This window comes from Streptomyces sp. NPDC055099 (assembly GCF_053607685.1).
Window position 1 is genome coordinate 393,518 of the sequence record NZ_JBSGUA010000005.1, and the last position, 57,671, is coordinate 451,188.

Genomic DNA, 57,671 nt, shown 5'->3' on the forward strand with positions numbered 1-57,671 from the left:
CGCTTCTTCGAACTCGCGAAGAAGGGAGACCTGAAGACGGGGCTGGGGTACGGGCAGGTCGGGCAGATCACGGCCAATTCCTTCATGAAGCGGGAGTTCGGGACGAAGCTGATCGAGGGCTTCTTCCGGGACCGGGTTGAGCTCACAGAGGTGATCGACACCTCGGGGGCGTATATCCCTGGCCATGGGACGCCGACGGTCATTCTCGTCGGGCGGCCTCGCGCTTGGAATGAAGGCCGAGGGAGCTCGATTCGCACGGTGCGTTCCGTTCAGGGTGAGCAGTGTACTCCTGAGATTGCAGAAGACGGGTTCGTGTGGCGGGCGATCGTTGATCAGATCGACGTCCCAGGCTCGAAGAGCCAGTGGGTATCCGTGGGCGATCTCGATCGTGCGCGGTACTTTGCCACGCAGCCTTGGATCCTCAGTGACGGCGGCCTCGAACTCGTGCAGCTCCTTAGCGACTCGAAGACCCCCCAACTTGTGTCGCTGCGCAAGGTGATCGGTCGTTATACGCACACTGGTAATGACGCCGCATACTTTGCTTCCCCGAACACTTGGCAGCGCTACGGAGTGAACCCACCACACATCACTCCCCTCGTGGAGGGTACGAGTGTTCGCGAGTGGGATATCACACCCGGGGCCGAGTCGGTGTTCCCTTATGGCGAGGACTTGGCGCCCCAACTCACGCAGGATGTGCTCCCGCGTCTGTGGCCGTACCGGAAAATGCTGCGTGAACGGCGCGAACCTGCAGGCACGCACGACGAAATTGGATTGACATGGTACGAGTGGAGTCGCTGGCACCCCGAGCGCTACCGGGTCCCGCTTGGTATCGCGTTCGCCTTCGTAGCAACGCATAACCACTTCGTGCTGGATCGGGGCGGGAAGGTGTTCAACCGTTCCGCGCCAGTGATCAAGCTGCGGGAGGGGGCCACGGAGGAGGAGCACCTTGGGCTTCTCGGCCTGCTCAACAGCTCGACGGCGGGGTTCTGGCTCCGTATGGTCTGCCACGATAAGGGAAACCGAGGCGGCGAACGTGGCACCGGACGGTATGCCTGGGAAAGCTATTTCGAGTACTCAGGTACTGCGATGCAGGACTTCCCCCTGACGCCCACGTATCCAACCGCCCTAGCCGCTGCCCTCGACTCCGCCGCCCAACGGCTTACCGCAGCCTCCCCTACCGCGGCAGCAGCCAATGCGACACCCACCGCTGCCTCTCTCCGCGACGCCCGCGCCACCTACGAATCCACCCGCGCCCAAATGATCGCCCTCCAAGAGGAGTTGGACTGGCAGGTCTACTCCCTCTACGGTCTCACCGACACCGACCTCCGCCCCGCCGACCAAGTAGACGTCCCGCCCCTAGCCCTCGGCGAGCGCGCCTTCGAGATCGTGCTGGCCCGTGCCATCGAGCGCGGTGAGGCGTCCTCGGAGTGGTTCACGCGGCACAACTCCACGCCCATCACCGAAATCCCCGACCACTGGCCGGCCGCGTACAAGGACATCGTCAATCAGCGCATCGCCACGATGGAGTCGAACTCCGCCATCGGCATGGTCGAGCGCCCCGAGTACAAGCGGCGGTGGCAGACAGATGGCTGGGACGCCATGCAGAAGCGGGCGCTCCGTGCGTGGCTGCTCGACCGGATCGAGGCCAAGCGTGAGCTGTGGTTCGACGGCAGCGATCAGCCCACGCTCATCACCCTGCCCCGCCTGACCGACCGACTCCAGGAGGACGACGACTTCGCCGCCGTCCTCAATCTCTACGCACCCCGCGCCGACTTCGCGAAGACCGTCGCCGAGTTGGTCGGCGACCAGCACGTCCCGGCCGCCGCCGCCCTGCGCTACAAGCCCTCGGGGCTCAAGAAGCGCGCCGACTGGGAGCGAACCTGGGACATGCAGCGTAAGGAGGACGCCGCCTCCTCCGAAGAGGAGAAGCGGAAGATCCGGGCCGCGACCGCCGTGCCGCCCAAGTACACCTCCGCCGACTTCCTGCGCACCAGCTTCTGGGGTCAGCGGGGCAAGCTCGACGTCCCCAAGGAGCGCTTCATCTCCTACGGTGCGCAGAACGTGCAGACCCCCGCGCTCCTCGGCTGGGCGGGCTGGGACCACCTCCAGCAGGCCAAGGCGATCGTGGGCTACCTCAACGAGAATGAGCTGACGCAGGGCGAACTCGCCCCGTACCTCGCCGCCCTGCTCGAACTCCAGCCCTGGCTGGACCAGTGGCACGGCGAACACCTCCCCGACTTCGGCCAGTCGGCGGCGCAGGCGTACCACGACTTCCGTCTCGCCCTCCAGGGCGAGCTGGGGCTGACCGACGACGACATTCGGGCCTGGCGGCCCGTGGCAGCGGCGCGCGGTGGCCGCGCCAAGAAGACGAAGTAAGCAGGGACAGGGACACAGACATGGCAGCGAACCCCGCCAACGGCAACCTCGGCACCCCCCTTCTCCGCGAGCTGATCGACATCAAGCCGGAGGTGTCCAGCTCCGACTACGTCCTCCAGCTCGCCGACGCCACCACCCCCGAGGGCGCAGACAAGGCACTGGCCGACTACGTCGTCACCGACGACCTCGTGCAGCACTTCAACGAGGCCCTCGGCATCATCAAGGCGGCGATGGACAGCCACTCCTCGAAGGCCGCCTATCTGCACGCCTCGTTCGGTGCCGGTAAGTCGCACTTCATGGCCGTACTGCACGCCCTGCTCAACCACGCCCCGGCAGCCCGCAGCAAGACCGACTTCGACCCGGTGTTCGCGAAGAACGGGTGGCTGCAGGACGGCGACCGGCGGTTCCTGATGGTGCCGGTGCACATGCTCGACGCCAAGTCGATGGAGCAGCGGATCCTCGGCGGATACGTCAAGCGGATCAAGGAGTTGGAGCCCGACGCGCCGACCCCGCGGGTCTACCGCACCGATGCCATGTTCCGCGACCTGCAATCGATGCGGGAGCGGCTCGGCGACGAGGATGTGATCAAGTTCCTGGCTGGTGCCGCACCCGCCGAAACCACGGGCGAGTGGGGTGAGTTCGGGGCCGCCTTCGCCTGGACCACTGAGCTGCTCGACGCGGCGATGGCCGCCGAGGAGCTGGAGGTCGGGCAGGAATTCAACCCCGCCGACCCGTCCACCCCCGGCGAGCTGCGGGCCCGGCTCGCCCAGGACACGGCCAAGGTGCTGCCCGGCTACGAGGAGCGCGCCGTAGAGCAGGACGGCGGTTTCATCAGCCTCGACCGTGGGCTTTCGGTGATCGCCCAGCACGCGAAGAGTCTGAACTACGACGGGATCGTGCTCTTCCTCGACGAGCTGATCCTGTGGTTCGCCTCCCGTATCTCGTCGTCCGAGTTCGTGTCCCGAGAGACCGCGAAGATCACGAATCTGGTGGAGGGCGGTGACGAACGCCGGGCCGTCCCCGTCGTGTCGTTCATCGCCCGCCAGCGCGATCTGCGCGACCTGGTCGGATCAGCCGAGGACGGGGGCCGTTATCAGCGTGCCATCGTCGACAATCTGGAGCTCGCCTCGGGCCGGTTCGACCGAATCAGTCTGGAAGACCGCAACCTTCCGCAAATCGCCCACACGCGCCTCCTCAAGCCGCTGACGACCGAGGCGGACGCGGTGATCGCGGAGGCGTTCAAGAAGGCGAAGTCCACCAACGCCAAGTTCTGGGACGAACTCCTGGGCGGCGACGGGAACAACGTAGGCGCCACGGAGACCGCGTTCCGCTTCACGTACCCCTTCTCGCCCGCCTTCATGGACACCCTCGTCCACCTGTCCTCGGCCCTGCAGCGCTCGCGCACCGGCCTCAAACTGATGGGTGAACTCCTCGCCGCGCGGCGCAATCTGCTGCGCGTCGGCGAGCTGGTGCCGCTCGGCGACGTCTGGGCGCTGATCTCCGGCGGCGGCGACAAACCGTTCACCGACGAGCTGCGTGCCGTGTTCGATGAGGCAGACCGGCTGTACCGCAACAAGATGCGCCCCTACCTCCTGGACCACCACAGAGTCTCCGTGGAGCAGGTCGCGGCGTACCAGCAGGACCCAGCCGCCGTCGAGGACGATGATCTCGGTCGCCGGATCAAGCAGTTCACCGATGACAACCGGCTGATGTCGACCCTTGTCCTGTCCGCTCTCGCGCCCGCAGCGCCCGCGTTCCAGAACATGACGGTCAAGCGGCTCCTGGCCCTCAACGCCGGTACCATCAAGGCGCTCCTTCCCGGCGGTGAGATCCCCGCCCTGATCAACAAGTTGAAGGAGTGGGCGGGACGAATCCCCGAGATCAAGCTCGCGGGCGACGGCGTGGCGATGACCGTACGCCTGGAACTGAGTGGTGTGGACATCGACTCCGTCGTCCGCAACGGCCGCGAAGCCTTCGACAAACCCCGCTACCGCCACGACACCGCTGTCGAGCTGCTGCGCTCTGAGTTCGGGCTGACCGCGGCGAAGGGGCAGGCCGGCTTCGACGCATACGACACCCTCGACTTCACCTGGCGGGGCAGCAAGCGTCGTACCGAGGTCGTCTTCGCCAATATCGCCGACCGGGACGAGACTCCCGACTCCACGCTCACCCCCGCTGACACGGAGACTTGGCGCCTCGTCGTCGATCTCCCGTGGGACGAGGGCGCGTACGGGCCGCGCGAAGACGTGAACCGGATGACCGGCTTCTGGGAGCGGCACCCCGAGGTCCAGCACTCCCTCGCCTGGGTGCCCACCCATATGACGACGACGATGTACGCGGATTTCAACCGGTACGTGATCATCAAGCGGATCCTGAACAGCGGCAGCGACTTCGACACCCGGTTCGCCGCCCACCTCGGCCCCGACGACCGGGTGCGGGCACGAGGGCTGCTCAGCACGCAGGCCGACACCCTGCGCGACCGGGTCGTCGCCGCGTTCAGGCAGGCGTATGGCCTGGCGAAGAAGCAGGAGGGGGATGTCCTCGACGACTTCTCGGACCACATCGCCACCAAGCCGGGCGCGGCGACGCCCGCGCTCGCACTGGGTGCCGCCCCGCGCGATGCGATCCGCGACATCGCGGGCAAGATGCTTGCCTGGCAGTACCCGGCCCACCCCCACCTCGGCGCACAGGCTGTCACGCCCGCCCAGGCGCGTACCGTCCTCGGGTACGTCAGCGTGGCCGCCGGGGCCCGCGAGGGCAAGGCGGAGGTCGTGCCGCGCGGAGACCGGGAACTGATGGAGACCGTTGCGCAGCCGCTCAAGCTCGGCACGATGGGCGAGAGCTACTTCACGCTCGGCGGGTACTGGCGCGAGCACTTCAACCGGCTCGCGAAGAACGACCCGGAAGCGGACATCGGCTACGGCTCGCTGACCGCGTGGATGGACGAACCGCAGCGGATGGGGCTCTCGACCCACATCCAGCAGCTCGTCGCGGCCGGGTACGGCGAGATGGAGGACCGGGTGTGGGTCATCGGCGGGGCCCCCGTCGCCGACCTCAAACTGGGCGAGATCAAGGACGGCTGGGCGCTGCGCCGCCAGCCCCTGCCATCCGAGCCGGACTGGGAGACGGCTCGCGCGCGCTACGAGAAGATCTTCGGCGAGAAGGCCCCCGTGCAGCTGCGCGGGCGGATCGTCAACTCCATTGCCGATCTGGTGCGTACGCACGTCGACAAGCTCATGCCCGCCAATCGCGAGCTGGTGACCGAGTTGGAGCGGCGAGCGGACTTCCTCGGCCTCGACGACACCGCCGTCACGGGCCGTCTGCATACCGCACGCCGCGGGTTGGCCCTGCTCGAGGCACTGGTCGCCGAGAAGGGACGCGGGGCCAAGCGGGTCGTCGAGGCCCTTGCCGCGTTCGGCCTCGGCGAACTGACGCCAGAACGGCTCGGCTCATCCGTCACGACGGCGGACGCAGTGGCGTCCGCCCTGAAGAACGCCTCCTGGGACGTGCTGGAACTCGGCACCGGCATGGACGCCCTCTCCACCCTCCAGGAGGACGCGCGCGAGGACCAGTTCAGCAGGAAGCTGCAGGACTCCCTGCCGCGTGCCCAGCGGGCGATCACCCAGGCCCTGGCCGTCCAGCGGCAACAGCAGCAGAAGTCCGAACCACCGGCCGCCACTCCGGCCTCGCCCACCCCGGACCAGGTGCCGCTGACCACCGACACCTCGCACCCCAAGGTCGAGACCACTGCCCGTACGGGCTTCGTTCAGGGCAGCGCCGCCGAGGTCGAGCAGGCCCTCCACCAGGTGGCGGCCGCGCATCCCGGCAAGGCCATCGAGATCACGTGGAAGGTGGTCGACTGATGCCTCAGGTCGGCCGGGGCATCGCACGCCTCACGCCCACCGCCGTCGCGAACTACCTTGCGGGTCAGCGCGCTCTGCTCAAAGCGACACAGCAGCCGGACGGCGACAGGCGCCACGTGGTGCTTCTGCGCTCGGCACCCGTGTGGGAGGAGCAGGCGGTCCTGCCCTGGAACGGAGGCCGGCGCGCACGCGTGGCCGCCGCGCCGTCTGTGCTCGCCGTCTACAAGGACGTGCTCAGCCACCTCGATGCGCCCGACCCTGGTTCAGCAGAGGACCCGTCCCTGCTCGTCCTGCTCACCGACCGGGAGGACGCCGAACTCGACCCCGGCATCCTGGTCCGCGCGTACCGGCATGCCATCCAGCACGTCGACAACTGGGACCTCATCCGCGAGACCTTCACAGCCTCCGGTATCGATCCACGGCTCAGCGACGAGACCTGGGGCGTGGCCGAAGCCCTCCTCGAAGCCGCCCCCGTGGGCGGCTGGCCCGGCCTCAACCGGCAGGTCCTGTCCCGTACACACGCCCTCACCGCCCTGGCGCGGCGGCGGCTGTTGCTCGACGCGGACACCCAGCTCGACATCGACACTCTGCTGCTGTGGAGCCGCACCTCCTCCGAGGGGCCGCGCGCCTACCGCGCGCTGCGCGACGGGGAGCGGGCAGGGCTGCGACGCTTCCTCGCCGAGGTGGACCAGGCCGGTCCGACCGCCGACGCCCTTCTGTCGATCACCGAGCACGACGAACCGTCCGTCGCCGTGCCGTTCGGGCTTGTCGCCGCCGCGCTGTGGCAGCACGCCCCGGCCGGCCCCGAGGTCTTCCGGGCGCGCGGCCGAGCAGAGAACATCCTCGGCCGCGAGTTCCCCGACGAGGCCATGCGGCGCTACGGAGAATCTGCTGAGAACCTCGTCGCGCGCAACGCACAGCTCCTCGCCGAGATCACCCCGGACGCCGAACGGCTCGCCGGACATCTGGGCGCGACCGAGGCCGTACGTCACAGCCCCTACCTGCCCGCCGGACTGGGAGCGCGCCTTTCCGCCGTGGGCTCGGCGATCGCCGACCGCGACCCCGATGCTTGCTGCACGGCGCTGCGCGCGGTGCAGGCGCACCACCTCGCCGAGACGGCGCGCGCCCGGATCGGCCGCGCCCGGATGGCCGTGCGCCTGGTGCGGTGGCTGGCCACCGAACCCGTCTGGACACCGGACACCGTCGCAGGTGCCCTGGCCCACTACAACGCTGAACTCTCCTGGGCCGACCGTGCGTTGGAGCATCTCGAGGCGGGCGGCGACACCGAGCCCGCTCTGTCCGGTGCCTACAATGCGCTCGCCGCTGACGTGCGCAAGGCGCGGCGCCGCATGGACCGGGCTTTTGCCGAGCAGGTCGCCGAGTGGACCGCGGCGGGTACCGCTCCTGGCTCGATGCTGACGGTCGAGACCTTCCTCGAGCGAGTCGCGAAGCCCGTGGTGAAGTCACAGCGGCGGCTGATGCTGCTCGTCGTGGACGGCATGAGCGCCGCGCTCGCGGCACAGCTCGGCGAGGAACTCGCGGCCAACTGGACCGAGTACGACCCCACCGGCGACAAAGCGGTGCCACCCACCCGCCAAGCGATGGCCGCTGCTCTGCCCACCGTCACCGCTGTCAGCCGTACCACTCTCCTCACCGGCAAGCTGCAACGCGGCGACCAGAAGACCGAGAAGCGTGAATTCCCCTCCCTGCGGCTGTGGTCGGGGCAGAAGGCGGCCGTGTTCCACAAGGACGACCTCCGCCCTGTCGGCACCGGTGGACGCTTCGGGCCCGGCCTGGAGGCGACGCTGGCCGACGACGCTTCACACCTCGCGGTCGTCCTCAACACCGTCGACGAAGGACTGAGGAACGATGAACGTCTCGACGAGTGGAACTGGACGATCGACGACATCGACGCCTTGGCCCCGCTCCTGGACGAGGCCCGCCGGCGAGGCATGGCCGTGTTGCTCATCAGTGACCACGGGCACGTACGGGAGCACCGGGGTGTGAAGGTCCCCACGCCCGATGCCGGCAACGCCCGCTACCGGGGCGTCCCGGACGGCGGCGCCGAACCACTGGTCAGCGACGCGGAGATGGTGCTCGCCGGCCCGCGCGTGGTCGAAGGCCCCATCGTGGCCCTGTGGTCGGCCGACACCCGCTATACGAACCGTGCCGCCGGATACCACGGGGGAGTGCACCCGGCCGAGTTCACGATTCCTGTGCTCGCATACCTGCCGGACGGTGCGACGGAGCACATCCCGCCAGGGTGGCGGCAACTCACGGACACGTACGAGCCGCACTGGTGGAAACTGGACACGACGCGCCTGCACGCGACCTCGGCACCTCCCTCCGCGGAGACCGGGACGACACAGCCGGCGAAGTCCAGGCGTACCCCGAAGAAGTCCGCTTCACAGGACACGGGTCTGTTCGAGATCGCGGTGTCCCCCCAACTCTCCGAGACCGAGGGAACATTGCTTACCGTGCAAGCTCAGTCGCCGGTGGAGCAACTTCTGGACGGCCTCTTCGACTCCCCGGCCTTCAGCGACCAACTCGCTCTCCTCCCACGCAAACAGGACCCTGAAAAACTCCGCCAGGCCCTTGCAGCGCTCTGTGAGAACAACACCCTCCCCCTGACGGCCGTCGCCGCCGCCGCGGGCATGCCCCCGGCCCGGGCCCGCGGTTACGCCGCCGTCCTCACCCAGCTCCTGAACATGGACGGAGTCCAGGTCCTTGAACTCCTCCCCGACAACAAGACGCTGAAGCTCAACCCAGCATGGCTGAGGGCCCAGTTCGGTCTCGGGGAGTAGGTCGTTGTGGGTCTCACTTGCACGGAACCGGCTGGACAAGGCTCCTTGGCAACCGAGTTGAGTGACCGCCCGGATACTGGCTTCGTGCCCTGACGACGCGTGCTGCTCAGCCCCGGGGTGCACTGATACTCCGGTGTGAAGCTCACCTCCGGGCCGGCGTGAACTCGCGTGCGAGGCGTCCACATCTACTCGCCGCTGTGAGCCGTGGATGAATCCGACGAGCCTCGGCCGAATGCCGACCCTGTTGTGTAGCGTTGGCGGTCCTGAGCGCAGTTGTACTTTGTCGAGATTTCCGTGCTGGGATGCGCTCGCATAACCGCAGGTCAGGCTGGTTGTGGTGGAGTTCCGCTTCAACGTGTAGCCGTTGCGCTGGTGAGATGGGGTCACGCCTTTTGGGGCGTGGCCCTTTTTCGTGTCCTGTGGCGCACGCGGGCCGCTGTGGCTATGCCGCTCCGAGGTGCTGGGTGAGCTGCTGCAGGGTGGTCCAGGAGGTCGGGTCGGTGCCGTCGCCCAGGGTGTAGTGGAGTGCGGGGCGGGCCGGGGAGCCGAGGTGGCTGGGGCGGAGGGGCTGAGGCGGGTGCTGGGCGTGGGTGAGGCCGACCTCGGCCACGTCGGATGATCCCAGGGTGAAGGAGAGGGGGATCGGCGGGGCTTCGAAGCGGGGCGGGACGGTGAGGTCTCTGCGGGCCGAGCGGAGCGTGGCGAGCATGGAGGTCAGGCCGTGCTCGGTCGCCAGGGTCTCGGCCAGGGGTGCGATGGCGTCCAGGGGCGGGGCTTCGTCGGTCGCGTAGCCCAGGGCGAGCGTGGTGTGTTCCTCGATGCCCGCCGTGGTGTGGGTGACGCGGGTGGTGGCGATGGCCGGGCGGTCGGGGGTGCCCACGATCGTCAGCCACGTCGGGACGTTCCTCTGGGCTCGGGCGCGGGCCAGTTCGGTGAGTTGACGGGGGGACCAGGGCAGGGCGATGGGCTCGGCCGTGGACCATCCCGTCGGCGGGGCGCCGGTGAGGGTCTGCCAGGCCGCCTCCAGGGCGCCGCCGAGGAGGAGGTCCTCGTCGGCGGGGTGGGCGGTGTGGAGGGAGAGGAGCAGTTGGCGTTCGCCGGTGGCGTCTGAAGCGGGAGGTGAGACCGGTGCGGGCTTGAATGCCTCCGCGAGCCGGATGTTCCCGTCCGGTGACTTCACCGGCGTGAAATGGCCTTCCTGCCAGTGCAGTTCGGCTCCGGACAGGCCGTCGTAGTAGCCACAATCGGGGTCCTGCACGACCCAGCGGTTGGGGTGGCCGTTCAGCGCGTTGCGGGTGGGGAGGGTGAGGGAGGCGTGGGGAGGGGTGACGATCTGCAGGGCGCGGTCGGATGCGGACGCGGTGCGCAGGGCGTCGGCGAGCCAGCTGGTCATCGCGACGACCGGGCGTTCCTGGATGACGACCGCGGCCTTGTCCGTGAGGACGTCGACCGCCGGTGGTGCCGTCACGGACGCCGGAGTGGCGGTGGCGGTCTCCGGGGTGAGCGGGACGACTTCGGTGTGCGCGGCCTCCGGTGGCCAGACCGTGCCGCCTAGCACGGCGGCCAGGCGCCCGGCGAACGAGCCGGCGAGGCGTTCGCCCTCCTCGACGGCGGTGGAGGCACGCGCTTCGGTCCACCAGAACGGCCCGTCAGGAGCAGACACCGCGTCACCTAGGAGGCGTTGCGCCTCGCCGGGCACCTGGATGAGCAGGGGCGCCTCGACGGAGACGAGGGGGCGGCCGCCCGGTGCGCAGAGCTGGACGACGGCACCGTCGGCCAGGGAATCGACACCCAGGCCGGGGCCGCCCGCGAAGAGCCCGGCGAGCAGGGTGTTGATGTCGGGCATCTTGGGCGTGAGGGCGATGACGTCCTTGGTCACGTGTGTTCGTTCTCCGCGGTGTCGTCGGCCTGAGGGGCGAGGGCGGTCTGGATGAGCTGGTGGCGGCGGCCCCGGCGGACCAGGGTGCCGCGGCCCGGGGGCTGGGCGGAGGCGTACAGGCCGGGGAAGAGCTGGCCCTCGGTGCGGTCGCCGGTCATGAGCAGGGCGGTGGCGCCGGTTTCGCGCAGGGTGGTGAGGAAGGGGTCGTACAGGGCGCGGGAGGCGCCGGCGACGCGGCGGGTGACGATGAAGTGCAGGCCGATGTCCTGGGCGGAGGAGATGTAGGGCAAGAAGGGTGCCAGGGGTTGTTGGCCCGCGGTGGTGAGGATGTCGTAGTCGTCGATGAGGATGACGATGCGAGGGCCGGTGAAGGCGGGCCCGTCGGTGATGGTGTCCGGGTCGGCGGTTTCGGGGAGGCGCTTTTCCAGTTCGCCCGCGATGCCGGTGGCGAGGGCCTGGGCGAGTTTGGCGTTGTGGGCGTAGCCGCCGCGGTAAGGCTCGGGGACGACGCCGCGCAGGCCGCGGCGCGGGTCGAAGACGCCGAAGACCAGATCCTTGTCGCTGTGGCGGTCGACGAGCTGCTGGGTGATGAGCTTGAGCAGGTTGGTCTTGCCGCATTCGTTGTCGCCGAGGATCAGCAGGTGCTGGTCCTGCCCGGTCAGGTCCAGGAGCGCGGGGGCGAGGTTGTCCTGGTCGACACCGAGGGGGATGCGCGAGGGTTCGGCGGTGAGCGTGGGCAGCTTGGCGGCGGGCAGGGCAGTGGGCAATACCCTCACGGGGGCAGCGAGTTCGCCGTGCCAGCTGGCGCGCAGGGTGCGGGTGGCGCGTTCCAGGGCGGGGCCCAGGTCGCCGGTGGAGGGTTGGCCGTCGATGCGGGGCAGGGCGGTCTGGGCGAAGAGCTTGTCGGCGGTCAGGACCCGGCCGGGGGTGTCGGCGGTCAGTGTCTCGGACAGCTTGCGGTCGACGCTGGAGTCGGAGGGGTCGTTGAGGCGCAGTTCGACGCGGGTGCCGAACATGGACTGGGTGGCGATGCGTACGTCGTTCCAGCGCAGCATGCCCGCCACGATGTGGATGCCGTAACCGCTGCCTCGTTTGAGGAGGTCGGCGACGGTGTCGTCGAGTTCGGAGAACTCGTCGCGGAGGGCGCCGAAGCCGTCGATGAGCAGCACGATGTCGGTGGAGCCCAGCTCGGCCAGCCTGCCCTGGGCGCGCAGGTGGCGCAGCTGGTCGACGGAGTCGATGCCGTACTCGCGGAAGAGTTCTTCGCGCAGGGCGAGTTGGGCGCGGACCTCGGCGACGGTGCGGGCCGCGCGCTCGTGGTCGGCGCGCCCCGCGATGCCACCCACGTGCGGCAGCCCGGCCAGCGCGGAGAGCCCGCCGCCGACCAGGTCCAGGCCGTACACGGCGACGTCCGCGGGGGTGTGGGTCAGGGCCAGGGAGAGCGCGAGGGTGCGCAGCAGCGTGGTCTTGCCCGACTGCGGGCCGCCGATGACGGCGGTGTGTCCGCCGGCGACGGTCAGATCCAGGACCCAGGGCGTCTGCCACTGCTTGGCCGGGTCGTCGAGGACGCCCAGAGGTACCTGCATGGCGCCCGCGCCGGTGGCGAGGTGCAGACCGCGCTCCGAGGCCTGCACGGGCCCGGTGGCGACATCGAGCGAGATCGCGTCGGGCAGCGGCGGCAGCCAGATGCGGCGCACGGGCGGGGCGGCGGTGCACAGCTGGTCGACCATGGCGCTCAGCACGGTCGGCCCGGTCTCCCGCTCGCGCATCGCGGGTTCCTCGGGGGCGTTCGGGGTGTCGTCCCGGCCAGTGTTGTAGGTGGGATACGTCCAGGCGAGAGGCTCGTCAACGGCCTGGTCCCGGCGGGTGGGGCCGCGGTGCGCGCCGGAGACGTAGCCCGCCTTGAAGCGTTCGTACGTCGATGTGTCCACCTTGAGGTAGCCGAAGCCCGGCAGCGGCGGCAGCTGGAAGGCGTCCACGGTGTCCAGGACGGTGCGTGACTCGTCGGCGGAGAAGGTACGCAGGCCAAGGCGGTAGGAGAGGTAGGTCTCCAGGCCCTTGAGCTTGCCGGATTCGATGCGCTGGCTGGAGAGCAGCAGGTGCACTCCGATGGAGCGGCCGATGCGGCCGATCGACAGGAACAGGTCGATGAAGTCCGGTTTGGCGGTGAGGAGTTCACCGAACTCGTCGATGACGACGAACAGGTGCGGCAGGGCCTCCAGGCCGAGCTCGGGGTGTTTGGCGCGCAGGGCGGCATAGTGGCCGATGTCGGCGACGTTCCCGGCGTCCTTGAGGACCTGCTGGCGGCGCTTGACCTCGCCGGCGAGGCTGGTGTGGACGCGTTCGACGAGCCCTGCCTGGTTCTCCAGGTTGGTGATGACACCGGCGACGTGCGGGAGGTCGGTGAACGGGGCGAAGGTGGCGCCGCCCTTGTAGTCGACCAGGACCAGTGCCAGGTCTTCGGGGGAGTGGGTGGCGACCAGGGCCAGGACCAGGGTACGCAGGAGTTCGCTCTTGCCGGAGCCGGTGGCGCCGACGCACAGTCCGTGCGGGCCCATGCCCAGCTCGGAGGACTCCTTGAGGTCCAACAGGACCGGCTCGTGACGGTCGTTGAGGCCGATGGGTACGCGCAGGAAGTCGCGTTCGCCGCGGGGTGACCAGAGCTTCTTCAGATCAAGCGCTGCGGGGTCGTCGACGCCGAGGAGGGTGGGGAAGTCGACGGGGCCGGAGATGGGGGTGCCCTCGGCGGCGGACTCGGCGGAGAGCCGCAGCGGGGCGAGCATGCGGGCCAGACCCTCGGCCCCCGCGATGCCCACCGCGTCCGCGGTGCCGTGGCCGGGAAGCGCGTCCGGGGCACGCAGGTCTTCGACACTCACCTGGTCGCCGTCGACCGTGATCCGCACACTCACCTGGTCCGGTTCGTGCACCTGCTGCTCCAGCAGGTGGAGCACGGTCACACCCATCCCGGTGAGATCAACGGCCGTATCGGGGCGGGGGAGTTCAGTGGCCGTGCTCCCATGGCAGTCGCTGACGACCAGGAGCCGGTCGTTCATCCGCAGGGCGTTGCGGTCGGACAGGCCGCGGCGTACTTCGGCCGCGTAGGCGGAGCGGCGTCGCAGGTCGGGGGCGCACTGCCGGGCGAGCTGCGTGAGGTCCGGCGCGATGCGTCGGGCGGCGACCGGCCCGTCGTCCTGCTGGGTGTCGAGGACGTGGGGCAGCCATTTGGCCCACTCCCACTCCTCCAGGCGTTCGCCCGGCACACCAAGGGCGATGGCGACGTCGTCGGGTGCGTGCGTCACCGCGGTCTGGATCAGCAGGGCGCGGGCCACGCGCAGTACGCCGTCCCGGTCACCGATGATGCTGACGTTGCCCGCCCGGTCCAGCGGTGCCGTCAGCGGGAAGTCGGTGGCGGTGGTGAAGCGGTGCTGCAGCGCGCGTGCTTCGTTCAGCATGAACGGGTCGGGCGGGGTCAGTACGCCGCTGCCCTGGTTCTGGCCGATCGCAAGTCCCTGCACGGGTACGTCGCCGGTACCGAGCCGCACCCGCAGGAAGTCCGCGTCCAGGCGGCGCCGCTCCCACAGCCGGGCCGGGTCACGCACCAGGTCGTACAGCGCGGCCGGCGGTGGATTGAGGATGCGTGCCTGCCGTCGCAGCTCCCGCTCGGTGGCGCCGAGTTCCTCGCGCTGTTCCTCGACGTACTCCAGATAGCGCTCGCGCTGCGTACGCCGAGTGCGCTGGGCCTTGCCGCGCTGGGACAGGAACAGGGCTACCGCACCCAGCAGGGCGAAGACGAGAACGATCGCGCCGATGGCGGCGAACTGGCTGTTGCGGATGACCGTCATCATGACGACCGAGCCCATGACGCCGGCCATCGGGAGCAGTGCGGTGGCCGCGTTGCCCATCTTGCCCTCGGGCAGGTTCGGGGGCGGCTCGATGGTGCGTTCCGGGGCGGCGGCCGCGGGCCGCGTGGAGCGGGCCGGGCGGTGTATGAGCTGTTGGGTCATCGAACCCGCACCGCCCGCTGCATCGCCTCGGCGGCCAGTCGGACGGCGGCGTCGCGGGAGCTCTGGCTGAGCATGCCGGTGTGGATGGGGCCTCCTTGGGCCAGATGACGGTCGTAGGGGAGCGGCACTACGGCAGCTCCGGTCTCGCGCAGGTGCGCGGCGGCCGTCTTCAAGTCGAGGGTCGCGTCGGGGGAGTTGGCGGAGAGGGCGACCACGGTGGTGGCCAGGGCCGAGTGCGGCAGCTGGGCCAGCCAGTCCAGGACCATGCGGGTGCCGTTGACCCCTTCGGCGGTCATCGGGGCGACGACGACGCGGGCATGGGCGGTGTCCATCGCGGTACGCGCCACCTCGCCGGGCAGCGTCTCGCAGTCGACCACCGACACCGCGAAGTAGCGGCGCAGCGCGAGGGTGACGGTGCGGTAGGTGGGTACGTCGAGCGGGGCGCCGACACGTCCCTGGCCGGCCGGCAGCAGCCATCCGCCGTCGGCAACCGGCACCAGGTAGCCGGTGACGTCGGTGAGCTGCATCGCCGGGCTCAGAATCTGGGCCAGGTCCGCGCACGCCCAGCGCACCGCTTCCGCGCCGAGCCGCACGGGAAGGGTGCCGAGCGCGGCGTCGGCTTCGAGGGCGAGGACGGGGTCGTGCCGGTAGTGATTGAACGTCCGGGCGAGCAGTGCGGAAACCGTGGACTTGCCGACGCCACCGCGGATGGAGGTCACCGCGATGACGCGACCGGTGGTGACAGGTTGCTGCACTTCGCGGGCGAGCCGCGTCTGTTCCACTACTTCCTGCCCGGCCGACGCGGTCAGCTTGCGCAGCGAGCGTCCGGTGCGGCGCACTGCGGAGTCTCCGTGCTGGGGGGCGCCCAGGGCGCGGGCGAGGCGTGGATCGACGGTGGGTACGGACTCGGGGGTGGGCAGAGGAAGGCGAGGGTCGCGGGCGGCGGGCCGGGCGGCTGCCGACGGACGGGGTGCCGGCGTGGGGGGCGACGGCTGCTCCGGGGGTGCTGGGCGCGGCGCGGCCACGGGCTCCGCGGGAGCGGCATCCAACTCCCTCAGCACGTCACGCTGCCAATCACTTTCCTGAGCCATGCCGCACCCCTACGCGAAGGTGTCGAGCAGTCGCCCGTACACACCGAACACCCCGATGACCAGCGGCAGCAGGGCGATGACTCCGACGGACTCCAGCAGGTCACCGACGCGTCGGAGCCGCACCCGCACATGCTCGGCGGGCTGCACGGCAAGAACCACCAGCGGTACCAGGGCCAGTACGACGAGCAGGGCCAGCGGCCCTCCAGCGGCCGACCGTGCCATCCACACCACGACCAGCGTCACCACGACGACGGCAGAGGCGACGAACAACCCCACCACCTCGGCGACGAGCGGATAGGCGCGCGCCCGCAGCGCAAGGACGACGGCGGTGACGGCGGCCACCAGGACGGTCCACACCGTGGGCGCACGCAGCACCATGACTCCTGCGGCTGCGGCAGATGCGGCCAACACGAGGGTGGCCAGCGCCAGGCCACGGTGGGTCGCGGTCAACGCCGTTCCCACCTGGTACCGGCTCACTGAAGCCCCACCGGTACGCCGGTCGTCGAGCCCCGACAGCCCGGACGCCATCAGGGCCAGCCGCGGCAACACCCCCAGCACGACCACGGACACGACAGCGAGCAACGCCCCCACCCGAGCCTGCTCGACCCCGGTCTGCGCACCGTCCTGCAGCGCGAAGGCGGCTTCCCACAGAACCAGACACCCCAGGGCGGCCACGGCGCCGATCAGCGCACCCCGCCCCAACGGCGAGAACCACCCGAGAAGCAGCAGCACGAGGACGGCATCGAGGGCGAGGCCGGCCAACAGCGCCGGGCCTCCCCAGGCATACGCGTCGCCCGACGTCAACGTTCCGAGAGCCCCCAGCGCACCCGCGGCCACGATCAACGTGGTGGCGAGGCCGTGCTGCTTGCGCCACCCGAGGAGAATCCCGGCAAGGCCGAGAACCCCGGCTGAAGCCACCAGAGCCTGGCCCGTCGCCGCCAACTCGAACTCGCGGGCGGCCAGCACCCCCGCCACGACCACCCAGAACACAGTGGCAAGACCCGCCACGACCCGCCGGGCCGCGGGCCGCCATCGCCAGGCCCGCACATCCAGATCGTCGGCGGCTTCATCGGTGACGTCATGCACCACGGGGGCGGACGGGGCATCCTCGACGCGCACCAGCCGCAGTACGGCGCCGTCGGAGACACCGGCGGACTCCAGGGTGCTGTCGTGAGCCAGCGCGGAACCGTCCGCGGTGACGAGGTGCCGCAACATGGGCCGGGCCCTCGTCTGATCACCGAGCAGCCGCATGACTTCGGGAAGCAGCAGCCCGATGGGCTCCTGCGAGGGAAGCACGAGATCGACGCGGCGCTGCTCACCGATCAGGGTGACTCGGCTCAAGGCGGTACGACTCGTACCGCTCGTGCGGCTCAACGGCCCCGCAGATATCACGCGTTCGAACCTATCATCGAGAAGAAGGGGTTATGGAGGGCGAAGGGGAGGGAGCCGACGGCGTGGAAGAGGGCACGGAGGAGCTGTAAGGGCTCTTGCCGATGAGCCGGTTCGAGATGAACGACCACCCCACGCACCCGGCACACAGGACCGCCGCGATCACCACCCCGGCGAACACCTTCCCCAACCGCTCATCGACGGTCCGCCGCTGCCGCTGCGCCCCGAACAACAGGGCATCCCGCAGACGCCGCCGCCGAACCGACACCGACTCCAGCAACTGACTGTCGTAATCCTGGGCTGCCACCCGCCTGCTCCTAGCCGTACCAGTCGTAGAGCTCTGTAATTCGTGAGAGCTCTCTCACGCCTCGAACTCGCCAACCCATTCGCGTTCGAGGAGATGTTTTGGCAGGTAGTCCGACGTCACGTCGATCGGGAATCCCGCATCGTAGGCCAGGCACGCGATGGCCAGTGGGCCGAGGGCAACTGCTCCGGCGAGGTCGGTCGTCCGTTTCTCGTCAGAAGTCCAGTAGGTCTTGTGGAGTTGCAGTGCCTCGATCAGAGCCGAGTTGAAGGCCTCATGGTCCTTGCGGAGGAACTGGTAGAAGAGGTTGATCGGTTGATACAGAATGTTCTGGAGAAGATCCCGAGAGGCGATCGTCGCGGTTTCCGGATGCGAATTGTCGATTGCGGCAGCCAGTTTGTCCACCAGTCCTGGCCGCTCGAGCCAATAAGACTGCAGGGCGTCGACCCAGTCGTAGACGTACTCGTCACCATGTGCGCCAGATGCTCGGAGAACTTCCAAGGGGACTTCACACATCTGTGTCATGCGGGTCTGGTCACGGCAAATAATCGTGAACCAGAAGGCAGTGAGCCAATTGCCTGCGTTGGCGTAGAATTGCGGTCCTGTCGCGGGGACGGTATGCATCTCGTCGATGATCCGGCACTCCACAGTTCCGTCGGTTGCCGCTGCGGCGGCGAAAGCCGCTGATCCGACCTGCATGGCCGACACGGTTGCCCGCCACGTCGCCAATTCAGACGCCTTCGGATCAAGGGTGAGCCTGGCTTGAAACTGCATCAGAGCTTCGTTCAGGGCAAGTCCGAAGACGGCGGCTGCCCTGTCGAGGTTTTGAACGCTGTCTTCCAGATCCTCGGCCAGCTCTTGGACGTCGGCCTCATCTAGGGCGCCCGGCCTGTCATGCCGGTCCACTGTCGTACTCACCGCTGGCCCTTCCTAGCTGATATCGAAGTTCCACTTTTGGTATCCAGCGTACTCGCCTGTCGACGTCACCTTCCCCTTCACCAGTATATACTCAACATTCCCCTCCTTTAGTGCCTTGCTCAGTTCTCTGTAGAGACGTTTCTCGTTGAGGCGAACCTCTTTCGGGTAGCTAGCGTCAAGACTGCGTTGCCGCATTTCTCGCATGATGTCCAGGAAGTATTCCTTTGAGCCCTGGCGGGCGTCGAAGCCGCTTGGTAGCTCTCGTTTCCCGAGTTGCGTTGTTGTGGTGCTCTTGGACTCGATGACGATGAACTTTTTCTTGCCGCTCTCGTCTATCAAGCTCCACAGTTGATCGAACTGGTCGTTCCCGTTCTTGGGTCCTGCCAGGTCCTCCATCTGCGCCCCACGGTAGTGCTCAGGGATGACATGATGCCGCGCAATGGCTTCGCCGAATGCTTCACTGTCCTCGCTCATGGCCCTGTGGAACGGCGCATGCTCGCCCTTGATTTCTTTATATGCCTGGAGATTCTCCGGCGTGGGGTCAGCCTTGTAAGCAGCCTTCGCGTCCTTTACTGGATCGTGCCACGCATTGTCTGCCGTGACCGAGGCGTGCCGCCGCGCCGCCTTACCGCTGATGGTGTCGAGATCATCCCGCGTACGCACAGTCTCAGGTCCTCGTTCGACCTTGCTGCCAGGGACGTACTTCTCCGGAATCGCCGGGGCCTTGTCGCTGGCCGCGATCCAGGCCCCTGGGCGATTCGGGTCCTCGATCAGTTGAGGTGGCGCAAATCCGCTCTCGTCGGGGATGGCTACACGTAGGCGCTGTCCGTTCTTCTGGTAGTACTGCTGGCGGTAGCCGGGTTCGTGATTCGCCCGGTATACCTGCACGTCCTTGATCTGATGAGGGTCGAGGTGGTCATACCAGTCCCCGCCCGTCGGCAGGGACTCATCGGCGGCGCCGCGGCCCGGCAATCCATCCGGTCCGGACCCTCCGCTTGTTCGTGGGCCCGGTACATCTCCCGCTCCCCTGCTGCTCCCAGCGCCGATGGCCCCGCTCGGGCCGGACCCGATGCTGCCTCGGGACCCGTTCGAGCCTCCGACATCGTTGTGGCCAGCACCTCGTGGCGAATCAGCGTCGCCTCTGCCAGCAGAAGGCCCGTGGCTGGCTTGCGGCGGAAGGTGTTCCCCCGCGCGGGTGCTGCCTTCGGGAGCCCGGACCCCGGCGCCGACCAGGGCGGGCTTGCGCTGGGAAGGCTCCTTCTCCGGAACTGCACGCTCCGTGGCCGACTTCTCGACCGGAGCCGTGTCCTCGATGGGCTTGCCCTCGGCGTCGAGACGGATGAACTTGCCGTCCTCGACGCGGACCCTGGAGCCGTCGAACTCCAGGTCGCTGTGGATGCGTTGCAGTTCCGGCGTGGCGTCGGTGCCGGTTCGGACGCGGGCGGTGAGGTCGGCGATGCTGGGCAGCTTGCTGAACGCCTTGCCGCCCACCGTGAGCCCGGCCGAGAGCGGGTCGGCGTAGGTGCCGATCTTCGCCGCGACGCCGGCGGCCTTGGACGCCGCTCCGGCCCTGCCGCCCTTGGCGATGGCACTCAGGGGGCCAACCCCGATGGTGAGGAAGTTGAAGGTCGCGGTCCCCGCGGCCTGGACGGGGTGCTCCTCCCACTGGTCCCACGCGACCATGGCTTTGCCGAACTCGCGGGCAGCCGTCTTCTGCCGCTTCTCGTCGGCGCTTTCCTCGTCCGGGCCGATCGTGTGGTCCATGACCCAGTCGTAAGGCGTCATCGTGTACTGGCCGATGCCGCCGAACACGTCGGCCAGACCGCTCCAGGCGTCCTTGGCCGAACCCCCGATGCCGACCAGGTGGCCCAGGCCTTCGAGGGCGGCTCCGCCGCCGCCGACGATGAAGCCGTCCCAGACGTAGTGCTTGATGTGCCGGTGGACCTCCCACGCGTGGACGGACTCGCTGACGTGACTGCCCCAGGGCGTTTCCTTGGCCTGCTTGAGGAGGTCGGCGTCGTAGCCGTACATCACGGTCTTCTTCGTCGCCTTGTGGCTGCCGTCGTCCTCGATGAACTTCGGGCCGTTCACGATCGCCGAGATCTTGTTCGCGGCCCGACGCTCGGCCTCCTCGAAGGCGGCCTTGGTGACGGCGACGTCGTCCACCAGCTCGTTGTTGCGGTCGGTCTTCTCGTCGTCGTAGTGCCAGTCGTCGTCGCCCTCGACGCTGGCGACGAACTTCCTGGCATCCGCCTCCAGCGTCTTCAGGCGCTCGGCCAGCGGGCGCGCCTCGCTGGAGAAGGTGTCAAGGGCGTCGGCCACCGTCTCCAGATCCGCGGCGAAGGAGTCGGCCCTGTCCATCACCGGCTGAGTGGAGGCGAACAGATCGTCGGCCTCCGGCGCGGTGTAGTACGCCCCCAGCATCTGGAACCGGGAGTGCACGTCGGCCCCGCCGTTGCGGATGCCGATGGCGTCGCTGCGCAGCGCGGAGACGTCCTTGTCCAGTTGCTCGAAGTTGCCGATGAACTGCGGTATGCCACCCGGCTCGATCATCTTCACTTGTCGGCGCCCTTCCTGCGGGCGTCGGCGAGGATGGCCTTCATGTCCGGGGCCTTCTCCGCGTTGCGCTGTGCGGTCGCGGCCTGCTCCAGGTCCCCTTGCACGTAGTGGTTGGTCGCCTCGATCGCTCCGTTCACCGACTTCGCGGCCCGAGCGCCGGGAAAGAGAGCATCCTCCGCGGACTTGTCCACGAACAGCGCCAGTGCCACGCCGATCGGCCCGACGGGCACGTCACCGCAGTACCCCGAGCTGATGGTGCCGGCCGAGGTGGCCGCACTTTCGGCGTGAGTCCCGTACGCCTTGACGTCCTTGGCCAAGTCGTCCATCGCCAGCCCCACCAGCGACGTCACCGAATCCACCCCGGACGGTGAAATGTCCCACGCAGGCATGCCAAACCCCCTACTGATCCCCGTGAATGCAGCTCAGCCGCTCAGTGCCGTCGTACGTCAGCCGATGTTGTCGACCGCCGCGCGCGCCCGCGCGAGCGTCGACTGGGCGGTGCCGTCGTTCTGTTCCAGCGTGGTGCGGACGAGGCGGATGATTTCGCGGACCTCGTTGGCCGCCTTGTTCCAGCGGACTTCCTTGCCGTGGTAGTCGTCCGAGACGCCGTCGGCCTGGTAGTCGGCCATCGCGGCTTTCACGGCGCGGTCGCGGTCGCCGAGGACCCGCTCTAGCTGGCCGATGATGATCTGCAGGCCGCCCTGCACGTCCGATGAGGCGCCGGTGTCGTAGGAGCGGCGGTCCTGGTTTCCAGCCATGACGAAGATCCCCCTGGGAACGAAGTGGTTGGTGTGCGAGCCGGACGAATCAGCCGGAGAAGCGGGCGCCGTCGAAGTTGGCCGCGCCCATGTTCTGGTGCGCGTTGTCGGACTGCTCCTGGTCACCGGAGCCGAACGCGGTGTCCATGCCCGCCTGGCCGCCCAGGATCGAGGACAGCGCCCCGTTCAGATCCGAGGTGATCTCGTCCGCGCGCAGCTTGAACGAGTCGAAGGTCGCCTTGCCCGCCCCGTTGAACTTGCCCTCCAGCGGCTCGGCCGCCTGCACCAGCAGGCTGATCAGCGTCCCGAGATCGTCGCTGGACCCCACGGTGTTCTTCCCCAGCACCGCGAGAGTCGTGTCTCCCATGTCGAACTTCATGAGTCCACCCCCGTAACTCGCCAACTATGTGCGCACTGCCTCTGGTTGCCGGTCACAGCAGGCGCATGCGTCACTCACGCCACGTAAGCGTATCGAACATACTGTCCCACGGCACGTTGCAGGCGCAACGTGTTAAGTCCGTTGTGGCGCGAAGTCGCCGGTGGGTCCGCGTCAGCTTCTCGAAGCTCGCACGGCTTCCCTCCACCGGATGAGATCCGGTGGAGGGAAACACAGGGGTGGCCGCGTCCGCTGGGTGTGGAGCGGACTCCCCATCTACCGAGCTACCGGCCCAGCACGCCCTCCGAAACCCCCGCCGGCACCCCCACATACCCCACAGCCCGTGAGGAGAACGTGCCTCTGCCCTGGGTTCGGCTTCGCAAGCGGGTTGCGTAGCCGAAGAGTTCGGACAGGGGGACCATTGCCGTGAGTGTGGTCGTGCCGGAGCGGGTGGTGGAGTTTGTTACTCGGGCTCGGCGGGCTGCCAAGTCGCCCAGTACTCCGCCCATCGCGTCCTCCGGCACCGTTGCCGTCAGTTCCGCCACTGGTTCGAGTAGTTGCATTGTTGCCTCCCTCAAAGCCGTGCGTAGTGCGAATCTGCCTGCCGTGCGGAATGCCATTTCCGAAGAGTCCTTGGAGTGCGTTGCGCCGTCCGTCAGCGTGACCCGTACGCCCGTCACCGGGTGGCCGCCCAGCGGGCCCTCCATGAGCGCGTCCCTGCAGCCGGCCTCCACCGCGCGGATGTACTCCGGAGGGACCCTGCCGCCGGTCACTGTCGAGGAGAAGGCGAAGGTGGGTTTCGGGCCCGGGACCACCTCCAGTGGTTCTACGTTCAGGACCACGTGCGCGAACTGGCCTGCTCCTCCGTCCTGTTTGACGTGCCGGTACACCAGGCCCGTCACCCCGCGCACGACCGTCTCGCGGTACGCCACCTGCGGGCGGCCCACGTCGACCTCGATGCCGTGAGCACGGCGGACCTTCTCCACCGCGACCTCCAGGTGCAGCTCACCCATGCCGGAGAGCACCGTCTGGCCCGTCTCTCGATCGACCCGTACCGCCAGCGACGGGTCCTCCTCCACCAGGCGGGCGAGGGCCGACGACAGGCGTCCCGTGTCCACGCTCCTGCGTGCCTCCACCGCCACCGAGACCACCGAAGCCGCCACCGCCGGCGGTTCCAGGACCAGTGGTGCCGCGGGGGAGCACAGCGTGGTGCCGGCGCGGGCCGTCTTCAGGCCCACCACGGCCACGATGTCCCCGGCCGTCGCCCGCTCCAGCTCCGCGTGGCGGTCCGCCTGCACGCGCAGAACCCGGCCGATCCGCTCCGTGCGGCCCGTGCCCGCGTCCATCACTGTCTCTCCCTTCGTGATCGTTCCCGAGTACACGCGTACGTACGTGAGCCGTCCTGTCGCCGTGGCGGTCACCTTGAAGGCCAGGCCCGCGAAGGGCGTCGCCGGATCAGCGGGTCGCTCCTGCACCGTGTCGCCCAGCGTGCCGCGCACCGCCGGGACGTCCCGCGGCGACGGCAAGTAGGACACGACGGCCTCCAGGAGTGGTTCGATGCCGCGGTTGCGGTACGCCGAACCACACAGCACCACCACGCCCTCACCGCTCAGGGTGAGGTCGCGCAGCGCCGCCGTCAGGGTGGCGGTGGTGAGCATGGACGTCCCGATGTATTCCTCCATCGCCGTCGCGTGCAGCTCCGCCACTCGCTCCTCCAACTCCCCTCTGAGTGCGTGTGCTTGGGCAGTCAAAGACTCGGGGATCTTCGACGTCTCGTACGTGTCCTTGCCCGGGTGCCAGAGCAGTGCGCGCATGCGCAGCAGGTCCACCACCCCGGTGAACTCGTCCTCCCGGCCGATCGGCAACTGCACCACCAGCGGGACCGTGTGCAGGCGTTCCCTGATCGACGCGACCGCCGTGTCGAGGTCCGCGCCCATCCGGTCCAGCTTGTTGACGAACGCGATGCGCGGCACGTCGTACCGGTCCGCCTGCCGCCACACCGACTCGCTCTGCGGCTCCACGCCCGCGACGGCGTCGAACACCGCCACCGCACCGTCGAGCACCCGCAGCGAACGCTCCACCTCGTCCGCGAAGTCGACGTGCCCCGGGGTGTCGATCAGGTTGATCCGGTGGCCGTCCCAGGCGCAGCTGACCGCTGCCGCGAAGATGGTGATCCCGCGGTCGCGTTCCTGCGCGTCGAAGTCGGTGACAGTCGTGCCGTCATGGACCTCACCTCTCTTGTGGGTGGCGCCGGTCAGAAACAGGATCCGTTCGGTGACGGTCGTCTTGCCCGCGTCCACGTGGGCGAGGATGCCGAGATTGCGGACAGCGGTGGCGGGTGTGGTGGTTGTGGTGTTGGTGTTGGTGTTGGTGCGCATGGCCCTTTGTCTTTTCGTCTTTCGTCGCGTGTGAGCGGGCAGCGCGATTCATGGGCGGGCCGAGCAGGGGGCAGTCAAAGAAGAGGTCCGGCCTCAGTGGCCTTGGCCTGACTCGAGTGCTCGCCGCGGAGATTCAGTGACGGCCGCGCAGCCGGCACCGCACGCGCGAAGACACCAGGATCACGTCGAACCGTGTCCGGGGAGGGCGGGCAGCTGTGCGGTGACGCATGGCCCTGCCCCCTCACTCGGTCGTCGTTCGGTCGCTCGGTCGCTCGGGCGCCCGGTCATTCGGTGGCCCGAGTCTCGCAGCCCCCGTCCTCCCCCGCACCGCAATATTCCCGGCCCCCGACGCCGTGGATACATTACGGAGATGCCGAGCCCCCGTACGCGTGCCGACCTGATAGCCGACACCGCCCTGGCCCTGCTCGCCGAGCGCGGTGCGCGCGGGCTGACCCATCGGGCGGTGGACGAGGCCGCCGGGCTTCCTCAGGGGGCGACCTCCAATCACGCGCGTACCCGGGCCGCGCTCCTGGCGGCCGCGGTGCGGCGGCTCGCCGAGCGGGAGTCGGAGCCGGGCCTCGGGGAGCCGCATGGCACGGGGGTGGAAGGGCTCGCCTCGGAGCTTGCCCGGGTGATGCGGCGTTCCGTCACCGAAGGGGCTCAACTCACCCGCGCGCGCATGGAGTTGGCGCTCGAAGCCGGGCGGCGGCCGGAGCTGCGAGCGGCCTATGACATCGCGGGGCTGCGTTTCCGGGAGCAGATGGCGGCGATCATGTCCGGGCTCGGATTCCCTGACCCCGACCGACAGGCGCGCTCGCTGATCGCCTGGTGCCAGGGGACGCAGTTCGCGGTCGTGGCGGGGACGGAGACGGAGGCCCCGGTCTTCGAGGAGTGGCTGCGGGAGGACCTCCTCGAGCTGCTGTACGGGATGCGTGCGGGGCGCCCGCGGCGGCGCCTGACGTCGGTTCCGGGGCAACCGCGCTTCGAGGGGCTGACGGGCGGCGCCTCGTGAACCCGTAGGGTCTGACGGGCGGGGCCTCGTGAACCCGTGAAGGGATCACAGCCCCGGCATGAGTTCATGACTGTCGGAATACCTCCGTGCGCCTACAGAGTGGACACTCTCAGACACTGCGAGGAGAGCGCGCATGGAGGCCACGATCGATCTGCTGGAGCTGCCCGGCGGACGGCTGCGGCATCTCTGGTCGCTGCGCGAGGACGTGGTGGTCGAGTCCGACGCGCTCACGGGGTCCCTGGTGCTCACCTGGGACCAGGGCACCGCCCGCGTGGCGAGCCCGGGGCCCACCGTCCTCGAAGTGCTCCGGCGGATGCAACTGGGGCCGGTTCTTCTCGGCAACGCGCTGGTCGACAGTGCGCTGGTCGACGACGGCGAAGGAGGCCGGGACCGGGACGCGAAGGTCTACTTCATGATGCGGCCGGTGTTCGGACGCTTCCCCCATCTGCTGGTCCGCACCCTCGGGCTCGACGGCCTGAGCGGTCCGCTTCTGTCGATCGCGCCGCTGGCCGGCGTGGGCGGGGCGTCCCCGGCCGAGGGGAACGGGGCAGGGCGCGCGTCGCTGGCCGTCCTGCCCCTGGACCGGGCGCGGCCCATCCAAATCTTCCTCGGGCTTTCCTTCGCGTTCGACCCGCTCACGGCCACCTTCGAGTCGCGTACGGCCTCGCATCGCCTGGTCATCCACCGGCAGGAGGCCATGATGGTCTTCGCGCTCGCCCTCGCCCGACCAGTGACGCTCAAGGCCATCACCGCCGTACTGCCGTTGCCCGGCGACGTCACGGAAGGCATCCTCTGCTACCTCGCGGCAGCCGGAGTGGCCGCTCAACCACCGTCCTGAGCTGCCCCGTTGGGCGCCTCACAACCACCCGGAGTCATTCGCGATGCGGATCGCGTCCACCCTGTTGCGGGCGTTGAGCTTCGTCACCACCGTCGTCAGATAGTTCCGTACGGTCCCCACCGAGAGCCGCAGCCGCTTCGCTATCTCGCCGGCGTCCGAACCCTGTGACGCGAGGCGCAGCACCTCGGTCTCGCGTGAGGTGAGCGGACTGTCCGCGCTGCCCCATGCCGCCAGCGCGAGTTCCGAGTCGATGACCCGCTGGCCGGCCGCCACTTTCCTCACCGCCTGGGCGAGTTCCTGGGGCGGGGCGTCCTTGAGCAGGTATCCGGAGACCTTGGCGGACATCGCCCGGCGCAAGGTGCCGGGGCGGCCGAGGCTGGTCAGGATCAGGGTGCGGCACTGAGGCAGGCGTTCGTGCAGTTGCTCCGCCGCGCTCAGTCCGTCGAGGCCGGGAAGATCGATGTCGATGATGGCGACGTCAGGCTGGAACTCGCGGGCCGTGGAGAGAATCTCGTCGCCGCGTTCCACGCTCGCCACGACGTCCAGATCATGTTCGAGGTTCAACAAGGCGACCAATGCGCCCCTCAGCATGTACATATCCTCGGCGAGCATTACACGGATCATCGATAGCCCCCCATGATTACCCGTATCGCGAACCCCTGTTGTTGCTCGCGGCCACATGTTATCAGCCGCCTAGAACGCGCCATTCGGATTTATTCGCCCGTTTTTCTGGGGTTGTTCCGCACTGTTTCGGCCGCCGGCCTGCGCGGGCACCTCGGCGACGAGACGGAACCAGCCCCCGCAGTCCGGCGGTATCTCCTTCTCGCGTTCGGTGATCAGTCTGCCGCCGATCTCGCCGAGCCGTTGTTCCAGGTTGCCGAGGCCGTTTCCGCTGTCCGGAGAGGCGTCGTGATAGTCGTCCACCACGCCGTCGTTGATGATCGTCAGCCGGGCCGTTCCGTCGTCGACCACCGCGGTGATGCTGCAGCGTGACGCCTTGCTGTGGCGCAGCAGATTGGTGACGCCCTCGCGCAGGACCGTGGCCAATGCCGTGCCGGCCTGGGAGCTGATCTCCTCGACGGCGGGGTCGAGGACCACCTCGACCTCGACCTCCGCCGCGTCGAGCACCGACTTGGCCGACGACACCTCGGGTACGAGGGACATGTCGCGGTAGCTGCGGGCCACCCTGCGGACGTCGCCGAGCGCCTGCCGGGAGATGGCGAGGACCTCCTCCACCTCCTGGTCGGCGCGGGGGTGCTGGGCCCGGATCAGCCGCTGGAGGAGCTCGCTCTTGAGCACGATCGCGGAGATGCTGTAGCCGAGGAGATCGTGCAAGTCCCGGGCCAGGCGCAGGCGTTCGCTGGCGACGGCCATCCTGGCTATCTCCGCGCGCGCGGCGTACACCTCGTCGACCAGGGACGACAGACGGGACAGGCCGTAGATCACCAGGCCGGTGAGCAGGGTGCTCTGGCACATGTAGACGAGGTCGATCACCGACATCCCGGCGATGACCCCGGGAACCAGCAGGCTCAGCCCCGTCACCCCGTAGAGCGGCCAGGCCACCCGGGGGCGCAGCAGGAGCAGCAGTGAGCCGCCGAGGAAGCCCGCCATCGCTCCCCACAGGATGCCGAAGAAGACCAGGGGCAGATAGGTGAGCAGGGCCTGGGCGCCCAGGGTGGCGGCTTTCCTCCAGGGTGAGGCGCGGTCGGCGCCCGGTTTGGAATGCACGAGTTGCAGGCCGAAGACGGCGGAGAGCGTGACGAGTCCGGTGATGAGCTGAGGCGTTGAGGGCTTCTGGCTCAGCAGGTTGATCGCGGTGATGCCGAGATAGCAGATGAGCGCCGCCAACAGGATGACGTGGGCCAGCCGGGGGGCAGGCCGAGGGCTCCATCTGGAACCAGCCACGTCAGACGTGTCCTTGGTCTCGCTGTGCATCCTCGAAGTGCTCCTCTTCTGCCAGGAGAGCGTACGAGAGCGCGTCTTCTCGGGCGCTCCCGAACCCCGGGCCCGTGGTATTCGGCCACAACGCTCGTCCAGCAGACCTTACGTGGGATGGCTGCGCATCAGTCCCTTCCGGGGAAAACCGTGCTTTCGCATGAACTCGCTTAGCGGTGCTCGGAGTTTGCGTTGTGCGGCGCCCGGAGAATTGCCTCTCTTGTTAGACGTGCTGTCACGTGCTGTCACGTGCCGTCAGACGAAGAGAGGGATCGGGTTGAGTTCCTCGTACGGCGTCGGTTCCGCGATCCTGCCGAGCGCGACGGGAACGTCGTAGAGGCGTCCGGGCGCGTATCTCGCCCAGAAGTGCCGGAGTCCGGGAACCACGACCTTGACCACGGGAAGGCCGATGTCGGGGCGGGTCTGGTCGAGCACGAGCAGATCCATGCCGTGCGAGGTGAGCAGGCTGGTGGCCGCCGCGAGATCGTCCCGCAGGTCGCCCCGCGCGGTGTAGTCCCAGGAGTGGGGCGCCCTTGGGGTCGCGTCGGGGGCGGGGGTCAGATAGGGCTGGGTGGCCGTCGTCTCGCGGCGCCACCAGGCGACGGCTTCCGGCTGGTCGACGCGGTAGCCCGAGCCGTCGGGACGCGCCCCCGAGACGGCGGGCAGGAGCTGGCCCATCTCCGTCAGGGCCCGGCGCAGCGCGATACGGGGGTCGAGGTGGGCGCCGAAGCCGAAGATGATGTCCTCGGAGGGTTTGTCGGTGCGCCGCGAGAGGGCCACGACGACGGGGATGCCCAGGTCGGACGTGAGGTCGAGCGCCCAGATCTCCCGGTTGAACCGGCCGTAGCCCTCGCGCAGTTGGTCGATGTACGGTTCCGCGAAGGAGTGCAGGTCGATGCCCGGCTGGCGCGTGCGGTTGTACCACCACAGGGCCACCGCGTCGCGCTCGACCAGCTCCAGGAAGCCCTGGAGCACGGCGTCCTCGAAGCTGCTGCCGGCCGCGTTGCCGTTGGAGTCCGCGATCGGGTCGCCCGCGGACACCGTGTCGGCGGGGAAGTACAGCATGCCGGTCGGCAGGAGCCGATGCGTCTCCGTGGCCAGGGACCACAGGGGGGTCCAGTCGACGGGGCGGTTCTCGTCGAAGCGTTCCGGTACGTGGGTGAAGGGCGAGCGGGCCGCGTTCCAGCGGGACCGGTCGCGGAACTGCCGGTCGTCGTACAGCTGGCAGGAGTTGGGGTGCAGGGCCACGTCGCCGAGGCCGCGGAAGGTGTCGCGCACCGTCGCCTCGTCGCCGCGCCGGGTGCCGCTGTAGCGCTCGATGGCCTCGGCGAGCGCGCTGACCTTCGCCTCCTCGGCGGTCAGGCCCTTGCCGCCGCTGAGCGAGCGGAGCCCGGCGCGCAGCCCGGACAGGGTGCTGGCCTCCATGGCGAGGTTCTGGCCCGACACATAGGCCTGGGTGAAGTCGGGGGCGCCCGGCGCCCGGCGGATCTCCTTCACCACGCCCGTGACCGGGCCGACCAGGTGGCCGTAACGCTCCAGCATCCGCGCGGTGCCCATCGCGCGGTGCCCGCCGCCCGTGCCGTCCGCGGCCTTCGGGCGGCTGCGCGGCCGGGTGGGCCGCCAGCCGCGTTCGCTCATGAGCGCCGGGTCGCCGCACGAGGCGCACTGCGGCAGGCGGGTCACCGGGTGGGTCGCGGTCCGCAGCGTGAGGGTGTCGAGGGTGCGTACGGCGCTCTGCTCCGCACTGCGCAGCCCGCTCGCCCACTTGACCGCCTCAAGGACGGCGGCCTGCACGGCGAGGGCGCGCCCGGTCGGCAGGTCGGCCGCGGGCCGGGCCACCGGGTGGTCGAGGCGCAGCGCGCGCTGCAATGGCAGTTCGGTGGTGCGGTGGCCGCGCAGCCGGGTCGCGAGACAGGACCAGCAGGGCCCCTCGCCGGGCCGGAACACCGGGCCGAACCACGGCTCGGGACCGCCCAGGCGTACGAGGAGCCAGGGGCGCCCCGCCGCCCGGTGCTCGGCGTCCACCTCGCGCAGGCCGGGGGAGAGGTAGTCGTCGCACAGGACGAGGCTGAGGCAGGAGTCCTCCGCCGAGTCCGTGATGCGCAGGCCCGAGGCCGCGCAGGCCTCGCGGACCCGGACCTCGTCGGCGAGGCCGGGCTGCCCGGCGGTCCCGGGCGGCGTCACGATCCGCACGGCCGCCCGCGCCGCCTCCTCGGTGGCGCGGGCTCCGTCGAGGCCCGCGAGATCCCAGTAGGCCTCGGCGGCCCGGTCGGCCGGTGACCTGCCGGCCCGCTGCTGGAAGCGGAGCAGCCCGGCGTCCGCGAGGACCCGCAGGGCGTCGCCGACCTCCTCCGAGGACAGCGACGCGGCGGCGGCGAGGGCGACGGCGGCGGGTGTGCGGGTCCCGTCGAGCAGGGGGGCCAGCGCCTCCGCCTGCGCCCCGCGCAGCGCCGTGATCCCGGAGTGCGACACCAGATAGGCCGCTTCCCCGGGGACGACCGCGCAGCGCAGGTGGCTCTTGAACTCGACGTACGCGGTCTGTTCCCCCGTCTGTTCCCCCGTGGGCGTCATGCGTGGGAGAGCTCGTTGACCGTGGAGGTGCCGGACATGAGGGTGCAGAAGGTGAACAGGGCCACCGCGTCGTCGGCGCCGGAGTCGAGGTGGTCCACGACGAGTGCGGGACGCGGGGAGGTGTGGCCGTCCGCGGCGGCGGGGAGCGTGAGTGCGCCGGCAATGATCTCGATCATCAGCACGTTCCTTTTCGGTCTGGGGAGGCGTTCTCCGTTGCCAGAATCCTCATACGGGGAAAGCGTCCGCAGAAAGTGAAGGGCTCACCATTGAGGGGTGAGACTTTCCCATGCTCCACCTTCAGATCTCACCCCGGTGCCGCCCCGGAACCCCCGCGGTAATCGGAAACCTCCATTCACCTTCGCTCCACCGAATGGCAGGGGCTCTTCTGGAGGATTCGATTCCGGCGTCGTGATTTCTTCACGGGTGTGACGTGGTCACATCCCGGGGCAGAGAAACCCACGCCGAACGCCGGTACGCACCCACTGTTTCCAGCCCCGGTCCGAATGGAATCTTCGGTGTCCATGAGGGTCACCGAGACGCCGTACCTGCCGCAGGGGGCGCACACCGCCGCCGCCGGGCCGAACCTGTTCTGCCTGCCGTGTGCGGGCGGCGGCGCGTCCGCCTACGCACAGTGGCAGCGGGAGCTCGATGTGCGCGGCGCCGGAGTCCAGGTGCTGGCGGTGCAGCCGCCGGGCCGTGAGGAGCGCGCCCACGAGGCGCGGTTCACCGGCCTGGACGCGCTGGTGGAGGAGATGGACGAGCAGCTGGACGACGCGTTCTCGCGGCCCCACCTGCTCTACGGGCACAGCATGGGCGCCTTCATCGCCCACGCGCTGGTCCTGCGCAGACAGCGGCGGGGTGCCGTACTGCCGCAGGCGCTCGTCCTCAGCTCGCACCGCGCGCCCCACATACCGCCCAACCGGATCCTGGACCCGGCGGCGGACGACGAGGAACTGGCCACGAGGCTGGCGGAACTGGGCGGCATTCCGCCCGAGCTGGCCGCGCGGCGCAGATTCCAGCAGCGCTTCATGCCGCTGGTCCGGGACGATCTCAGGCTCTGCTCGGGGGTGGTGAAAGAGGACGAGATCGAACCGCTGCGGGTGCCTCTGCGCCTGTTCGTGGGGGAGCGGGACCGGCTGGTGCCGGTCCACAAAATGGCCGCTTGGTCGGAGCACGGAAACCGGGGGTCCGCGCTGCGCACGATGCCGGGCGGACACTTCTTCGTCCGCTCCCAGGAGAGCGCCTTGCTGGATGAACTCGCGGCGGTGCTGCGCGAGTTCGGTGCCGTACCGGCCGAGTAATCCCATTCTCGAAAGGAACACGGAACGTGAAGATAGTGATCGCCCGGCGGGGGACTCCGGTCTGGCTGGAATCCGCATCGCTGGTCAGCAAGGTGTTCGGGACGAGTTTCGGGGCTCAGGTGACCCCGGATCCGGATCAGTTCATCGCGTACGTAGGACGGAAGGACGGCGGCCCCGACGAGGTGGAGGCCTGCATCGGGATCTCCTTCCCGGAGAACGGGCCGATCTTCCTGGAACGGTACCTGGACGGGTCGATCGAGGACGCGCTGTGCGAGGCGGCCGGCCAGCAGGTGCACCGGCACCAGATCGTGCAGCTCGGCAGTGTCGCCTCGGTCGCGAACCTGGCGGGCGCGGAGATCTACCGCGCGCTTCCGCTGATCCAGGCCTGCCTGGGCCGGTCGTACGCCGCCATGACGATGACCAACCGGTCGGCGGCGCTCGCCAAGCGCCTCGGTCTGATCACCCACCGCCTGTGCGACGCCGACGGCACCCGCCTGGGCGCCGAGGAACTGGCCCGCTGGGGAACCTTCTACGACCAGCGGCCCGCGGTGCGCTGGGGCCGCCTGGCCGACCACTCCCAGCAGCTGGTCACGGGCGTCGAACGCTACGCACTCGACTCCGTCGACATCCGCCTGCTCTCCCCGAACCGAACGGAGCTGACCCGTGCTGCCTGACGTCATGTCGCACACCAACGCCATGCCGCACACCACGTCCCTGACGGCCGGGCTCCTGAAGCGGGCCGAGAGCGACGCGGTCATGGTCGAGGTCCTCTCCACCACCGGAGGGCCCGGAGTCCGCCACACCTACCGTGAACTCGTGGGCGCCGCACGGGTGTTCGCCGCCGAACTGCGCAAGCGCGGGGAAGCGCTCGGCCGGCCCGTGCGAGTGGGGCTGCTCGCCGACAACTCCGCGCAGTGGGTGGTCGCCGACCTCGCCGCCCTGTTCGCGCGGGCCGTGGAGATCCCGGTCCCCATGGCCTTCACCGCCGAGCAGGCCGCATCGCTGCTCGCCGACGCCGACCTCTGCCTGGTCGACGCGCACGGCGAGCGGTGGCTGGAGCGCGCCGCGGCCAAGGGGGTCCGGGTCCTGCCCGTGGACTGCGCGGTCGTCGGGATCGACCTGCCGGGGCTCATCGAGGCCGCCGCCGGCGCCCAACTCCCGCCGCTCGACGCGGAGATCGCCGAGGCGGAAGCGGCCGGCGACACCGTCGTCAAGGTCGTGCACACCTCGGGCACGACCTCCGCGCCCAAGGGTGTACGGGTCAGGCTGCACGGCATGGAGGCGCTGCTCGCCTCCCTCGGCGGCCGGGTCGACGACGCGGTCTTCGGCCGCTATCTCTCCGTGGTGCCGCTGAGCCTGCTCATCGAACAGGTCGCCGGGCTCTACATGCCGTTCCTGAACGGCGGCAGCGTCACCTTCCTGCCGCCCGGCACCGCCCTGATCGGCACCGTGGCCGACGCGGGCCCGCGGATGCTGTCGCTGCTGCGCCAGGCCCAGCCCACCGCCATGGTCGTACCGCCCACCGTCGCGGGCCTGCTGCTCGCCCTGTGCGAACAGAACCCCACGGAGGACCTGGCCCAGCGCAGGCACCGGCTCTTCGGGCACACCGGGCCCGTCTTCATCGCCTGTGGCGGCGCGCCCGTCTCGCTCGACGTCCTTCAGCGCCTCGAAGCGTTCGGGATTCCCTTGTACGAGGGGTACGGCCTGAGCGAGAACAGCTCGGTCGTGGCCTGGAACTTCCCCGGACAGTTCCGGTTCGGCACGGTGGGCAAGCCGCTCGACCACGTACGGGCGCGGCTCGCGAAGGACGGCGAACTGCTCATCCAGAGCACGTCGTTGTTCGCCGGATACACCCAGGAGGACCCCTCCAGCGTGGTGGTCGACGACCAGGGGTGGCTGCACACCGGCGACCTGGCCACCATCGACGAGGACGGCTACATCCGGATCACCGGCCGCAAGAAGAGCCTGGTCATCACGGCCGCGGGACGCAATCTGTCCCCCGAGTGGGTCGAGGCCCGCTACCGCGAACTGGGCTTCGTGCGCGAGGCGGCCATCGTGGCGGACGGCCTCGACGAGGTGCTCGGCCTGTTCGTGATCGACGCGGGCACGGACCGCGTCGAGGCCCGCCGCCAGATCGAGGAGTTCGGCGCCGGGCGCCTCTCCGCCATCGAACGGGCCACCTCCGTACGCCTCATGGCCGAGGACGACCCGGAGTACGCCACCTGCTTCACCGTGACCGGGCGCCCCCGCAGGGACGCCGTCCGTGACCTGCTGACCCGCACCGCACCCGAGGAGATCACCGCATGAGCGCCCTGAGGACCACTCCGTACGGCACCGGCGGCGGACTGCTCGTGACGCCCGCCGATCCGGGAGCCGAGCCGGGCGCCCTGTCCGGTGTCGAGCCCAAGGAACTTCTCGACCTGCTCGCCGAGGCGGGCTTCCTCCTCCTGCGCGGCTTCGGCGCCGACATGGCCTCGTTCACGGACCTGGTGCAGCGCACCTCCACCTCCACCACCCTCGACCCGGCACGCGACTTCTACTCGGAGGTCGCGCAGAAGGTCGACGCGGGCCACGCCGAGGTCGGCCTGCACACCGAGAACGGCAACAGCCCTTTCCGCTCCCACCTGGCCTGGTTCTTCTGCGAGAAGGCGGCCGCGTCCGGCTCGCAGACCACGGTCTGCGACGGCTACCGGGTGTGGGACGAGCTCGCGGAGCCCGTACGCACGGCGTTCCTCAGCCAGGACATCGTCTACAGCAGGCATGTCGCCGAGCCCCAGTGGCGCGCCATGGCCCACCACCTCACGGGCAGGCCCGCCGAGGAGATCGCCGTCGAGGAGCTCGTCGGCCTCGCCGCCTCGATGCCCGGCACCGAGGTGACGCCGGAGGCGGACGGCGGGGTGCGCTACTCGTTCCGCACACCGGCGGCGGCCCCCACGCTGTTCGGGGAGCGGATCTCCTTCGCCAACAGCATCCTCGGCCCGTCCTTCAACTACGAGAAGCCGCGCATCACCTTCGCCGACGGCCAAGAGCTCTCCGCCGAGCTGCTCGCCGCCGTCACCGAGACCACCGGCGCCCTCACCGAGAACCTCGACTGGGCCGACGGGGACGTCGCCGTCATCGACAACACCCGGGTGATGCACGGCCGCAGGGCCATCACCGACCCCCGGCGGACCATCTACAACGCACTGAGCTTCGTCGAGGCCACCGTGCCCGTGGCCGCCTGACCCGCGCCGCCCGAGCGGCGGCGCACCCGACCGGCGGAGGCCGGTCCCACCCCCCGGCGCCGGCCTCCGCCCCCGTACCACCGAACCTCGAAGGTGATCTCGCATGTTCTCTGCCCTGGGCTCCGCCCTCCACGCGAAGCGGAGGCTGACCCTGTACGTGGTCATCGGCCTCGCCGTGCTCTCAGCCCTCTTCGGCGGCACCCTGCAGAGCAAGGTGACCAACGGCCTCGCCGACTACGACGACCCGACCGGATCGCACACCGTGGCCCGCGAGGTCATCCAGGAAGCCACCGGCATCGACGCCCAGCAGGGGTACGCGCTCCTCATCCGCACGGATGAGGCCATCGACCCCGGCGGGACGCAGCCCGAGGCGGTGACGGCGGGCATCGCGCTCCTGAAGGAGCGGCCCGAGGTGAAGCGGGTCGTCGACTACAAGTCGGCCGGTGACCCGGCCCTCATCTCCGAGGACTCGCGCTCCACCGTCCTGATCGGCGCGGTCAGGCCGATGAAGGACAAGGAGACCAAGGACGCCGAGAAGGCGTTGCAGAAGGCGATCGACGCCGACCCCGCGCTGCGCGGCCACGCCCACCTCGGCGGGCCGACCATCGGCATGGTCCAGGTCGGCGAGGTCACCACCAAGGACCTCTCGATGGCCGAGGGCATCGCCCTGCCGGTCGTCCTCGTCCTGCTCTTCCTGGTCTTCCGTGGCCTGGTCGCGGCGCTGCTCCCGGTCATCGGCGCGGTCTTCACGCTGCTGCTCACCATGGCGGGCCTGCGCCTGGTCACCCTCTTCGACAACGTCTCCACCGGGGCGCTCAACCTGGCCTTCGCGCTCGCGCTCGGCCTCGCCGTCGACTTCGGGCTGCTGATCGTCTCCCGTTACCGCGACGAGCTCGCGCGGCACGGGGCCGGGGCGCTCGCGCTGCGCCGCACCATGGAGACCGCGGGACGCACCGTGCTCTTCAGCGGTCTCACCGTGGCCGCCGCGCTCGCGGCGCTGCTCGTCTTCCCGCAGCCGTACCTCCAGTCCATGGGCATGGCGGGCGTGATCACGTCGCTGGCCGCCGTGCTGTTCGCGCTGCTCGCCCTGCCCGCCGTGCTCGCGCTGCTCGGCGACCGCGTCAACTCCTGGGCCCCGCGGCGCTGGCAGCGCGTCACGCAGGCGGCGGGGACCGAGGGCGCCGGCGACCCGGCCGTCAGGCGCTGGCGGCGGATCGCGCAGCTGGTGATGCGCAGGCCCGTGATCGTCGCGATCGCCGCCACCGCGATCCTGCTCGCCCTCGCGTCGCCGGTGCTCGGCATCCGCTTCACCGGCGCCGACGCGTCGGCGCTGCCCACCAGCATCAGCGCCGGCAAGGTCTCGGCCGCCATGCAGGACGACTTCGCCGCACCCGCCACCTCGCCGCTGCGCGTCGTCGCCGACACCACCGACGGAGGCAAGCTGGACGCGTACGCGAAGAAGATCGCGGAGGTGCCCGGCGTCGAGGCGGTCGCGAAGCCGGTACGCCTGGACGCCACGCACTGGGAGATCGACGCCGTCCTCGAAGGACAGCCGCTGGGCACGGTCGCCAAGGACGCCGCCGACGAGGTCAGATCGCTCGACGCGCCCACGCACGTACGGTTCACCGGGCAGACCGCCGACTTCCTCTCGCAGAAGGACGGCATCCGTGACCGCCTTCCGCTCGCCATCGGCGTCCTGGCCATGGTGACCCTGCTGCTGCTCTTCGCCTTCACCGGCTCGGTCGTCCTGCCGTTCAAGGCGCTCCTGATGAACACCCTCTCCACCGGGGCCGCGCTCGGCTTCCTCGTCTGGGTCTTCCAAAACGGGAACCTCGGCTTCGACGCGGTGAGCGGCATCGAGTCCACCACTCCGGTGCTGGTCTTCGTGCTCGCCTTCGGACTGTCCACCGACTACAACGTCTTCCTGCTCGGCCGGATCAAGGAGGCGCGGGCGGCCGGACTCGACGACCGCGCCGCGGTGGCCGAGGGCCTGGCCCGCACCGGACGCATCGTGACGTCGGCCGCGCTGCTGTTCTGCGTGGCAGTGGGCGCGCTCGCGCTCTCGCGCCTGGTCTTCGTCAAGGAGCTGGGGCTCGGCACCGCCTTCGCGGTGATCCTCGACGCCACGGTCGTCCGCGCGCTCCTGGTGCCCGCCCTGATGACGCTGCTCGGCGGCGCCAACTGGTGGGCGCCGAAGCCGCTGCGCCGACTGCACTCCGCGCTGCGGCTCGACCGCATGGAGACCTCGGAGGAGGAGAGCGCGCGCACGGATTCAGGGGCCGCGCAGAGCGGGCGCGAAGAGGTGGTGAGCAGGGCCTGAACCAAGGACTCACCGGCTGGGGTTGCGGGGAACCACACAAGGGAGAGCGGACATGTTTGCACCAGAGCGGGAGTACGAGGTCGTGATCCCGGCGGTGGCGGGGGGCGGCGGTGTGGCGGCGGAAGCGGAAACCGACCGCCTGATGGGCCACGGCTTCGGGGTGATCCGTGGACGGGAGGGCGAACTCGCCCTTTTGGAGCGGCTGTTGGCCCAGCCACAAGAACGCCTGATCACGCTGACCGGGCCGGCCGGAGTGGGCAAGAGCCATATGGCCCACGCGGCACTGATCGCGCGGACCCGGGCCGGGGGCGCGCCCCTGCTCTGGACGGACCTCGCCGAATCGGCCGGGGCCGCGGCGGTCTGGTCGAGTGTCGGCGTCGACACGGCCAGGGCCGCCGCCGCACGGATCGGCACGCGCCAGACGCTGCTCGTCCTCGACAACTGCGACCCGGTGGCCGCGCGGGTGGCCCTGGACATCTCCGCCCTGCTCAGGGCCTGCCCACGGCTGAAGATCCTGGTCACCAGCCGGGTCTCCCTGGACATCCGGGCCGAACGCGTCCTGGTGACGGAGCCGCTGCCCACGGGTGTCGGCTCACCGGCCGAGGAGCTCTTCACCGATCACGTGAGCCCTCGTTACCGCGCGGGACTCGACGGCGCGCAGGCGCAGTCGGCGGTGACGGAGCTGTGCCGGGAGCTCGACGGCATCCCCCTGGCGATCGAGCTGGCGGCGGAGGCCGTCGGCACCGAGGGACCCCAGGCCGTCCTGGACAGGCTGGGCAGGGGCGAGCCCATCGGCAGGCGCAGGCTCCGGGACGCGTCGGCCCGGCACGACGGCATCAGCAGCGCCCTCGGCTGGGCCACCCAGGCGCTGAGCCCCGCCGATCGTGAACTCCTCGCCACGCTTGCGGTGTTCGAGGCGCCGCTCGGCCTCGCGGAGGTGCGCCGGGCGGCCGGTGCGGGCCAGGCGGACGCCGTGGCCGGCATCGAGTCCCTGGTTCACCAGAGCCTGCTGCTCACCGGGCGCGGCCCGGACGGCGAGCCGGAGTTCCGGCTGCCGCGCATGGCGCGCGCCCACTACCACCAGGCACTCGCGGCCGATCCGGACGCGCTGGCCCGGGCCCTCGACCAGCACGCGGCGCACTGCGCGGCCTTCGCCGCCGTGCTCGCGGACGGGCTGCGCTCGGGGCGCGACATGGGCCAGCTCCTCGCGGCCGTCGAAGCGAGGCTGCCCGACCTGCGCAAGGCCACGGGGCACCTGCGTGCGCGCGGTGATCACGCGGGGGTGCTGCGCATGCTGACCGCGCTGGAGGGCCCGTTGCTCGGCCACGGGCTCGACCTCGACGCGGCGGACGCCATGGAGACCTCCGCCGCCGCGTGCGCCGACGGCGCGCTGGCCGCCGAGGCGCTGATGGCCGTGGCCCGCTGGGCGCTCGGCCGGGACGAGCGGCAGCGTGCGGAGGCCGTGCTCGACCGGGCGGCCGTCGCCGCCGCCGAACTCCCCGCGGTCCGGGCGCGGGTGGCGGCACACACCGGGGAGCTGCTGCGCCGCAAGGGCGAGACGGCGGGCGCGGCCGCGCTGCTCGAATCCGCGCTGAGGGAACTCGACGCCGTGGGCGATGTGTACGGCGCGGCCCTGGCCCGCCGGTCGCAGTCGCTCCTGCGCGCCGGACACGGCGACCCGGACGCGGAACGCCCGGCGCTCCAGGCGCTGGCGGAACTGCCGTGCACACCGGTCGAGTTGGAACCCGGGGCCGCTGAGTTCTGGCGGGACCCGTGGTCACCGGTCGTGGTCCGTGCCGCCCTGCTCAACGCGCTCGCCCGGGTGCGCCGGCTGCTCGGCCGCTGCCCGGAGGCGTACGTGAACGTGCGTGAGTCGATCCGGCTCCTGATGGGCACCAGCGGCCCAGCGGAGGCGGCCGAGGCCCTGGAGACGATGGTGATCGTCGCCGTGGGGCCGGGGAACGAGGAGCACCGGGAGGCGCTCGCCCAGGTCCTCGCCCACGCCGAGGCCCTGCGCCGGCAGCACGCGCTGGTCTCCGAGGAGGGCGTCGCGCTGCGGGCCGTGGCCGACCGGCTGCACCAGGGCTTCGATCCCGCCGCACTGCGCAGGCTGCGGCTGGAGGCCCGCCAGGTCTCGCCGCACAGCGCCCTGATCGCGGGCCTGTTCGCGCCCGCCCCCAAGGAGGAACGCCCCTCGCGGGCCGGGCCCGCCGCCCCGCACGGGCTCACGCCACGGCAGCACGAGGTCGCGCTGCTCGTCGCCGAGGGAATGACCAACCGGCAGATCGGCAGGCAGCTCGGCATCTCGGAGTGGACGGTGACCAACCATCTGCGCGTGGTGATGCAGAAGCTGGACTGCGGCTCACGGGTGCACGTCGTACGCGCGATCCAGCAGGCCGGATGATGAGCGGGGCCGGGCGCGCGGGCGTCCACATCTGGGCCGGTCAGGTGCCGGACACGGCGGCCGAGCGGGACGTGGCGCTCCTGGACGAGAGGGAGAGGTGGCGCTTCGACGCCTTCGGGGACGAGGTGGCGGGGGCCCGGTACGCGGGCGCCCGAGCGGCGATCCGGCGCACGGTCGCGCGCTGGCACGGCGTCGAACCGGCGGCGGTGCGCTGGGGCGTCGCGCGCTGTCCGGGCTGCGGGAGTCAGGACCACGGCCCGCCGTACGTCCGCCTGCCGCGCTCCGAGTGGCGGTCGAGCGTGTCGCGCTCCGGGGAGTGGTGGATGCTCGCCCTGTCGTACGGGGCGCCCGTGGGCGTCGACCTGGAGCGCCGGAGCGCCCCCGAGGCCGAGGCGGTGGTCCGCCGCGCGCTCACGCCGGAGGAACGGGCCCACGTCGAGGCCGCCGGGGAGGGCGCGGAGCGGGACGACGCCCTGATGCGCTGCTGGGTGCGGAAGGAGGCGGTGGTCAAGGCCTGGGGGGTCGGCCTCGGGACGGACCTCGCCGGGGTGGCGGTGCGGCCGTGGCAGGAGTCGGCGGTCGTGGAGCGGACGGGCCGGGGCGGCGCGGAGCGCTGGGCGGTTGTCGAGGTGGGCGTGGGGGAGGCGTGCGTGGCGGCGCTGGCCCGCCCCGCCGACGTCACGGCCCCGGTGGTGGTGCACGGACCCGACGGCGGGCGGACAGCCGCGGGGGCCTGACTGTGCGCACAGTCAGGCCCCCGGGATGTGTCACGTGCATCAAAGGACGCGCGCCCGCATCAGAACTGCATCAGAAGACGATCGGCCCCGGCGTCTGCTTCGAGACGGCCTTGCAGGTGTTGGTGCTGCCGAGGATGTTGAGGCTCAGCGAGGAGTCGCCGGAGCCCGCGGCCGGGATGTACGAGTCGAGGCTGTCGCCCGCGGACACCGCACCGGTCAGCGCGCCGATGGTCACCGGCTGCCCGGCGGCGGCCGCGTCGTTGGCCGTGCCGGTGAAGTCCACCGTGCCGCCCCCGGCGCGCTCGAGACGCAACGTGGCGGTGATCGAGTTCGCCGGGATGTCGACCGGGGCCAGACCGCCGCTGGTGGAGATCTTGACGGAGCCGACGCCGTCCGCGGCCGAGGCCTCGATCGTCAGGTCGGATACGCCGTAGCTGCCGCAGTCGTACGACGCCGTCACCGTCTGGGACGCGGTGGGGGCCGCGACGGAGGGGGCGGCGAGCGCTATCTCGCCCGCGAACAGGGCGGCGGTGACCACGGTGCTGGCCTTGAGAATGTGACGCACAGTCAGTTTCCTTCTGTTGGGGGTTGTTCTGCCGTTACTGCAGGGGTGTTCGGCAGACGGACGGCCGACGGGCCGCCCGGGTCATAGGGGGTGGCGCTCGGCCACCGGGATGCGCACGGTCGGCGGATGCCAGTCGGCGATTCCGTCGAAGCCGCGCAGGAGCAGGCCGGGGACGGCCCTCGAAGCGGCCCTGAAGACGGCGTCGCGCGTGGCGACGGCCGCCCGGGAACGCAGCGACGTCAGCTTCAGGATGCGTTCGGCGCGGCGCACCATCGCGGTCGTACGCGGCCTGCGGTCGTGGTCGTACGCGGCGAGCGCGGCGAGCGGATCCGAGCCCGGCACGGCGTGGTGGGCGAGGACGACGCCGTCCTCGATCGCCATGTTGGCGCCCTGCCCCAGGGTCGGCACCATGGCGTGCGCGGCGTCCCCGAGCAGCGTGGTGCGCCCCCGGTGGAACGAGCCGAGCGGCACGGCCATGTGATGCACGTCGTGGCGCAGGATGTCGGGCTCGTCGACCGATCCGAGCAGGGTCGGCACGGGGTCGTGCCAGTGGCCGAAGAGCCTGCCGAGTTCGGCCTTCTCGCCGTCGGGGGAGCGGCCGCCCTCCTCGGTCGCGGCGCAGGCGTAGATGAACACGCTGTCCGGGTCCCGGACCAGGCTGCCCCAGACGAGGCCGCCGCCCCACGACTCGTGCGGCACGAAGCCGGGGCCCGGCATCGGAGCGAGGATGCGCCACACGGTCCAGCCGCCGTAGGCGGAGCCGGGGTGGCCGGGGAAGAGGATGGCGCGCGTCTTGGAGTGCACGCCGTCGGCGGCGACGACGAGATCCGCCTCGTACACCCCCTGCGGGCTGCTGACGTGTGCCTTGCGGCCGGCCGATCCCGCGTCCGTGAGGTAGGCCGCCTCGCCGGTGCGCAGGACACCTTCGGGCAGCCGGTCGACGATCAGGTCGACCAGGTCGCTGCGGCGCAGGACCACCAGGGGGCCGCCGAACCGGGCGGCGACGGCCGAGCTGTGGGTGCGGGTCAGCGGGCGGCCCCGCGGATCGCACATCAGGCCGTCGCCCTGCCATGCCGCGAGGGCGGTGACCTCGGCGCCGAGGTCGAGGGCGGCGAGTGCGCGCTGTGCGTTGGGGGCCAGGGTCAGGGCGGCCCCGATCGGGGCCAGGGTGGGGGCGCGTTCCAGGACGGTGATGTCCCAGCCGCGTCGGTGCAGGGCGAGGGCGGTGGTCAGGCCACCGATGCCGGCACCGATGACGACGGCTTTGGGGCGGGTCATGGACTCTCCTTGTGAGTCAGGCGAGTTGCCGTGATCTGCGGGGAGGACCGCGTGTTCCGCGGAAGGGCCGCGTGATCTGCGGGAGGACCGGGGGCGGCGCGAACCGCCCCCGGGCCCGTGGGTCACCCCCGCGCACCTCCCGCCCGCCAGTGCACGGCGGCGGCTCCCGCGAAGTCCCCTGCGTGGGCGAAGCCGGCCAGCATCAGCAGGCTGCCGTCCTCGACCCGGCCCTCGCGGATGCCGTGGTCGAGGGTGATGGGAACGGCCGCGCCGAAGAGGTTCCCGAACCTGTCGAAGGTGTCCAGATGGCGGTCGGGGCCGATGGAGAGCCGCTCCTGCCACTGCTTGAGGAACATCCGGTTGGGCTGGTTGGTGATCAGCAGGTCCAGGTCGTCGGTCTTGAGGTCGAGCGACTCGCAGACCCGGTTCACCACCTCGGGCACCAGACGGTTGCCGCGCTCGACGATGTCGGCGACCTTGTCGGGCGTGAACCCGACGTGCATCTGGCTGGAGCCCGCCTCCCAGTACTTGCGCCCGTCGTGCAGCGCGAGGCCGCAGTCCCGGGTGAACTCGCCGTGGTTGGCGACCTCGATGCCGAGGATCGGTGACTCCTCGGACGCCGCCACATAGGCGGCGCCGCAGCCGTCACCGGGGATGACGGCCTCGGGGAGCCTGCGCACGTCGGGTTGCGTCATCACCGGGCCCGCGCTGTTCTGCACGTTGAAGAGCAGCGCGGACCTGGCCTGGCCCGAGCCGATCAGCGCACGGGCCAGACGCAGCAGATGGACGAAGGACGCACAGCCGCCGTTGTGGGCGTCGAGCACCCAGTCGGCCTTGACGCCGAGCCGGTGCGCGACCTCCGCCCCAGGACCGGTGAACGGCACCTCGGGGAGCAGCGAGTTGGTGATCACCACGTCGACGGCGCGCAGGGCGTCGTCCCCGATCCGGTCCCGCAGGACGAGACCGGCCTTCTCCATCATGTCCGCGGGCGTCTCGTCCCTGGACACCTGGTGCCGGGTGCGCGGCGCCTTGAACATCGTGTGCCCGGCCAGATCGGCCGCGCCCTCCTGATGTTCGAGGAAGTACTCCGTGCCCACCGGTTCCCCGGGCAGGTAGGAGGCGAGCTCCAGCAGACTGACCGTTCTCATGCGCCGGTGCTGCCGTCGCTGCCGTTGCGCAGCTCCAGGATCTTCTTCATGTTGTCGATCTCTATCTGGTGACCGGCGTAGAAGAGGTTCCACATGTCGCCGACCCACGGGCGCTCGGGGCTCGACGCCAGCTCCGGGTGCGGGTTCTTGTCGTAGTACGGGTGACGGCAGTTGGTCCAGATGACCACGGAGCCGGGCTTGTTCAGGACGGTCTGCGCGTCGATGATCCGGTGGATGTAGACCATCCACAGCTCCTCGCCCTGGTCCCAGGCGCACTTCATGTCGACGGTGAGGGCGCGCGGGTCGCCGTCGATCCGAAGGAAGATCTTGGTCTCGTCGTCGAGGAGGGTGTCGCGGCCCTGGTAGAGGCCGGGGGTGTCGGTGGGCGCGAAGTCACGGGTGCTGTAGGTGTACTCGTTCAGGTTGCGCTCGTTGGTGAGGTAGTCGTAGACGGCCTGCGGCGGCGCGTCGATGTACTGGTGGACGGTGACGAACTTCCCGTACACCTCGTCGTACGTGAACGACTCCTTGGTCATCTGCGCGGCCTGCGCGAGGGCCTCCTCGCGGGGCGTGGTCTCCCAGCGGAGCAGCCCGGGGACGTCCTTGAGGTCGGCGGGGATCGGCTCCGGCGCGACGTAGTCGGCGGTGGTGGTGTCCGTGCTCGTGACGGTGGTCATCCTGGTACGACTCCTTGGTTGCTGGGCCGGCTCTTTCCGACGGCCATGGCGTGCTGCTGGAAGGGACGGAACGGAGGCATCTCGGTGGGGTCGGTCTCGACGCAGATCAGTGCGGGCGAGCCGGTGGTCTCGGCGCGGGCGAGCGCGGCGCGCAGCTCGTCCGCTGTCGTGGCGGTCACCGCGTCGAGGCCGGGGAACATCGCGGCGGCGCCTTCGCCGATCCGGGCCGGGCGGAAGAGGTTGTAGGTGTAGTCGCCGGAGTAGAAGAGCTGCTCGCGGGTGTGGCACATGCCGTGCGAGTTGTTGTTGAAGATCACGAAGGTGACGGGAAGACGGTGCTCGACCGCGGTGTGCACCTCCATGCCGTGCATGAAGAACGCCCCGTCTCCGGCGAACACACAGGTGCGTCTGCCGGTCGCGAACGCGGCCCCGATGCCGGCCCCGAAGCTGTGGCCCATGCCGCCCATGCCCATGGCGACGATGAACCGCCCGTCGACGGGCACACCCACGTGGTGGATCACGGTGGCGCCGGTGTTGCCCGCGTCGCTCACCACGGTGGCCCCCGCGGGCAGCGCGGCGCCGACGACCAGCGCGGCGGCACGCATGTCCAGCGGACCCGAGTGCGCGAGTTCGGCGGGAGGCGGTGGCGCCGCCCCGGTCACGGCGGGCGGGCCCTGCTGCCCGGGAACTGCCGAAGCTCCCACCTTCCCGGCCGTCAACTCCTGTGCCAGTACGGCCATTTCGGTGCCCAGAGGCCCGGTGAGGCGCACCAGATCCTCGTGCGGCTCCAGGAACGGCGGCCGTGGGTCGACGCAGACCACCGGCGAACCCTTGAGGTGGTCGTGCAGTCCGGCGCCCGCCATCTGCGGCAGCCGGGTCCCGGCCAGCACCACGGCGGATGCCTGCTCCAGGGCCTCCTGTACGCCCGCGGTGCCGATCACCCCGGCGATGCCCAGGTGACGCGGATCGCGGTCGTCGAAGACGTCCTTGGCGTCCGGGGCCACGGCAACCCGTGCCCCGAGCGCCTCGACGAGCCGGGCGAGCTGGGGCCGTGCGTCCGCCCTGGCCACCGCCTCACCCGCGATCACCACCACGCCCTGGCGCTCCCCGGCCGAGCGCAACAAGGCCACGGCCCGCTCGCGTTCGGCCGCCGTGGAGAGCTCACGGACGGCGACCTCGGGTGGCCCCGGAGCGTCCCAGGCGGGCAGCACGGCCTGCTGCACGTTCTTGGGCAGCAGGAGCACGGCCGGCCCCGGCGCCGCCGGGTCCAGCGCCGCCGCGAGGGCACGCGGCAGCGACTCGGTGATGGACTCCGGGTCCTCGACGCGTACGCAGTGCACGGCGATCTCGCCGAACAGCCGCTCCGCGTCGATGGACCCGGCGAGCCCGCTGGTCTCCTGGAAGGAACCGTGCCCGTCCAGTGAGGTGGGCGGCTGCCCGATCAGGACGAGGGCGGGCACGAAGGAAGCCCTGAGCTCGGCGATCCCGGGGACCAGGTTCATGGCCCCGGCGCCCGAGGTGGCGGCTATCACCGGTATGCGCTGGGAGGCGCGGTGATATCCGTCCGCCATGGTCGCGGCCGAGAACTCGTGCTTGGCGACCACGCCGATCGGGCCGGAGCCCGCACCGGCTCCCGGACCGGATTCCGAACTCGATTCCGCGTGCTGAATCGCATCGTAGAGATCTTCGATATTGGCGCCACCGACTCCGAATACATGCCCGACGTCCTGCCGGCGAAGAAAGTCGACGATGAAGTCGACCACGCGGAATTGGTTTCTCATGGACCGTCCCTCTTTCCAGGCGGTGGTCCAGCCATTGCAGGCCGTGTGGTCCACCGCGGGCAAGTGGCACATCCCTGTCAGCCGGGCCGGGACCCGGTATGGCAGGGATCTGCCATACCGCTCTGTCATGTCCGGGGACGGCGGCCGTAGTTAGGTTCTGGTCAATCGCTCACCGCACATCGCACCGACCGGAAGGAACAACCATCGTGATCACCGTTGAAACCGTCTGCGCCCTCATAGCGAAGAAGCTCGGCAACAAGGCGTCCGGTCTCACGCTCAACGCCGACACGGCCTTCGACTCGGTGGGCCTTTCGAGCCTGCAGATCGCCGACATCGTCTACACCGTCGAGGACGACGCGGAGATCGAGCTCGACCCGAGTCAGGCGGCCAACGTGAAGACCGTCGGTGACCTGGTCAAGCTGGTCGAGTCCACCCAGACCGCGGCCGCCGCATGAGCACCGTCGCCTACCAGGGCGCCACGGCCGAGGCGATCAGGCACCACTACGACGTCTCCAACGACTTCTACGGCCTGTGGCTGGACTCGTCACTCACCTACACCTGTGCCCTGTGGGACGAGTCGGGCGCGGAACTCGAAGGCGTACAGGACGACTTGGAGGCGGCGCAGGCCCGCAAGCTCGACTACCTCATCGAGGGGGCCAGGGCGGCGGGCGCCGGCCGGGTCCTCGACGTGGGCTGCGGCTGGGGAAGTCTCCTCAAGCGCCTCACCGGGATCTACGGCGTCCAGCACGCGACGGGTCTGACCCTCAGCGACAGCCAGGCCGAGCTGGTCAGGGCCTCCGGGATCGCGCGCACCGAGATCCGGGTGGAGAACTGGCTGAACCACGAGCCGACGGAGGGCTACGACGCGATCATCTCGATCGGCGCGTTCGAGCACTTCGCCAAGACGGGTCTGTCCAGGTCCGAACGGATCGCGGCCTACCGCGAGTTCTTCGAGCGCTGCTACGCATGGCTTCCCTCGCGCGGCCGCATCGCCCTGCAGACCAACATCAAGGGCAACAACACCGTGATGGACAAGGCCACCGTGCGTGAGCTCATGTTCATCATCGAGACCATTTTCCCGGAATCGGAGATCCCGGCGCTCTCCGAGGTCATCGAATCCAGCGAAAAGCTCTTCGACGTGGTGTCCCTGCGCAATGACCCGGACCACTACAGCCGCACCTGCGCGGAATGGCTGCGGCGGCTCCAGGAGAACAGGGAAGCGGCCGTACGCATCTCGGGCGAGGACAACGTCGTCAATTACGAGAACTATCTCGGCGCGAGCGTCCGGCACTTCAAGAACCGCCACCTGGGCCTCGCGAGGATCATTCTCGAAAAGGGGCGTTGAGTGTGAGCACCCGAAAGAACGTCGTCTACTGGCACGAGACGGAGTCCGTCACGCCCGAACCCCCGCTGCGGGACGACGTCGACTGTGACGTCGCCATCGTCGGCGGCGGTTACACCGGCCTCTGGGCCGCGCACTTCCTGAAAGAGGCCGAGCCGGCGCTCGACATCCGCATCGTCGAGGCCAAGCACTCCGGCTACGGCGCGTCGGGCCGCGCGGACGGCTTCGTCACCCCGACCATCGGCAAGGACATCCAGGCCCTGGTCGAGGAGTTCGGCACCCGCCGCGCCCTGGAGGCCTCGCAGGCCGTCGGGCGTTCCATCCTGGAGATCGGCCGCTTCACGCGCCGCAACAAGATCGACGCGGAGTACGAGGCCAACGACTACCTGATGGTCGCCACCGACCAGGCCCAGCTGCGCCGCCTGCGCGCGGACCGCGAGCTCGCCACCACCATCGCGGGCCGCGAGCAGCCCGAACTCCTCTCGGGCTCCCAGGCACGGGAGCTGATCGGCTCGCCCGCCATCCTGGGCGCCATGCGCACCGGCGGCGCCCTGGTCAACCCGTTCCGCCTGGCCCGCGGCGTGGCCCGGGTCGTCAAGGAGCGCGGGGTGACCGTCTACGAGAACACCCCGGTCCTGCGCGTGGACCGCGGAGTGCGGCCCACGGTCGTCACCCCCGGCGGCCGGATCACCGCCGACAAGGTGATCATCGCGGCCAACGCGCACCAGTTCACCTTCGAGGCGTTCCGCAACAAGACCGTGCCGATCTGGAGCTACGCGATGGTGAGCGAACCGCTCACCGACGAGCAGCTCGGCCGTATCGCCTGGGAGGGCCGCGAGGGCCTCGTCGAGGCGAAGACCTTCCTGACCTGCGCCCGCTTCACCGCCGACAACCGCCTCATGTGGGCGGGCGGTCCGGCCCTGTACTTCTACGGCCGCGACATGCGCCGGCGGCGCATGAACGAGACGCGGGCCTACCGCGAACTGCACAAGGAGTTCGGCCGGTTCTTCCCCATGTGGCGGGACCTCAAGTTCACCTACACGTACGGCGGCACCGTCGACGTCACCCGTGACTACGCCCCGCACTTCGGGTCACTGCCCGGCGGCAACGTCTTCTACGGATACGGCTTCAACGGCAACGGCATCGCCGCCACGCACACCGGCGGCAAGGTCCTGCGCGACCTCGTGCTCGGCAAGGACTCCGAGTACGCGCGGCTCCTGTACGTGGACGACAAGCACCGCAAGCAGCGCGACTTCCCGCCCGAGCCGTTCCTCTACGTCGGGGCCCGCGCCACCACACGCCTCATGGAGTGGAAGGAGTCCCGGGCATGAGCGAGCGCACCGTACTGCTCACCGGCGCGTCCGGCGTCGTGGGCCGCGCCGTCCTGCAGGAGGCGCCGGGCCGCCCGGTCCGCCTCATCTCCATGGCCAGGCCCGGCGGCGTGGCCCTGCCCGCGGGGACCGAGCACGTGCTCGACGCCGACCTGGCGAAGCCGCGCTTCGGCCTCGACGAGGACAGCTACCGCGCCCTCGTGAGGGACGTGGACACCGTCATCCACTCGGCGGGGCTCACCGAATGGGGGCTGCCCGACGAGCGCTACAAGCCGGTGAACGTGGACGGCACCCGCCGCGTCATCGAGTTCGCCGAACTCTCCGGCGCCACCGTCCACTTCATGAGCACCGCCTTCGTGGCCGCGCTCTCGGCGAGCGCCCCGTACAAGCTCAGTGACACGAACGTCACCACCAACTACGTGCGCTCCAAGCTGCGTTCGGAACAGCTCCTGCGTGACAGCGGGCTGCCGCACACCGTGTTCCGGCCGACCAACCTGATCGGTGACTCACGGACCGGCTGGACCTCGCGCGGCCAGATCGTGCAGCTCATGTCCGACTGGATCTGCCGCGGCCGGGCGCCCTTCATCCCCGTGCACGAGGGCAACCGCATCGACATCGTGCCGCAGGACCTGCTCGCCAAGGCGGTGCTCGCGGCCGTCGAACTGGGCGACACCAGAGGCGAGTTCTGGGTGACGTACGGCGAAGAGGCGATGGACATGGAGGCCGCGATCGACGTGTGCGCCAAGCACGCGGCGGGCCTCGGCCGCACCCTCACCCCGCCCCCGGTCACCGACCCCGACGCCCTGGACCCCGAGGAACTGCGCAGGCTGCCTCCGCTGGCCCGCTCGTACCTCTCCGTCCTGCGGGACGTCAGCGAGGTGACCCGCTGCGGCGGCGGAGTCCTGCCCACGTCGATGCCCGAGCTGCGCGAGCGCTACCAGGTCCCCTTCGTCCACGACACGGACGCCTACCAGCGGACGCTCGAATACGCCTCCACCCACCTCAGCTAGCCAGCCAGACCAGCTAGACCAGCCAGAGAGGACGCAACCGTGAACCCCGTCATCGAGGAGTGGAAGCCCCCGCGGCTCGACGGAACCGTCGCCGTGGTCACCGGCGCGAGCCGGGGCGTGGGCCGCGGGATCGCCCTCGCCCTGGGCAGCGCCGGCGCGACGGTGTACGTCACCGGACGCAGCACCCGCACCGAGGGCCGCACCGAAGGCCTGCCCGGCACGGTCGACGACACCGCCGACGAGGTCACCGCCCGCGGCGGCACCGGCATCGCGGTGCGCTGCGACCACCGGTCGACCGAGGACAACCAGGCGCTCACGGACCGCGTCAGGGCCGACCACGGCAGGCTCGACCTCCTGGTCAACAACGCCTGGGCGGGTTACGAGCGTTCCAGCGACGTGCGCTTCGACGCCCCGTACTGGGACCAGCCGATGTGGCGCTACGAACTGTGCGAGGGATCGCTGCGCGCCCAGTACGACATCACGCGGCTGCTCACCCCGCTGATGTTCGGGAAGGACGACGGGAGGACCGGGCTGATCGTCGGCATCGGCTTCACCGACGGCGACACCTACCTGGGCCAGGCGGCGTACGACGTCTTCAAGTCCGCCAACGACCGGCTCAGCAAGGCCTTCGCGGCCGACCTGCGCAAGAAGAAGATCGCCGCCCTCTCCCTGCACCCGGGCTTCGTCCGCACCGAGCGGGTCGAGGCGGCCTGGGAGGCGCTCGGCGACGGACCCGCCGCGGTCGTCCACTCGCCCGAGTACGTGGGCCGCGCGATCAACGCGCTCGCCGCGGACCCCGACGTCCTGAGCCGCTCCGGCCAGGTGCTCTCCACCGGTGACCTCGCCGACGAGTACGGCTTCAGCGACGTCGACGGCCGGCGCCTGCCCGCCTTCCGCCTGGAGGGCCGGATGAGCCTGGCCACGCGCATGGACCGGCTCAACCGGGTCGTCGCCCAGGCCGCGGCCTCCTGACCGCTCGGCCAAAAGACCACCCCCACACAGCTCGGCGAACAGGAGAAGGCATATGGGCAGGGGAACCGCCTCGTCCACCGCGGCAGCCAAGAGCGGCGGCGCGGCAACCAAGGCGGCAGGGCTCGCGCTCGCGGTGACCTGCGGCGCACAGTTCATGGTGATCATCGACGACACGGTCGTCTCCATGGCGCTGCCGACGATCCGCACCACCCTCGACTTCGACCGGGCCTCGCTGGCCTGGGTCGTCGACGCCTACATGCTGCTGTTCGGCGGCTTCCTGGTGCTCGGCGGCCGCTGCGCCGACCTCTTCGGCAGACGGCGGGTGTTCCTCACCGGCCTCGCCGTCTTCACGGCCGCCTCGCTCGCCTGCGGGCTGGCCAACTCCCCCGAGATGCTGATCGTGTCCCGCGGCGCCCAGGGCTTCGGTGCCGCGCTGCTCAGCCCGGCCGCCCTGTCCATCCTGATCACCGTCTTCACCGAGGCGAAGGAGCGCCGCAAGGCGCTGGGCATCTGGGGCGGACTCACCGGGATCTCGGGAGTCTCCGGCGTGCTGCTCGGCGGGGTCATCACCGATCTCGTCGACTGGCGCTGGGTGTTCTTCATCAACATCCCGGTCGGCGTCCTGCTCTTCGCCCTCGCCCTGAGGCCGGCGCTCGCCGACCGCGAGGACGGCGCGCCCGGCAAGCGGCCCGCGACGGACGGCCTGGGCGCCGTCCTCATCACCGGCGGCCTCCTGCTGTTCGTCTACACCGTGATCAGCACCAACCACCGCCCCTGGGGCTCCGCCGCCACCATCGCCGGACTCGTCGGGTCCGCCCTGCTCCTGGTGGCGTTCGTCATCAGGGAACAGCGCGCCCCCGATCCGCTGATCCGCCTCGGGATCTTCGCCAGCCGGCAGATCTCCGCGGCCAACGTGATCATGCTGCTCGCCGCGTCGGGCCTGTACGGGATCTTCTTCTTCCTGACCCAGTACATGCAGAACCTCCTGGGCTGGTCCCCGCTGCGCGCCGGAGTGTCCTGGGCGCCCTTCGGCATCACCATGGCGGTCTTCTCCGGCATCGCGATCCAGCTGCTGCCCAAGCTGGGCAGCCGCGTCCTGTGCCTGATCGGCCTCGCCTCCGCCACCGCCGGACTCGGCCTGCTCATCAACACCCCGCTCAAGGCCTCGTACGCCTCCGACATCCTGCCCACGCTGCTGCTCTGCGCGGCCGGTTACGGGCTCGCCATGGTGCCGCTGGTGGTGGCCGCCGTCAGTGGTGTGCCGAAGGCGGACTCCGGCGCGGCGTCCGGGGTCCTCAACACCGGTCAGCAGATCGGCGGCGCCATCGGCCTCGCGGTCCTCGCCACCCTGGCGAGCAGCCGCCTGGACGACGAGATCGCGTCCGGCGCGGCCATGCCGGACGCCCTCCTGACGAGCTTCCACACCGTGTTCCTCGTCGGGACGGTGCTCACCGCGTGCGCCGCGCTCCTCTCCCTCGTTCTGCCCGCGCTCCGCACCGAATTCGACCCGGAGACCACTTCAGGTGTCTGACGCCCCGGGCGTCCCACGGTCCGACTTCGAAGACCAACGAAAGTAAGGGGAAGAAATGGACGGCAAGGAACACCGCTGGTACATGCTCGCGGCCTCCCTGGTGCCACTGCTCGCACTCGGCGCGGCCATGGTGCTGGCCTGGAACCACATCTTCGGCTGGACCGACGTCCTGGTCACGGTCGTCATGTACGTCATATCGGGGATCGGCATATCCACCGGCTACCACCGCATGCTGACCCACCGCTCGTTCGAGACGTACAAGCCGGTCCGGGTCGCCCTCGCCACGGCAGGCGTGCTCGCCGGGCAGGGCCCGCCGATCATCTGGGCGGCCCACCACCGCAAGCACCACCGCGTCGCCGACAAGGAAGGCGACCCGCACAGCCCGCACCTGGGCTTCGAGCCCGGCTTCAAGGGCGCGATCGCCGGCATGTGGCACGCCCACCTCGGCTGGCTCTTCGACGAGGACCTCAGCTCCGACCCGATCCGCTACTGCCCCGACCTGGTCCGCGAGAAGCCGCTGCGCTGGCTCAGCGAGAACTTCGTGGCCGTCGTCGCCGCCGGTGTCGTCCTGCCGGGCCTGCTCGCCTTCGCCATCACGGGCGGCTCCGTCCAGGCGCTGTTCACCGGCATGCTGTGGGGCGGTCTCGTCCGCATCTTCCTCATCAACCACATGACGTACGCGGTGAACTCCATCGGCCACTACTTCGGCCGCCGCCGCTTCACCACCACCGACCACTCCCGCAACGTCGCCTGGCTGGCCCTGCCGTCCTTCGGCGAGGCCTGGCACAACAACCACCACGCGTTCCCGCGCTCCGCCCGGCACGGCATGAAGTGGTACGAGGTCGACCTCTCCGCGATCTTCATCTGGAGCCTGGAGAAGACCCGCCTCGCCTGGAAGGTCATCCGCATCGACACCGAGCGGATGACGATGCGCGAGGCCGGCGTCAGCCGGGTCAACGGCACCAAGCTCAGCCAGGAGGAACTCCTGGTCAGCCAGCAGCGGATCGCTCCCATGGCGGACCGTTCGCGCGGCGGAAACGATCTCTCCCTCGTGGATGTGGAGTGACCATGGCCATCACCGGCACCGGACTCTGGGACCTGATCCTGCGCGACGATTCCCACGGCGTCCTGCACCACTGGCAGGAGGACGACGGCTTCGGGCACACCCCGTGGAAAGAGGTCGTCGACGACGCCCACGGCATGGCGGCCACCCTGCGCGCCGCCGGAGTCGGACCCGGCACCCGGGTCGCCACCGTCCTGACCAACTCGGCGCACACCCTGCGCGGACTCCTCGGGGTCTGGCTCGCGGGCGGGGCCGTCGCCTCGTTCCCGCTGCCGGCCCGCGGCCAGAGCCCGCAGGAGTACGGCGCTCAGCTGAGCCTGCTCACCGAGCGGCTCGGCCCCACGGTGCTCCTCATCGACGAGGCCCTTACGCCGCTCGTCCCCGCGGAGCTCGCCGCTCAGCTCCCGGTGCTCAACTGGACGTCCCTGTACGGCGATCAGCGCATCGACCCGACGCCGCCGGGCCCCGAGGACACCGCCTTCATCCAGTACTCCTCGGGCAGCACCAGCCTGCCCAAGGGCTGCGAGCTCAGCACCCGGGCCATCGCCACCCATCTGCACATGCTCCACGAGATGACGGGCGGGCGCCCCGGCGCCGAGACGATCGCCTCCTGGCTGCCGCTCTCGCACGACATGGGCATCTTCGGCACGATGCTGCACGCCTGGGCCTTCGACTACGACTTCGTCCTGTCGTCGCCCGAGCGGTTCGGCATGGCACCGCGCACCTGGTTCCGCGACATGTCCGAGTACGGCGCCACCATGACGGCGGGCACCAACACCGCCCTGCACCTGGCCGCCCGCGCCCAGGGCCGCAACCAGCTGCCCAAGCCGCTGGCCCTGAAGGTCTGCGTGGTGGGGGCGGAACGCGTCGACTGGGAGACCCTGGAGGCCACCGTCACCGCGTTCGGCCCCTCCGGCTTCTCGCCCACGGCGTTCATGCCCGCGTACGGCATGGCCGAGGCGACCCTCGCGGTCTCCTGCTCCCCGCTCGGCGAGGCCCCCGTCACCCGCAGCTTCGACGGCCCCGCGCTGCTCGACGGCCGCATCGTCGAGGTGCCCGAGGACGCGCCGGGCGCCACCCGGCTCGTCTCCAACGGGCCCCCGCTGCCCGGCGTCACGGTGACCACCAAGGAGCAAGGCCGCGTCTCCGAGCTGCGCGTCGACTCGCCGAGCCTGGCCTCCGGCTACCTCAACGACGCCGAGCGCACCGCCGAGCGGTTCCACGACGGCATCCTGCACACCGGCGACCTGGGCTTCGTCCACGACGGAGAGGTGTACTTCGTCGGCAGGGCCGACGACCTGATCTCGGTGGGCGGACGCAACGTCTACACCAGCGAGATCGAGTCGGCGGTCGAGGCGATGGGCCCGGTCCGCAAGGGCTGCTCGGCGCTCGTCGACATGGCGGGCGGCGGCGTCTCCAAGCTGGTGCTCCTGCTCGAACCCAAGCGCAGCAGCGCCGACTTCGCGCTCATCGCCGACCAGGCCGCCGCCGTGGCCAGGGAGAAGTCGGGCATCGCGCTCTCCGAGTGCGTCTTCGTGGAGCGCGGCCATCTGCCGCGGACACCGAGCGGCAAGATCCAGCGCTTCCGCTGCCGGGCGCTGCTCGGCGGGGAGGCCGACCAGCTGCAGACCATAGCGCGCGTCCAACTGGGCTGACCGGACCGGCCGAGGAACGGCCGGCCCGGGGTGGCGACACCGTACGAGAAGGGATCCACATGCCTCAGGTCCAGGCACCACCACCGGGCTTCTTCGCCGACACCGAGATCGTCGGCAAGGAGGACCATCTGCGACTGCACCTCAACGAGAACCCGTACGGCCCGCCGCCCGGAACCGTCGACGCCGTGCGCGCGGAGGCGGCGAGCTACCTCAACCGGTACCCCGACAGCGAGTGCGGGGAGCTCCGCGGGAAACTGGCCGCCCACTTCGGGGTCACCCCCGACATGGTCGCGGTCGGCAACGGCACCGACGAGTTGGTCCTCGTCACGTCGATGGCTTTCCTGCGCGAGCCCGGCGCCTCCGTCGTCACCACCGCCACCACCTTCCCCGGTTACGTGGTGTCCGCCGCGGCCGTCGGGGCGCGGGCGCACACGGTCCCGCTGGACGGCGCCTCGATCCCGGTCGACGGCGTCGTGGCCGAGATGGAGCGGGGCGCCGAACTCGCCTTCGTCTGCAACCCGCTCAACCCGACCGGAGCCGTGCTCGACCGGGCGGCCGTGACGGCGCTGATCGACGCCGCGGAGCGCAGCGGCACGGTGCTCGTCTTCGACGAGGCGTACATGGACTTCGCGGGCCCGGCCCACGAGTTCGCCCTGGACGCCGTGCGCGAGGGCCGCCGGGTCCTGGTGACCCGCACCTTCTCCAAGGCCTGGGGGCTCGCCTCGGTCCGCATGGGCTTCGTCATCGGCCCCCGGGACCTCGTCCAGCGGATCGGCGGCGTCGCGGGCGCCCTGCCCTTCAACGTCAACCGACCGGCCCAGCGTGCCGTGCTGCGGGCCCTCGAACAGCCCGAGCACATCGACCGGGTACGCGCGGACAACGCGCGGGCCAGGGAACTGCTCTGCAAGTCCCTGGACACCCTGAACATCGAACACGCCCCGTCCGTCTCCAACTTCGTGATGGTCAAGGTGCCGGGGGAGGGCGCCGCCCCGGGCGACAGCGTGGGGTTCGCGGCCAGGCTCGCCGCCGAGCACCGCATCTTCGTGCGCAACCTCGACGTGCTCGGACTCCCCGGCTACCTGCGGATCTCCGTCGGGACCGTGGACGAGGTCGAGCGGCTCGCCACGGCGCTCGCCGCGCTGCTCGGACACGCCGCGCCATGAGCCACTACAAGTCGAACCTGCGGGACCTGGAGTTCAACCTCTTCGAGGTTCTCGGCTGCGACCGCACATACGGCACGGGAGCCTTCGAGGCGACGAGCCGTGACACCGCGCGCGGCATCCTGGCCGAGGTGGAGCGGCTCGCGGTGCACGAACTCGCGGACCCCTTCGTCGAGGCCGACCGCACCCCGCCGCGCTACGACCCGGCGACCCGTTCGGTCACCATGCCCGACTCCTTCAAGCAGGCGTACCACACCTGGATGGAGTCCGGCTGGCACCTGCTCGACCTGCCGTCATCGCTGGGCGGCGCCGACATCCCGCCGTCCCTGCGCTGGGCCGTCGCCGAGCTCGCGCTCGGCGCCAACCCCTCCCTCTACCTCTACCAAGGGCTCGCGGGCTTCGCGAAGATCCTCGACCGCCTCGGCACCCCGCCGCAGCGGCAGCTCGCCCGCCTCATGGTCGACCGGCAGTGGGGCGCCACCATGGTGCTCACCGAGCCGGAGGCGGGCAGCGACGTGGGCGCCTGCCGCACCAAGGCGGTCCAACAGGCCGACGGCACCTGGCACATCGAGGGCGTCAAGCGGTTCATCACCTCCGGCGAGCACGACCTGGCCGAGAACATCGTCCACTTCGTGCTCGCCCGCCCCGAGGGCCACAAGCCGGGCACGAAGGGCCTCTCCCTCTTCCTGGTGCCGAAGTTCCACGTCGCCGACGACGCCACGGGCCGCCTCGGCGCACGCAACGGCGTGTTCGCCACCGCCCTCGAGGACAAGATGGGCCTGAAGTCCTCGGCCACCTGCGAGCTGACCTTCGGCGCCGAACAGCCCGCCGTCGGCGTGCTCCTCGGTGAGGTCCACGACGGCATACGGCAGATGTTCCAGGTCATCGAGCAGGCCCGGATGATCGTCGGCACCAAGTCGGCGGCCACCCTGTCCACGGCTTACCTGAACGCGGCCGCGTACGCCGGGGAACGCCTCCAGGGCACGGACCTGGCGGCCTTCGGCGACAAGGCGGCGCCGAAGGTCCCCATCAACCGCCACCCCGAGGTCAGGCGCTCCCTGCTCCTGCAGAAGGCGTACGCCGAGGGCCTGCGCGCCCTGGTCCTGCACACCGCGAC

Annotated in this window: 42 protein-coding genes (2 of these 42 running past the window's edge); 22 read left to right on the forward strand and 20 right to left on the reverse strand. The window is 70.2% G+C overall.

Translation table 11 applies throughout. The features are described 5' to 3' along the window. The 3 genes in view from pglX to pglZ are tightly spaced (at most 20 nt apart) and all read left to right on the forward strand, a layout consistent with a single transcriptional unit that may run on beyond the window. Window positions 1–2,376, forward strand: partial view of a BREX-2 system adenine-specific DNA-methyltransferase PglX gene (gene pglX / locus ACWFRU_RS16290; RefSeq protein WP_453687395.1) — the 3' portion only. 1,245 nt of this gene lie to the left of the window's left edge; only the last 2,376 of its 3,621 coding nucleotides appear in the window; its start codon lies off the left edge, out of view; the stop codon is at window positions 2,374–2,376. Between the two features lie 20 nt (window positions 2,377–2,396). Beyond that, window positions 2,397–6,239, forward strand: coding sequence for a BREX-2 system ATPase PglY (gene pglY / locus ACWFRU_RS16295; protein WP_453687397.1), 3,843 nt, complete (start codon window positions 2,397–2,399; stop codon window positions 6,237–6,239). Next, window positions 6,239–9,043, forward strand: coding sequence for a BREX-2 system phosphatase PglZ (gene pglZ / locus ACWFRU_RS16300; protein ID WP_453687399.1), 2,805 nt, complete (start codon window positions 6,239–6,241; stop codon window positions 9,041–9,043). Before pglY ends, pglZ begins: the two co-directional genes overlap by 1 nt. A 442-nt stretch (window positions 9,044–9,485) precedes the next feature. Here the strand turns inward: pglZ and ACWFRU_RS16305 are convergent, their stop codons facing one another. From ACWFRU_RS16305 to fusA, 11 genes are all read right to left on the reverse strand, one after another. After that, window positions 9,486–10,922, reverse strand: coding sequence for a DUF6177 family protein (locus tag ACWFRU_RS16305; protein WP_453687401.1), 1,437 nt, complete (start codon window positions 10,920–10,922; stop codon window positions 9,486–9,488). Continuing rightward, window positions 10,919–14,926, reverse strand: coding sequence for a type VII secretion protein EccCa (eccCa, locus tag ACWFRU_RS16310; RefSeq protein WP_453687402.1), 4,008 nt, complete (start codon window positions 14,924–14,926; stop codon window positions 10,919–10,921). Before eccCa ends, ACWFRU_RS16305 begins: the two co-directional genes overlap by 4 nt. Continuing rightward, window positions 14,923–16,017 (reverse strand): type VII secretion protein, encoded by a 1,095-nt coding sequence (locus ACWFRU_RS16315; RefSeq protein ID WP_453687404.1) that lies wholly within the window; start codon window positions 16,015–16,017, stop codon window positions 14,923–14,925. Before ACWFRU_RS16315 ends, eccCa begins: the two co-directional genes overlap by 4 nt. Window positions 16,018–16,026: 9 nt before the next feature. After that, entirely contained in the window at window positions 16,027–17,358 is a 1,332-nt protein-coding gene (gene eccD, locus ACWFRU_RS16320; protein ID WP_453687406.1) for a type VII secretion integral membrane protein EccD, read from the reverse strand. A 64-nt stretch (window positions 17,359–17,422) separates the two neighbouring features. Further along, window positions 17,423–17,713: a hypothetical protein gene (locus tag ACWFRU_RS16325; RefSeq protein WP_453687407.1), complete on the reverse strand. Its 291-nt coding sequence runs from the start codon at window positions 17,711–17,713 to the stop codon at window positions 17,423–17,425. A gap of 54 nt (window positions 17,714–17,767) precedes the next feature. Next, the gene (locus tag ACWFRU_RS16330) at window positions 17,768–18,628 is read right to left on the reverse strand and encodes an immunity 49 family protein (RefSeq protein WP_453687409.1); all 861 of its coding nucleotides are present in this window, start codon (window positions 18,626–18,628) and stop codon (window positions 17,768–17,770) included. Window positions 18,629–18,640: 12 nt separating this feature from the next. Beyond that, entirely contained in the window at window positions 18,641–21,187 is a 2,547-nt protein-coding gene (locus tag ACWFRU_RS16335) for a hypothetical protein (protein ID WP_453687411.1), read from the reverse strand. After that, window positions 21,184–21,576 carry a DUF6507 family protein gene (locus ACWFRU_RS16340; protein ID WP_453687413.1) on the reverse strand — a complete coding sequence of 131 codons (393 nt, stop codon included), beginning with the start codon at window positions 21,574–21,576 and terminating at the stop codon, window positions 21,184–21,186. Before ACWFRU_RS16340 ends, ACWFRU_RS16335 begins: the two co-directional genes overlap by 4 nt. A 57-nt stretch (window positions 21,577–21,633) precedes the next feature. Then, the gene (locus tag ACWFRU_RS16345; RefSeq protein ID WP_351161619.1) at window positions 21,634–21,945 is read right to left on the reverse strand and encodes a pore-forming ESAT-6 family protein; all 312 of its coding nucleotides are present in this window, start codon (window positions 21,943–21,945) and stop codon (window positions 21,634–21,636) included. A 49-nt stretch (window positions 21,946–21,994) separates the two neighbouring features. After that, window positions 21,995–22,324: a hypothetical protein gene (locus tag ACWFRU_RS16350; protein WP_135335256.1), complete on the reverse strand. Its 330-nt coding sequence runs from the start codon at window positions 22,322–22,324 to the stop codon at window positions 21,995–21,997. Window positions 22,325–22,605: 281 nt separating this feature from the next. Next, complete coding sequence (gene fusA / locus ACWFRU_RS16355) at window positions 22,606–24,699, reverse strand: elongation factor G (RefSeq protein ID WP_453687415.1); 2,094 nt, start codon at window positions 24,697–24,699, stop codon at window positions 22,606–22,608. A gap of 370 nt (window positions 24,700–25,069) precedes the next feature. Here fusA and ACWFRU_RS16360 point away from each other — a divergent pair, with 370 nt between their 5' ends. Both ACWFRU_RS16360 and ACWFRU_RS16365 read left to right on the forward strand, forming a co-directional pair. After that, the gene (locus ACWFRU_RS16360; RefSeq protein ID WP_453687417.1) at window positions 25,070–25,711 is read left to right on the forward strand and encodes a TetR/AcrR family transcriptional regulator; all 642 of its coding nucleotides are present in this window, start codon (window positions 25,070–25,072) and stop codon (window positions 25,709–25,711) included. A 133-nt stretch (window positions 25,712–25,844) separates the two neighbouring features. Continuing rightward, window positions 25,845–26,549: an NADH oxidase gene (locus ACWFRU_RS16365; protein WP_453687419.1), complete on the forward strand. Its 705-nt coding sequence runs from the start codon at window positions 25,845–25,847 to the stop codon at window positions 26,547–26,549. 18 nt (window positions 26,550–26,567) lie between these two features. Here ACWFRU_RS16365 and ACWFRU_RS16370 read toward each other — a convergent pair whose 3' ends face one another. The 4 genes from ACWFRU_RS16370 to ACWFRU_RS16385 form a co-directional block, all read right to left on the reverse strand. Beyond that, window positions 26,568–27,173: a response regulator transcription factor gene (locus ACWFRU_RS16370; RefSeq protein WP_363208996.1), complete on the reverse strand. Its 606-nt coding sequence runs from the start codon at window positions 27,171–27,173 to the stop codon at window positions 26,568–26,570. Window positions 27,174–27,242: 69 nt separating this feature from the next. Then, window positions 27,243–28,484 carry a sensor histidine kinase gene (locus ACWFRU_RS16375; RefSeq protein WP_453687420.1) on the reverse strand — a complete coding sequence of 414 codons (1,242 nt, stop codon included), beginning with the start codon at window positions 28,482–28,484 and terminating at the stop codon, window positions 27,243–27,245. Window positions 28,485–28,739: 255 nt separating this feature from the next. Further along, the gene (locus ACWFRU_RS16380) at window positions 28,740–31,055 is read right to left on the reverse strand and encodes a TOMM precursor leader peptide-binding protein (protein ID WP_453687422.1); all 2,316 of its coding nucleotides are present in this window, start codon (window positions 31,053–31,055) and stop codon (window positions 28,740–28,742) included. After that, on the reverse strand, window positions 31,052–31,231 hold the full coding sequence (locus ACWFRU_RS16385) for a hypothetical protein (protein ID WP_365820037.1): 180 nt from the start codon (window positions 31,229–31,231) through the stop codon (window positions 31,052–31,054). The genes ACWFRU_RS16380 and ACWFRU_RS16385 overlap by 4 nt, the downstream gene beginning before the upstream one ends. Before the next feature lie 345 nt (window positions 31,232–31,576). On the opposite strand from ACWFRU_RS16385, the gene ACWFRU_RS16390 reads away from it, so the two are divergent. The 7 genes from ACWFRU_RS16390 (at window position 31,577) to ACWFRU_RS16420 (ending at window position 41,041) form a co-directional block, all read left to right on the forward strand. After that, complete coding sequence (locus ACWFRU_RS16390) at window positions 31,577–32,356, forward strand: thioesterase II family protein (protein ID WP_453687424.1); 780 nt, start codon at window positions 31,577–31,579, stop codon at window positions 32,354–32,356. A 26-nt stretch (window positions 32,357–32,382) separates the two neighbouring features. After that, on the forward strand, window positions 32,383–33,030 hold the full coding sequence (locus ACWFRU_RS16395; protein ID WP_453687426.1) for a thermostable hemolysin: 648 nt from the start codon (window positions 32,383–32,385) through the stop codon (window positions 33,028–33,030). After that, on the forward strand, window positions 33,020–34,663 hold the full coding sequence (locus ACWFRU_RS16400) for an AMP-binding protein (protein WP_453687428.1): 1,644 nt from the start codon (window positions 33,020–33,022) through the stop codon (window positions 34,661–34,663). The genes ACWFRU_RS16395 and ACWFRU_RS16400 overlap by 11 nt, the downstream gene beginning before the upstream one ends. Then, window positions 34,660–35,580, forward strand: a complete 921-nt coding sequence (locus tag ACWFRU_RS16405) for a TauD/TfdA family dioxygenase (protein ID WP_453687430.1) — start codon at window positions 34,660–34,662, stop codon at window positions 35,578–35,580. The genes ACWFRU_RS16400 and ACWFRU_RS16405 overlap by 4 nt, the downstream gene beginning before the upstream one ends. A gap of 103 nt (window positions 35,581–35,683) precedes the next feature. After that, the gene (locus ACWFRU_RS16410; RefSeq protein ID WP_453687432.1) at window positions 35,684–37,900 is read left to right on the forward strand and encodes an MMPL family transporter; all 2,217 of its coding nucleotides are present in this window, start codon (window positions 35,684–35,686) and stop codon (window positions 37,898–37,900) included. Between the two features lie 52 nt (window positions 37,901–37,952). After that, window positions 37,953–40,304 (forward strand): LuxR C-terminal-related transcriptional regulator, encoded by a 2,352-nt coding sequence (locus ACWFRU_RS16415; protein WP_453687434.1) that lies wholly within the window; start codon window positions 37,953–37,955, stop codon window positions 40,302–40,304. Next, complete coding sequence (locus ACWFRU_RS16420; RefSeq protein WP_453687436.1) at window positions 40,301–41,041, forward strand: 4'-phosphopantetheinyl transferase family protein; 741 nt, start codon at window positions 40,301–40,303, stop codon at window positions 41,039–41,041. The genes ACWFRU_RS16415 and ACWFRU_RS16420 overlap by 4 nt, the downstream gene beginning before the upstream one ends. Window positions 41,042–41,111: 70 nt before the next feature. On the opposite strand, the gene ACWFRU_RS16425 is transcribed toward ACWFRU_RS16420, so the two are convergent. From ACWFRU_RS16425 to ACWFRU_RS16445, 5 genes are all read right to left on the reverse strand, one after another. Further along, window positions 41,112–41,606 (reverse strand): hypothetical protein, encoded by a 495-nt coding sequence (locus ACWFRU_RS16425; RefSeq protein WP_453687437.1) that lies wholly within the window; start codon window positions 41,604–41,606, stop codon window positions 41,112–41,114. An 81-nt stretch (window positions 41,607–41,687) separates the two neighbouring features. Continuing rightward, window positions 41,688–42,884, reverse strand: coding sequence for an FAD-dependent oxidoreductase (locus ACWFRU_RS16430; RefSeq protein WP_453687439.1), 1,197 nt, complete (start codon window positions 42,882–42,884; stop codon window positions 41,688–41,690). Between the two features lie 122 nt (window positions 42,885–43,006). Then, window positions 43,007–44,032 (reverse strand): 3-oxoacyl-ACP synthase III family protein, encoded by a 1,026-nt coding sequence (locus ACWFRU_RS16435; protein WP_453687441.1) that lies wholly within the window; start codon window positions 44,030–44,032, stop codon window positions 43,007–43,009. Beyond that, the gene (locus ACWFRU_RS16440; RefSeq protein WP_453687443.1) at window positions 44,029–44,709 is read right to left on the reverse strand and encodes an SRPBCC family protein; all 681 of its coding nucleotides are present in this window, start codon (window positions 44,707–44,709) and stop codon (window positions 44,029–44,031) included. The genes ACWFRU_RS16435 and ACWFRU_RS16440 overlap by 4 nt, the downstream gene beginning before the upstream one ends. Continuing rightward, the gene (locus tag ACWFRU_RS16445; RefSeq protein WP_453687445.1) at window positions 44,706–46,490 is read right to left on the reverse strand and encodes a thiamine pyrophosphate-binding protein; all 1,785 of its coding nucleotides are present in this window, start codon (window positions 46,488–46,490) and stop codon (window positions 44,706–44,708) included. Before ACWFRU_RS16445 ends, ACWFRU_RS16440 begins: the two co-directional genes overlap by 4 nt. A gap of 206 nt (window positions 46,491–46,696) precedes the next feature. On the opposite strand from ACWFRU_RS16445, the gene ACWFRU_RS16450 reads away from it, so the two are divergent. The 10 genes in view from ACWFRU_RS16450 to ACWFRU_RS16495 are tightly spaced (at most 59 nt apart) and all read left to right on the forward strand, a layout consistent with a single transcriptional unit that may run on beyond the window. After that, complete coding sequence (locus tag ACWFRU_RS16450) at window positions 46,697–46,945, forward strand: acyl carrier protein (protein WP_363209012.1); 249 nt, start codon at window positions 46,697–46,699, stop codon at window positions 46,943–46,945. After that, window positions 46,942–47,835, forward strand: coding sequence for a class I SAM-dependent methyltransferase (locus ACWFRU_RS16455; RefSeq protein ID WP_453687447.1), 894 nt, complete (start codon window positions 46,942–46,944; stop codon window positions 47,833–47,835). Before ACWFRU_RS16450 ends, ACWFRU_RS16455 begins: the two co-directional genes overlap by 4 nt. A gap of 2 nt (window positions 47,836–47,837) precedes the next feature. Next, on the forward strand, window positions 47,838–49,163 hold the full coding sequence (locus ACWFRU_RS16460; protein ID WP_453687449.1) for an NAD(P)/FAD-dependent oxidoreductase: 1,326 nt from the start codon (window positions 47,838–47,840) through the stop codon (window positions 49,161–49,163). Then, window positions 49,160–50,173: an SDR family oxidoreductase gene (locus ACWFRU_RS16465; protein ID WP_453687451.1), complete on the forward strand. Its 1,014-nt coding sequence runs from the start codon at window positions 49,160–49,162 to the stop codon at window positions 50,171–50,173. The genes ACWFRU_RS16460 and ACWFRU_RS16465 overlap by 4 nt, the downstream gene beginning before the upstream one ends. Before the next feature lie 39 nt (window positions 50,174–50,212). Beyond that, window positions 50,213–51,145, forward strand: a complete 933-nt coding sequence (locus tag ACWFRU_RS16470) for an SDR family NAD(P)-dependent oxidoreductase (RefSeq protein WP_453687453.1) — start codon at window positions 50,213–50,215, stop codon at window positions 51,143–51,145. A 52-nt stretch (window positions 51,146–51,197) separates the two neighbouring features. After that, window positions 51,198–52,676, forward strand: a complete 1,479-nt coding sequence (locus tag ACWFRU_RS16475) for an MFS transporter (RefSeq protein ID WP_453687455.1) — start codon at window positions 51,198–51,200, stop codon at window positions 52,674–52,676. Between the two features lie 55 nt (window positions 52,677–52,731). Continuing rightward, window positions 52,732–53,742 (forward strand): acyl-CoA desaturase, encoded by a 1,011-nt coding sequence (locus tag ACWFRU_RS16480; RefSeq protein WP_451206800.1) that lies wholly within the window; start codon window positions 52,732–52,734, stop codon window positions 53,740–53,742. Window positions 53,743–53,744: 2 nt separating this feature from the next. Continuing rightward, window positions 53,745–55,394 (forward strand): AMP-binding protein, encoded by a 1,650-nt coding sequence (locus ACWFRU_RS16485; RefSeq protein WP_453687456.1) that lies wholly within the window; start codon window positions 53,745–53,747, stop codon window positions 55,392–55,394. A 59-nt stretch (window positions 55,395–55,453) separates the two neighbouring features. Beyond that, complete coding sequence (locus tag ACWFRU_RS16490; RefSeq protein ID WP_453687458.1) at window positions 55,454–56,557, forward strand: pyridoxal phosphate-dependent aminotransferase; 1,104 nt, start codon at window positions 55,454–55,456, stop codon at window positions 56,555–56,557. After that, window positions 56,554–57,671, forward strand: the 5' portion of a protein-coding gene (locus tag ACWFRU_RS16495) for an acyl-CoA dehydrogenase (RefSeq protein ID WP_453687460.1). 721 nt of this gene lie beyond the right edge of the window; 1,118 of the gene's 1,839 nt are visible here — the first part of the coding sequence; the start codon lies at window positions 56,554–56,556; its stop codon lies off the right edge, out of view. The genes ACWFRU_RS16490 and ACWFRU_RS16495 overlap by 4 nt, the downstream gene beginning before the upstream one ends.

Excerpts from the sequence above, each read along its gene's own strand:
- pglY (WP_453687397.1), top strand. The coding sequence starts at position 2,397 with ATGGCAGCGAACCCCGCCAACGGCAACCTCGGCACCCCCCTTCTCCGC.
- pglZ (WP_453687399.1), top strand. The coding sequence starts at position 6,239 with ATGCCTCAGGTCGGCCGGGGCATCGCACGCCTCACGCCCACCGCCGTC.
- eccCa (WP_453687402.1), bottom strand. The coding sequence starts at position 14,926 with ATGACCCAACAGCTCATACACCGCCCGGCCCGCTCCACGCGGCCCGCG.
- ACWFRU_RS16315 (WP_453687404.1), bottom strand. The coding sequence starts at position 16,017 with ATGGCTCAGGAAAGTGATTGGCAGCGTGACGTGCTGAGGGAGTTGGAT.
- ACWFRU_RS16340 (WP_453687413.1), bottom strand. The coding sequence starts at position 21,576 with ATGCCTGCGTGGGACATTTCACCGTCCGGGGTGGATTCGGTGACGTCG.
- ACWFRU_RS16345 (WP_351161619.1), bottom strand. The coding sequence starts at position 21,945 with ATGGCTGGAAACCAGGACCGCCGCTCCTACGACACCGGCGCCTCATCG.
- ACWFRU_RS16350 (WP_135335256.1), bottom strand. The coding sequence starts at position 22,324 with ATGAAGTTCGACATGGGAGACACGACTCTCGCGGTGCTGGGGAAGAAC.
- fusA (WP_453687415.1), bottom strand. The coding sequence starts at position 24,699 with ATGCGCACCAACACCAACACCAACACCACAACCACCACACCCGCCACC.
- ACWFRU_RS16360 (WP_453687417.1), top strand. The coding sequence starts at position 25,070 with ATGCCGAGCCCCCGTACGCGTGCCGACCTGATAGCCGACACCGCCCTG.
- ACWFRU_RS16365 (WP_453687419.1), top strand. The coding sequence starts at position 25,845 with ATGGAGGCCACGATCGATCTGCTGGAGCTGCCCGGCGGACGGCTGCGG.
- ACWFRU_RS16370 (WP_363208996.1), bottom strand. The coding sequence starts at position 27,173 with ATGATCCGTGTAATGCTCGCCGAGGATATGTACATGCTGAGGGGCGCA.
- ACWFRU_RS16375 (WP_453687420.1), bottom strand. The coding sequence starts at position 28,484 with ATGCACAGCGAGACCAAGGACACGTCTGACGTGGCTGGTTCCAGATGG.
- ACWFRU_RS16380 (WP_453687422.1), bottom strand. The coding sequence starts at position 31,055 with ATGACGCCCACGGGGGAACAGACGGGGGAACAGACCGCGTACGTCGAG.
- ACWFRU_RS16385 (WP_365820037.1), bottom strand. The coding sequence starts at position 31,231 with ATGATCGAGATCATTGCCGGCGCACTCACGCTCCCCGCCGCCGCGGAC.
- ACWFRU_RS16390 (WP_453687424.1), top strand. The coding sequence starts at position 31,577 with ATGAGGGTCACCGAGACGCCGTACCTGCCGCAGGGGGCGCACACCGCC.
- ACWFRU_RS16405 (WP_453687430.1), top strand. The coding sequence starts at position 34,660 with ATGAGCGCCCTGAGGACCACTCCGTACGGCACCGGCGGCGGACTGCTC.
- ACWFRU_RS16410 (WP_453687432.1), top strand. The coding sequence starts at position 35,684 with ATGTTCTCTGCCCTGGGCTCCGCCCTCCACGCGAAGCGGAGGCTGACC.
- ACWFRU_RS16415 (WP_453687434.1), top strand. The coding sequence starts at position 37,953 with ATGTTTGCACCAGAGCGGGAGTACGAGGTCGTGATCCCGGCGGTGGCG.
- ACWFRU_RS16420 (WP_453687436.1), top strand. The coding sequence starts at position 40,301 with ATGATGAGCGGGGCCGGGCGCGCGGGCGTCCACATCTGGGCCGGTCAG.
- ACWFRU_RS16430 (WP_453687439.1), bottom strand. The coding sequence starts at position 42,884 with ATGACCCGCCCCAAAGCCGTCGTCATCGGTGCCGGCATCGGTGGCCTG.
- ACWFRU_RS16435 (WP_453687441.1), bottom strand. The coding sequence starts at position 44,032 with ATGAGAACGGTCAGTCTGCTGGAGCTCGCCTCCTACCTGCCCGGGGAA.
- ACWFRU_RS16440 (WP_453687443.1), bottom strand. The coding sequence starts at position 44,709 with ATGACCACCGTCACGAGCACGGACACCACCACCGCCGACTACGTCGCG.
- ACWFRU_RS16445 (WP_453687445.1), bottom strand. The coding sequence starts at position 46,490 with ATGAGAAACCAATTCCGCGTGGTCGACTTCATCGTCGACTTTCTTCGC.
- ACWFRU_RS16455 (WP_453687447.1), top strand. The coding sequence starts at position 46,942 with ATGAGCACCGTCGCCTACCAGGGCGCCACGGCCGAGGCGATCAGGCAC.
- ACWFRU_RS16465 (WP_453687451.1), top strand. The coding sequence starts at position 49,160 with ATGAGCGAGCGCACCGTACTGCTCACCGGCGCGTCCGGCGTCGTGGGC.
- ACWFRU_RS16475 (WP_453687455.1), top strand. The coding sequence starts at position 51,198 with ATGGGCAGGGGAACCGCCTCGTCCACCGCGGCAGCCAAGAGCGGCGGC.
- ACWFRU_RS16480 (WP_451206800.1), top strand. The coding sequence starts at position 52,732 with ATGGACGGCAAGGAACACCGCTGGTACATGCTCGCGGCCTCCCTGGTG.
- ACWFRU_RS16485 (WP_453687456.1), top strand. The coding sequence starts at position 53,745 with ATGGCCATCACCGGCACCGGACTCTGGGACCTGATCCTGCGCGACGAT.
- ACWFRU_RS16490 (WP_453687458.1), top strand. The coding sequence starts at position 55,454 with ATGCCTCAGGTCCAGGCACCACCACCGGGCTTCTTCGCCGACACCGAG.